55 protein-coding genes and 2 pseudogenes (1 of these 57 only partly in view) are annotated in these 55203 nt (G+C 75.0%); 29 read left to right on the top strand and 28 right to left on the bottom strand.

Annotated features, from left to right (window positions below; genetic code table 11):
• The coding region (locus AC230_RS06450) for an FUSC family protein (RefSeq protein ID WP_049715089.1) at positions 1 to 530 on the bottom strand (530 nt) is incomplete at its 3' end.
• Positions 531 to 750: 220 nt separating this feature from the next.
• Here AC230_RS06450 and AC230_RS06455 point away from each other — a divergent pair.
• On the top strand, positions 751 to 1167 hold the full coding sequence (locus tag AC230_RS06455; RefSeq protein WP_049715090.1) for a cold-shock protein: 417 nt from the start codon (positions 751 to 753) through the stop codon (positions 1165 to 1167).
• A 71-nt stretch (positions 1168 to 1238) separates the two neighbouring features.
• Here AC230_RS06455 and AC230_RS30260 read toward each other — a convergent pair whose 3' ends face one another.
• The 3 genes from AC230_RS30260 to AC230_RS33480 all read right to left on the bottom strand — a co-directional run bounded on the left by AC230_RS30260 (position 1239) and on the right by AC230_RS33480 (position 3305).
• Positions 1239 to 2552, bottom strand: a complete 1314-nt coding sequence (locus tag AC230_RS30260; RefSeq protein WP_241833118.1) for an alpha/beta hydrolase family protein — start codon at positions 2550 to 2552, stop codon at positions 1239 to 1241.
• Between the two features lie 154 nt (positions 2553 to 2706).
• Positions 2707 to 2952, bottom strand: coding sequence for a type II toxin-antitoxin system RelE/ParE family toxin (locus AC230_RS06465; protein WP_053161051.1), 246 nt, complete (start codon positions 2950 to 2952; stop codon positions 2707 to 2709).
• Complete coding sequence (locus AC230_RS33480; RefSeq protein WP_049715091.1) at positions 2949 to 3305, bottom strand: hypothetical protein; 357 nt, start codon at positions 3303 to 3305, stop codon at positions 2949 to 2951. Before AC230_RS33480 ends, AC230_RS06465 begins: the two co-directional genes overlap by 4 nt.
• Before the next feature lie 59 nt (positions 3306 to 3364).
• Between AC230_RS33480 and AC230_RS06475 the strand changes: the two genes are divergently transcribed.
• The 4 genes from AC230_RS06475 to AC230_RS06490 all read left to right on the top strand — a co-directional run bounded on the left by AC230_RS06475 (position 3365) and on the right by AC230_RS06490 (position 7084).
• Positions 3365 to 4558, top strand: a complete 1194-nt coding sequence (locus tag AC230_RS06475) for an MFS transporter (RefSeq protein ID WP_049715092.1) — start codon at positions 3365 to 3367, stop codon at positions 4556 to 4558.
• A gap of 99 nt (positions 4559 to 4657) precedes the next feature.
• Positions 4658 to 5743 carry an S-(hydroxymethyl)mycothiol dehydrogenase gene (locus tag AC230_RS06480; RefSeq protein WP_049715093.1) on the top strand — a complete coding sequence of 362 codons (1086 nt, stop codon included), beginning with the start codon at positions 4658 to 4660 and terminating at the stop codon, positions 5741 to 5743.
• Positions 5740 to 6372, top strand: coding sequence for an MBL fold metallo-hydrolase (locus AC230_RS06485; protein ID WP_049715094.1), 633 nt, complete (start codon positions 5740 to 5742; stop codon positions 6370 to 6372). Before AC230_RS06480 ends, AC230_RS06485 begins: the two co-directional genes overlap by 4 nt.
• Before the next feature lie 64 nt (positions 6373 to 6436).
• Complete coding sequence (locus AC230_RS06490) at positions 6437 to 7084, top strand: MSMEG_1061 family FMN-dependent PPOX-type flavoprotein (protein WP_078871025.1); 648 nt, start codon at positions 6437 to 6439, stop codon at positions 7082 to 7084.
• Here the strand turns inward: AC230_RS06490 and AC230_RS06495 are convergent.
• The 7 genes and pseudogenes from AC230_RS06495 to AC230_RS06520 all read right to left on the bottom strand — a co-directional run bounded on the left by AC230_RS06495 (position 7072) and on the right by AC230_RS06520 (position 14882).
• Positions 7072 to 8667: an AMP-binding protein gene (locus AC230_RS06495; RefSeq protein ID WP_078871026.1), complete on the bottom strand. Its 1596-nt coding sequence runs from the start codon at positions 8665 to 8667 to the stop codon at positions 7072 to 7074. The two genes, AC230_RS06490 and AC230_RS06495, sit on opposite strands and share 13 nt — an antisense overlap.
• A 90-nt stretch (positions 8668 to 8757) precedes the next feature.
• A pseudogene (locus tag AC230_RS06500) lies at positions 8758 to 9162 on the bottom strand (L,D-transpeptidase); the annotation flags it as partial.
• Between the two features lie 218 nt (positions 9163 to 9380).
• Entirely contained in the window at positions 9381 to 10427 is a 1047-nt protein-coding gene (locus tag AC230_RS06505) for a zinc-binding dehydrogenase (RefSeq protein WP_049715095.1), read from the bottom strand.
• A 12-nt stretch (positions 10428 to 10439) separates the two neighbouring features.
• Complete coding sequence (locus tag AC230_RS06510) at positions 10440 to 11765, bottom strand: serine hydrolase domain-containing protein (protein ID WP_049715096.1); 1326 nt, start codon at positions 11763 to 11765, stop codon at positions 10440 to 10442.
• Positions 11762 to 12658 (bottom strand): aKG-HExxH-type peptide beta-hydroxylase, encoded by an 897-nt coding sequence (locus AC230_RS31805; RefSeq protein WP_053161054.1) that lies wholly within the window; start codon positions 12656 to 12658, stop codon positions 11762 to 11764. Before AC230_RS31805 ends, AC230_RS06510 begins: the two co-directional genes overlap by 4 nt.
• Positions 12659 to 12728: 70 nt before the next feature.
• Positions 12729 to 12875 (bottom strand): hypothetical protein, encoded by a 147-nt coding sequence (locus tag AC230_RS32910; RefSeq protein ID WP_198535461.1) that lies wholly within the window; start codon positions 12873 to 12875, stop codon positions 12729 to 12731.
• Between the two features lie 117 nt (positions 12876 to 12992).
• Positions 12993 to 14882 (bottom strand): radical SAM/SPASM domain-containing protein, encoded by a 1890-nt coding sequence (locus AC230_RS06520; RefSeq protein ID WP_198535462.1) that lies wholly within the window; start codon positions 14880 to 14882, stop codon positions 12993 to 12995.
• 325 nt (positions 14883 to 15207) lie between these two features.
• Between AC230_RS06520 and AC230_RS06525 the strand changes: the two genes are divergently transcribed.
• The 6 genes from AC230_RS06525 to AC230_RS06550 all read left to right on the top strand — a co-directional run bounded on the left by AC230_RS06525 (position 15208) and on the right by AC230_RS06550 (position 20242).
• The gene (locus AC230_RS06525) at positions 15208 to 15870 is read left to right on the top strand and encodes a TylF/MycF/NovP-related O-methyltransferase (protein WP_053161056.1); all 663 of its coding nucleotides are present in this window, start codon (positions 15208 to 15210) and stop codon (positions 15868 to 15870) included.
• A gap of 27 nt (positions 15871 to 15897) precedes the next feature.
• Positions 15898 to 16566, top strand: coding sequence for a phytanoyl-CoA dioxygenase family protein (locus tag AC230_RS06530; protein WP_049715097.1), 669 nt, complete (start codon positions 15898 to 15900; stop codon positions 16564 to 16566).
• 102 nt (positions 16567 to 16668) lie between these two features.
• Positions 16669 to 17520: a hypothetical protein gene (locus AC230_RS06535; protein ID WP_049715098.1), complete on the top strand. Its 852-nt coding sequence runs from the start codon at positions 16669 to 16671 to the stop codon at positions 17518 to 17520.
• Between the two features lie 74 nt (positions 17521 to 17594).
• The gene (locus AC230_RS06540) at positions 17595 to 18311 is read left to right on the top strand and encodes a deoxynucleoside kinase (protein WP_049715099.1); all 717 of its coding nucleotides are present in this window, start codon (positions 17595 to 17597) and stop codon (positions 18309 to 18311) included.
• Positions 18312 to 18391: 80 nt separating this feature from the next.
• A complete protein-coding gene (locus tag AC230_RS06545) occupies positions 18392 to 18982 on the top strand; it encodes a phosphotransferase-like protein (RefSeq protein ID WP_049715100.1) in 591 nt (196 codons plus the stop codon).
• Positions 18983 to 19012: 30 nt separating this feature from the next.
• The gene (locus AC230_RS06550; protein ID WP_078871029.1) at positions 19013 to 20242 is read left to right on the top strand and encodes an MFS transporter; all 1230 of its coding nucleotides are present in this window, start codon (positions 19013 to 19015) and stop codon (positions 20240 to 20242) included.
• Between the two features lie 99 nt (positions 20243 to 20341).
• Here the strand turns inward: AC230_RS06550 and AC230_RS06555 are convergent, their stop codons facing one another.
• Genes AC230_RS06555 through AC230_RS06565 form a run of 3 tightly spaced genes read right to left on the bottom strand, consistent with a single transcriptional unit; the run spans position 20342 to position 22754 of the window.
• Positions 20342 to 21502 carry an acyltransferase family protein gene (locus AC230_RS06555; RefSeq protein ID WP_049715102.1) on the bottom strand — a complete coding sequence of 387 codons (1161 nt, stop codon included), beginning with the start codon at positions 21500 to 21502 and terminating at the stop codon, positions 20342 to 20344.
• Positions 21503 to 21516: 14 nt separating this feature from the next.
• Positions 21517 to 22419, bottom strand: coding sequence for a hypothetical protein (locus AC230_RS30805; RefSeq protein ID WP_078871030.1), 903 nt, complete (start codon positions 22417 to 22419; stop codon positions 21517 to 21519).
• Positions 22416 to 22754, bottom strand: a complete 339-nt coding sequence (locus tag AC230_RS06565) for a PadR family transcriptional regulator (protein WP_049715103.1) — start codon at positions 22752 to 22754, stop codon at positions 22416 to 22418. The genes AC230_RS30805 and AC230_RS06565 overlap by 4 nt, the downstream gene beginning before the upstream one ends.
• A 144-nt stretch (positions 22755 to 22898) precedes the next feature.
• Between AC230_RS06565 and AC230_RS06570 the strand changes: the two genes are divergently transcribed.
• Together AC230_RS06570 and AC230_RS33485 are read left to right on the top strand one after the other, a co-directional pair.
• A complete protein-coding gene (locus AC230_RS06570; protein ID WP_157868521.1) occupies positions 22899 to 23306 on the top strand; it encodes a hypothetical protein in 408 nt (135 codons plus the stop codon).
• A gap of 190 nt (positions 23307 to 23496) precedes the next feature.
• A pseudogene (locus tag AC230_RS33485) lies at positions 23497 to 23747 on the top strand (serine hydrolase); the annotation flags it as partial.
• Between the two features lie 40 nt (positions 23748 to 23787).
• On the opposite strand, the gene AC230_RS06575 reads toward AC230_RS33485, so the two are convergent.
• Positions 23788 to 24387: a CatB-related O-acetyltransferase gene (locus tag AC230_RS06575; protein WP_241833126.1), complete on the bottom strand. Its 600-nt coding sequence runs from the start codon at positions 24385 to 24387 to the stop codon at positions 23788 to 23790.
• A gap of 463 nt (positions 24388 to 24850) precedes the next feature.
• On the opposite strand from AC230_RS06575, the gene AC230_RS32420 reads away from it, so the two are divergent.
• From AC230_RS32420 to AC230_RS06585, 3 genes are all read left to right on the top strand, one after another.
• Positions 24851 to 24997, top strand: a complete 147-nt coding sequence (locus tag AC230_RS32420) for a hypothetical protein (RefSeq protein WP_157868522.1) — start codon at positions 24851 to 24853, stop codon at positions 24995 to 24997.
• Positions 24998 to 25088: 91 nt separating this feature from the next.
• Complete coding sequence (locus tag AC230_RS06580; RefSeq protein ID WP_049715106.1) at positions 25089 to 28187, top strand: lantibiotic dehydratase; 3099 nt, start codon at positions 25089 to 25091, stop codon at positions 28185 to 28187.
• Positions 28184 to 29467, top strand: a complete 1284-nt coding sequence (locus tag AC230_RS06585; protein WP_049715107.1) for a lanthionine synthetase C family protein — start codon at positions 28184 to 28186, stop codon at positions 29465 to 29467. Before AC230_RS06580 ends, AC230_RS06585 begins: the two co-directional genes overlap by 4 nt.
• Before the next feature lie 7 nt (positions 29468 to 29474).
• On the opposite strand, the gene AC230_RS06590 is transcribed toward AC230_RS06585, so the two are convergent.
• Together AC230_RS06590 and AC230_RS06595 are read right to left on the bottom strand one after the other, a co-directional pair.
• Positions 29475 to 29708, bottom strand: a complete 234-nt coding sequence (locus AC230_RS06590) for a hypothetical protein (protein ID WP_049715108.1) — start codon at positions 29706 to 29708, stop codon at positions 29475 to 29477.
• Positions 29709 to 29770: 62 nt separating this feature from the next.
• Positions 29771 to 30529 carry a DUF72 domain-containing protein gene (locus AC230_RS06595; RefSeq protein WP_049715109.1) on the bottom strand — a complete coding sequence of 253 codons (759 nt, stop codon included), beginning with the start codon at positions 30527 to 30529 and terminating at the stop codon, positions 29771 to 29773.
• Positions 30530 to 30565: 36 nt separating this feature from the next.
• Between AC230_RS06595 and AC230_RS06600 the strand changes: the two genes are divergently transcribed.
• On the top strand, positions 30566 to 30991 hold the full coding sequence (locus tag AC230_RS06600) for an HIT family protein (protein ID WP_049715244.1): 426 nt from the start codon (positions 30566 to 30568) through the stop codon (positions 30989 to 30991).
• A 103-nt stretch (positions 30992 to 31094) separates the two neighbouring features.
• Positions 31095 to 32387 carry an alpha/beta family hydrolase gene (locus AC230_RS06605; protein WP_049715110.1) on the top strand — a complete coding sequence of 431 codons (1293 nt, stop codon included), beginning with the start codon at positions 31095 to 31097 and terminating at the stop codon, positions 32385 to 32387.
• 16 nt (positions 32388 to 32403) lie between these two features.
• Here the strand turns inward: AC230_RS06605 and AC230_RS06610 are convergent, their stop codons facing one another.
• Complete coding sequence (locus AC230_RS06610) at positions 32404 to 32625, bottom strand: hypothetical protein (protein WP_049715111.1); 222 nt, start codon at positions 32623 to 32625, stop codon at positions 32404 to 32406.
• Positions 32626 to 32750: 125 nt separating this feature from the next.
• Here AC230_RS06610 and AC230_RS06615 point away from each other — a divergent pair, with 125 nt between their 5' ends.
• Positions 32751 to 33125, top strand: coding sequence for a hypothetical protein (locus AC230_RS06615; protein ID WP_049715245.1), 375 nt, complete (start codon positions 32751 to 32753; stop codon positions 33123 to 33125).
• 13 nt (positions 33126 to 33138) lie between these two features.
• On the opposite strand, the gene AC230_RS06620 is transcribed toward AC230_RS06615, so the two are convergent.
• The 5 genes from AC230_RS06620 to AC230_RS06640 all read right to left on the bottom strand — a co-directional run bounded on the left by AC230_RS06620 (position 33139) and on the right by AC230_RS06640 (position 37772).
• Positions 33139 to 34083, bottom strand: coding sequence for an NAD(P)H-binding protein (locus tag AC230_RS06620; protein WP_049715112.1), 945 nt, complete (start codon positions 34081 to 34083; stop codon positions 33139 to 33141).
• An 85-nt stretch (positions 34084 to 34168) separates the two neighbouring features.
• Positions 34169 to 35227, bottom strand: a complete 1059-nt coding sequence (locus AC230_RS06625) for a tartrate dehydrogenase (RefSeq protein WP_049715113.1) — start codon at positions 35225 to 35227, stop codon at positions 34169 to 34171.
• 90 nt (positions 35228 to 35317) lie between these two features.
• Positions 35318 to 36202, bottom strand: a complete 885-nt coding sequence (locus AC230_RS06630; protein WP_049715114.1) for a LysR family transcriptional regulator — start codon at positions 36200 to 36202, stop codon at positions 35318 to 35320.
• A gap of 61 nt (positions 36203 to 36263) precedes the next feature.
• Positions 36264 to 37304, bottom strand: a complete 1041-nt coding sequence (locus tag AC230_RS06635) for a vWA domain-containing protein (protein ID WP_049715115.1) — start codon at positions 37302 to 37304, stop codon at positions 36264 to 36266.
• A gap of 135 nt (positions 37305 to 37439) precedes the next feature.
• Positions 37440 to 37772, bottom strand: a complete 333-nt coding sequence (locus AC230_RS06640; RefSeq protein ID WP_049715116.1) for a hypothetical protein — start codon at positions 37770 to 37772, stop codon at positions 37440 to 37442.
• 237 nt (positions 37773 to 38009) lie between these two features.
• Here AC230_RS06640 and AC230_RS06645 point away from each other — a divergent pair, with 237 nt between their 5' ends.
• Positions 38010 to 39569 carry a GMC oxidoreductase gene (locus tag AC230_RS06645; protein ID WP_049715117.1) on the top strand — a complete coding sequence of 520 codons (1560 nt, stop codon included), beginning with the start codon at positions 38010 to 38012 and terminating at the stop codon, positions 39567 to 39569.
• A gap of 31 nt (positions 39570 to 39600) precedes the next feature.
• On the opposite strand, the gene AC230_RS06650 is transcribed toward AC230_RS06645, so the two are convergent.
• Complete coding sequence (locus tag AC230_RS06650) at positions 39601 to 39846, bottom strand: hypothetical protein (protein WP_049715118.1); 246 nt, start codon at positions 39844 to 39846, stop codon at positions 39601 to 39603.
• Between the two features lie 145 nt (positions 39847 to 39991).
• Here AC230_RS06650 and AC230_RS06655 point away from each other — a divergent pair, with 145 nt between their 5' ends.
• From AC230_RS06655 to AC230_RS06670, 4 genes are all read left to right on the top strand, one after another.
• Complete coding sequence (locus tag AC230_RS06655) at positions 39992 to 40312, top strand: DMT family transporter (protein ID WP_049715119.1); 321 nt, start codon at positions 39992 to 39994, stop codon at positions 40310 to 40312.
• Positions 40312 to 40887 (top strand): TetR/AcrR family transcriptional regulator, encoded by a 576-nt coding sequence (locus AC230_RS06660; protein ID WP_049715120.1) that lies wholly within the window; start codon positions 40312 to 40314, stop codon positions 40885 to 40887. The genes AC230_RS06655 and AC230_RS06660 overlap by 1 nt, the downstream gene beginning before the upstream one ends.
• A gap of 424 nt (positions 40888 to 41311) precedes the next feature.
• Positions 41312 to 42637, top strand: a complete 1326-nt coding sequence (locus tag AC230_RS06665; protein ID WP_049715121.1) for a cation:proton antiporter — start codon at positions 41312 to 41314, stop codon at positions 42635 to 42637.
• 152 nt (positions 42638 to 42789) lie between these two features.
• Entirely contained in the window at positions 42790 to 43470 is a 681-nt protein-coding gene (locus AC230_RS06670; protein WP_049715122.1) for a response regulator, read from the top strand.
• A gap of 24 nt (positions 43471 to 43494) precedes the next feature.
• Here the strand turns inward: AC230_RS06670 and AC230_RS06675 are convergent, their stop codons facing one another.
• Complete coding sequence (locus tag AC230_RS06675; protein WP_049715123.1) at positions 43495 to 45858, bottom strand: phosphoketolase family protein; 2364 nt, start codon at positions 45856 to 45858, stop codon at positions 43495 to 43497.
• 164 nt (positions 45859 to 46022) lie between these two features.
• Here AC230_RS06675 and AC230_RS06680 point away from each other — a divergent pair, with 164 nt between their 5' ends.
• On the top strand, positions 46023 to 47477 hold the full coding sequence (locus tag AC230_RS06680) for a bifunctional phosphatase PAP2/diacylglycerol kinase family protein (protein WP_049715124.1): 1455 nt from the start codon (positions 46023 to 46025) through the stop codon (positions 47475 to 47477).
• Positions 47478 to 47498: 21 nt separating this feature from the next.
• On the opposite strand, the gene AC230_RS06685 is transcribed toward AC230_RS06680, so the two are convergent.
• Positions 47499 to 48092, bottom strand: coding sequence for a TetR/AcrR family transcriptional regulator (locus AC230_RS06685; protein ID WP_107082076.1), 594 nt, complete (start codon positions 48090 to 48092; stop codon positions 47499 to 47501).
• Positions 48093 to 48155: 63 nt separating this feature from the next.
• Between AC230_RS06685 and AC230_RS06690 the strand changes: the two genes are divergently transcribed.
• Complete coding sequence (locus AC230_RS06690; RefSeq protein WP_049715125.1) at positions 48156 to 48704, top strand: GNAT family N-acetyltransferase; 549 nt, start codon at positions 48156 to 48158, stop codon at positions 48702 to 48704.
• A 13-nt stretch (positions 48705 to 48717) separates the two neighbouring features.
• Here AC230_RS06690 and AC230_RS06695 read toward each other — a convergent pair whose 3' ends face one another.
• Positions 48718 to 50403: a sensor histidine kinase gene (locus tag AC230_RS06695; RefSeq protein WP_049715126.1), complete on the bottom strand. Its 1686-nt coding sequence runs from the start codon at positions 50401 to 50403 to the stop codon at positions 48718 to 48720.
• 245 nt (positions 50404 to 50648) lie between these two features.
• Between AC230_RS06695 and ctaD the strand changes: the two genes are divergently transcribed.
• From ctaD to AC230_RS06710, 3 genes are all read left to right on the top strand, one after another.
• Positions 50649 to 52283: an aa3-type cytochrome oxidase subunit I gene (ctaD, locus tag AC230_RS06700; protein WP_049715127.1), complete on the top strand. Its 1635-nt coding sequence runs from the start codon at positions 50649 to 50651 to the stop codon at positions 52281 to 52283.
• A 126-nt stretch (positions 52284 to 52409) separates the two neighbouring features.
• Complete coding sequence (locus tag AC230_RS06705; RefSeq protein ID WP_049715128.1) at positions 52410 to 53954, top strand: alpha/beta hydrolase; 1545 nt, start codon at positions 52410 to 52412, stop codon at positions 53952 to 53954.
• 119 nt (positions 53955 to 54073) lie between these two features.
• Positions 54074 to 54781 (top strand): GDSL-type esterase/lipase family protein, encoded by a 708-nt coding sequence (locus tag AC230_RS06710; RefSeq protein WP_049715129.1) that lies wholly within the window; start codon positions 54074 to 54076, stop codon positions 54779 to 54781.
• 59 nt (positions 54782 to 54840) lie between these two features.
• On the opposite strand, the gene lepB is transcribed toward AC230_RS06710, so the two are convergent.
• Positions 54841 to 55203 carry the 3' portion of a signal peptidase I gene (lepB, locus tag AC230_RS06715; RefSeq protein WP_049715130.1) on the bottom strand. 498 nt of this gene lie beyond the right edge of the window, so only the last 363 of its 861 coding nucleotides appear in the window; its start codon lies off the right edge, out of view — the gene reads right to left on this strand; its stop codon occupies positions 54841 to 54843.

The raw sequence follows: 55203 nt of genomic DNA on the forward strand, positions 1-55203 counted from the left end.
CGGCGCGCCAGGTCCTGGATGGCCTGCCCGGCGGGCTCGACCCAGACGGGCGGGACGAACAGCACGTTGAACAGCAGTCCGACGACGGCGCCGATCAGCGTCTCCAGCACCCGGTCCCAGGCGGTGCTCGCGACGCGGGTGACGCCGAGGACGAGCATGGCGCTGATCGCCACCTCGGGCACGAACTCCCCCACGCGGACGAAGCGTCCGATGACCAGCGAGGCGAGGATGATCAACCCGAGGCTCCACCAGGTGAGGCCGACCAGCCAGCTGAAGCCGATGGCGATCAGGACGCCGGCGACGACGGAGTTGACCCGGCGGATGCCGGTGGTCAGCGTGGAGTAGAGGGTCACCTGGACGACGAGCAGGGCGGTGAGGGGCGCGGTCAGCGGGGCGGGTTCGCTGCTGAGCGACAGCGCCACCACGTAGGAGATGACGGCGGCGGCCGTCGACCGGACCGTCTGCGCGACCGCGGGTTCCCGGCCGCGGCGGACCAGGGTCGTCAGGGGTTCGGGAAGAAGATCACGCACCGTAGACGTCTTCCCGGTCACCCGCACGGCAGACCGGAAGGCGGGGCCATGCCACCCGGCTGGTCGGCGGACGGGCGGGAACTCCCGTCCCGGAATCCGCCAATAGGGGTATTGGCAGGGGGTTGACAGGGGGATTGTGTCCGCCTGGGCTGCTGGGTATGGTCCGGACGGGCCTTGCAACAGGGCCGCGCTGTCACGTGGTGTAGGTGGGGAATTGTCTGTGGTTACGGGTAAAATAATCCGGTTCGACGAGTTCCGGGGGTACGGTTTCGTCGCCCCGGACACCGGCGGCGAGGATGTCTTCGTGCACGTCAACGACGTGCACGCGGACAAGCGCCTGATCGTGCCGGGGGCGTTCGTGGAATTCGTCGTCGAGGAGGGCGAGCGGGGGCTGAAGGCCTCCCAGGTGCGCCTGATCGACCGGGGCGCCAGGGCGGTGGATTCACCGGCGCAGACCTTCGGCGGGCACGCGGCGGGCGACGACGGCGACTGCGATGTGCTGTCCGGGAAGGAATTCCTGGACGAGGTGACGGAATTGCTGCTCAGCGCCGCCCCGGCGATGACGGGTGAACAGATCCTCCTCGTGCGCCAGCGCCTGGTGCGCCTCGCCGCCAACCACGGCTGGGTCGAGGCCTAGTCGCCCCAGCGGAAGGCCAACGGGCCGCCGGCACACGGTTGTTGCCGTGTGCCGGCGGCCCGTCGCCGTGTTCACGCGGCCGGGGACGCGCCGGACGGCGCGCAGCGGCCCGCCGGCCGTCCCCCGTGCCCGGCGAGGAAGGCGAGCACGTCGCAGACCGAGCGGCCGAGCACGTCGTCGTGCCCGCTGCCGGGGTACGTCCGTTCCGTCACCGCCGGGGAGCCCAGCGCCCGGAGGTTCCCGGCGACCTGCGCCGTCCACCGGGCCGGGACGTCCTGGTCGTCGCCGCCCTGGACGATCAGGACGGGGGCGGCTATCGCGGCGCGGTCCGGGTTGCCGTAGCCGGCCATCGTCCGGCCGAGGGCCGCGAGGCGGGACGGGCCGAAGGGCAGGGCCTGTTCGGTGGTGACGCCGGCCAGGGAGGGGTGCCGGTCCTTGAGGCACTCCCCGAAGACCCGGTCGGCGGTCCGCGCGGCGGCCGGGCCGAGGAGGCCGGGCAGGTCCACCGAGCGGTCGGCGGTGGCGAGCCCGGCCAGCGAGTAGAGCGCGAAGGTGAGTTGGGACGGCTCGTGGGAGGAGATGACGCCCGGGAGCATCGCGTCCAGGTGGCTGGCCGGGGCGACGGCCACGGCCCCTCCGAAGCGCAGCCCGGGCGCCCGTCCCGCCGCGCGGGCGGCGAACAGGGCCGCCTGTCCGCCCTGGGAGTGCCCGGCGGCGAACCAGGTCGCCGCCAGGCCGGGCACGATCCGCCGGGCGGCCAGGACGCTGTCGACCACCGCGTTCCCCTCGTCGGCCCCGACGAGGTAGCTGTGCATGCCGGGGGTGCCCAGCCCCGGGTAGTCCGTCGCGGCGACGGCGTAGCCGGCCTCGAGGAACGCGCGGATCTCCCGGACGTAGGCGGGGTCGCCGAGGTCCGCCGCGTGGGAGGGCGCACAGGCGTCCGCGACGCCGGTGGTGCCGTGGGCCCACGCCACGACCGGGCGGCCCCCGTCCGGCGGGGGCCCGTCGGGGACGAGCAGGGTGGCGCTGACGGGGATGTCGGCGCCGCGGGAGTCGGCCGAGTGGTGGAGGACCGTCCACCGCCGGGCCCCCGCGAACGCCGCGTCGGGCCCCCGGTCGCGGACGGCGATCGGCGTCCCGCCGGGCGCGGGGGCGAGCGGCTGCGGTATCCGGTAGGTGAAGCCGGACGTCTCGACGGCGGGGAACCGGTCCCCGCCGCCCGCGCCCGCGCCGGACGGGCCGTCGCCGCAGCCCTGCGCCGTGGCGAGCAGCAGCGCGGCGCCCAGCGCGCCGCACACCGCCCTGGTCCGGCGGACGGCCGCCGCGCCCCTCGGCCGGGCCGGTATGTCCGTCAGACCTCTCGGTACGCCCGTCGGTATGCCCACAGCAGCCGTCCCTTCGCCGTGCCGCCCCCAGCGTCCCAACGCGCCGGGGGCGGCGCAGGACGGGTACGGCCGGACGGGTGACGCGGACGGCGGGCTCCGCAGGGGCGGCGCGGCGGCCGTCCGGGGTCAACGCCCCGGCGGCGCGGGCGAGTTGTCAGAGGTAGACGACGCGCACGATCGTGAGCGTCAGGACGCTGCGGCTGACGTAGTAGCGGATCAGGACGTCGGCGACGGTGGCCTCGCGCCGGTCCTTCTCCCGGCCGATGGGGGCGGATCCGCACCCGTAGGGGTGGTCGGCGACGAGCCGCATGGCCCGGTCGAACCGGGCCCGCAGGGAGGGGTCCATACCGGTGCACGCCTGGTCGGCCGGAGGGGCGTACTGGATCCGGTACCCGCTCACACCGCCCCCGGGCGGCCCGCGCCGGCCGGAACGGCGCCGACGTCCTCACCGCGCGCCAGGCGCTCGAACAGCTCCTCGTCCTCGCGGTCCGCGTCCGTGGCGGCCAGGGCCCAGCGGACGAGGGCGGCCGGCAGCTCGGCCGTCGGCAGGTGCGGGATCTCCTCGTCGAAGTCGCGCACCTGGTCCTCGTCGAGCGCGGAGCGGATCCCGGCGATGGTGGCGGGCAGTTCCACCAGCTCCCCGCCGATCACGGTCTTCATCGTCACATCCACGGCTTCCTCCTCGGGCCCGCGGGACACCGTACGGCAGTCGCCGCGGGAGGGCCACGCGTTCGCGGTGCGCGGTGTGTCCACGACCCGTCCATGGCTTTGAATGGACACGACGACCTGTCGACCCGTCCGGAGGCCCTGCCGTGGTCGCACCGCCCCTCCCCCGCACCGGCCGCCTCGCCGCGGCGAGCGTCGGCTTCGCGTTCTGGATCACCATGGTGGGCACCACGGCCCCGACGCCGCTGTACCCGCTCTACGGCGAGGAGTTCGGCTTCACGCCGTTCACCGTGACCGTGGTCTTCGCCGTCTACGCCGTCGGGGTCGTGCTCGGCCTGCTGCTGCTCGGACGGCTCTCGGACCAGATCGGCCGGCGTCCGGTGCTCGTGCTGTCCACGCTGCTGTCCGCGGCGGCCGCGCTGGTGTTCCTGCTCGCGCACGACCTGGGCGTCATGCTCGTCGGCCGGGTGCTCTCCGGCTTCTCCGCCGCGCTGGTCACCGGCGCGGCGACGGCCGCGCTCACCGAGATCCTCGGCCACGGCCGCCGGATCGGACCGGCCACACTCGCGCTCTTCGCCAACATGGGCGGGCTGGGCTGCGGAACGCTGCTGGCGGGCGTCCTCGCCGACACCGCGCTGGCGCCGCTGCGCACCCCGTGGGCGGTGCTGCTCGTCCTGGCCGTCGCCGGGCTGGTCGCCGTCGCCCTCACGCCCGAGAGCTCGGAGCACCGCCCGGGCTTCACCCCGCGCGTCCAGCCGCTGCACGTCCCCGCCGGGATCCGTTCGGACTTCCTGCGCTCGGCCATGGCGGGCGGCGCGGGCTTCGCGGTGCTGGGGGTGCTCGGGGCCGTGACGGGGCTGTTCATGACGGACGTGCTGCGGGACACCGGTCATGTGCTCACGGGGGTCGTCGTCTTCACGGCCTTCGCGTGCACGGCGCTGGGGCAGTTGCTGGTGCGGGTGCTGCGGGCGGGGACGGCGTTGCCCGCGGCCTGCCTCGGGCTCGTCCTGGCCGCGGCGCTCATCGCCACGGCGATGGGGACGCGGGTGCTCGCGCCGCTCGTCGCCGGGGCCGCCGTCAACGGCCTGGCCACGGGGGTGGCCATGGGCCACGGGCTCGGGACGATCACCACGCGGGGGGATCCGGAGCACCGGGGGGCGGCCGTGTCCACCTTCTTCGCGATCCTGTACACGTTTCTGGCGCTGCCGACGATCGGTGTCGGCGTGCTCATCCGGGAGACGAGCCTGCGCCCGGCCGGGGAGGTCTTCAGCGCGGCCGTGGGGGCGCTGGCCCTCGCGGTGCTGATGAGCCTGGTGCGCGGGCGCGGCGGGGGGAGCTGACGCCGCGTCGCCCCCGTGGGCCGGCCGTCACGGCCGGCGCCCCCGGCCCGCGCCGTAGAGTGGCCCATACACGTACATGATCAAGAGAAGGGCAGTGCCGTGGCACAGGAAGTCCGTGGCGTGGTGGCACCGGGGAAGAACGAGCCGGTGCGGGTGGAGACCATCGTCGTGCCGGACCCGGGGCCCGGGGAGGCCGTGGTGAGGGTGCAGGCGTGCGGCGTGTGCCACACCGACCTGCACTACAAGCAGGGCGGCATCAACGACGACTTCCCCTTCCTGCTGGGCCACGAGGCCGCCGGCGTGGTGGAGTCCGTCGGCGAGGGCGTCACCGAGGTGGCGCCCGGCGACTTCGTCGTCCTCAACTGGCGCGCGGTGTGCGGCCAGTGCCGGGCCTGCCGGCGCGGCCGCCCGCAGTACTGCTTCGCCACGCACAACGCGCAGCAGCGGATGACCCTGACCGACGGCACGGAGCTCACCGCGGCCCTGGGCATCGGCGCGTTCGCCGAGAAGACCCTCGTCGCGGCCGGCCAGTGCACCAAGGTGGACCCGGCCGCCTCCCCCGCCGTCGCCGGGCTGCTCGGCTGCGGCGTCATGGCGGGCATCGGCGCCGCCCTCAACACCGGCGGTGTGACGCGCGGCGACTCGGTCGCGGTCATCGGCTGCGGCGGTGTCGGCGACGCGGCCATCGCGGGCTCCCGCCTCGCCGGGGCGGCCCGGATCATCGCCGTCGACATCGACGGGCGCAAGCTGGAGACCGCCCTGCGCATGGGCGCCACCCACACCGTCGACTCGCGCGCCACGGACCCGGTCGAGGCCATCCGCGAGCTGACCGGCGGCTTCGGCGCGGACGTCGTCATCGACGCGGTCGGCCGCCCCGAGACCTACGAACAGGCCTTCTACGCCCGCGACTTGGCCGGAACAGTCGTCCTGGTCGGCGTGCCCACCCCCGAGATGCGCATCGACCTGCCGCTGCTGGACGTCTTCGGGCGCGGCGGCGCGCTGAAGTCGTCCTGGTACGGCGACTGCCTGCCGTCGCGGGACTTCCCCATGCTGATCGACCTGCACCTCCAGGGCCGGCTGGACCTGGGGTCGTTCGTCTCGGAGACCATCGGCCTGGACGACGTCGAGGCGGCCTTCGACCGCATGCACGCGGGCGACGTCCTGCGCTCGGTGGTGGTCCTGTGACGGCCGCGCGCGTCGACCACCTCGTCACGTCCGGCACGTTCTCCCTCGACGGGGGCGTCTGGGACGTCGAGAACAACGTCTGGATCGTGGGCGACGACCACGAGGCGATCGTCATCGACGCGGCGCACGACGCGGACGCCGTCGCGGCGGCGGTCGGCGGCCGCCGGCTGCTGGCCGTGGTGTGCACCCACGCCCACGACGACCACGTCAACGCCGCTCCCGCGCTCGCCGGCCGCACGGGCGCGCCGGTCCTCCTGCACCCGGCCGACCTGCCGCTGTGGGAGCGCACCCACCCGGACCGGGCGCCGGACGGGGAGTTGACGGATGGTCAGGTGCTGCGGGTGGCCGGTGTCGAGCTGACGGTGCTGCACACGCCGGGCCACGCGCCGGGCGCCGTCTGCCTGTACGCGCCCGCGCTGGGCACGGTGTTCACCGGGGACACGCTCTTCCGGGGCGGGCCGGGCGCGACCGGCCGTTCGTTCTCCGACTTCCCCACGATCATCGGCTCGATCCGGGACCGGCTGCTGTCCCTGGACCCGTCGACGGTGGTGCGCACCGGGCACGGGGAGTCCACCACGATCGGCGAGGAGGCCCCGCACCTGGAGGAGTGGATCGCCCGCGGGCACTGACCGGCGGGGGTTCCCGGGCGTACGATCGAACCGGGAACGATCATCCGAAGGGCGGGGAGGCACCGTGGAGACCGCGGACCTGGTCGAGGTCACCGACGCCGGTGAACTGAGGGAGTTGCTGGGCGAGCCGCAGCGGCGCGTGGTGGAGAAGGTCCGCCACCGCCTGCTGGACCTCGACCGGGAGTGGCTGGCGCAGTCGCCGTTCTGCCTGGTGGCCACCTCGGACGCGGACGGCAACTGCGACGTCTCCCCCAAGGGCGACCCGGCCGGACACCTCGCCCTCGTCCTGGACGACACGACGATCGCCCTCCCCGAACGCCCGGGCAACCGGCGGGCGGACGGGTTCCTCAACATCCTGTCCAACCCGCACGTCGGGCTGGTCTTCCTGATCCCCGGCATCGGCGAGACCCTGCGCGTCAACGGCCGGGCGCGGCTGGTGCGCGAGGCGCCGTTCTTCGACCGGATGGTGGTCAAGGGCCACCGTCCGGTCCTCGCGCTCGTCGTCGAGATCGAGGAGATCTTCCACCACTGCCCGAAGGCGTTCCTGCGCTCCGGGCTGTGGAAGCCGCAGACCTGGACCCCCGAGGTGATGATGGCGCGGATCCGGGCCGCCGAGGGGCGTCCGGTCCCGGAGAAGGCGCGGGAGGAGCTGGGGGCTGAGCTGGAGGAGCGCTACCGCACCCAGTACGCCGACCGCCTCTACCGCGGCTGACGGGGCACCCGCTCGCGGGCCCCGTGCGCCGCCCGCAGCGCGTTCTTGTCCACCTTTCCCGTCGCGTTGCGCGGCAGCCGCGTCACCAGGGCGACGCCGCGCGGGCACTTGTAGCCGGCGAGGTGCCCGCGGCAGAACGCGTCCAGCCCGGCCTCCTCGACGCGCGCGCCGTCCCGGGCCACGACGACGGCCAGCACCGACTCGCCCCAGACCTCGTCGGGGACGCCGATCACCGCGGCCTCGGCGACGGCGGGGTGTTCGGCGAGGACGCGTTCCACCTCCGCCGAATAGACGTTCTCGCCGCCGGAGATGATGAGGTCCTTGAGCCGGTCCTCGACGTAGAGGAAGCCGTCCTCGTCGGCGCGGACCACGTCGCCGGTGCGCAGCCAGCCGTCCTCGGTGACCGTCTCCGCGGTGGCCTCGGGCCGGCCGAGGTAGCCCTTCATCCGCTGCGCCGTGCGCACCCACAGTTCGCCGGTGCGGCCGAGCGGCACGGCGGCGCCGGTCGCGGGATCGGCGACGCGGGCCTCCACACCGGGCAGCGGCCGCCCCGCGGAGGCGAGCCGGCGGGCCTGGGCCGGGTCGCGGTGGACGGCGGGGTCCAACGCCGTGACGGCGCCGGAGAGTTCGGTCATGCCGTAGACCTGGACGAAGCGGAAGGCGGGAAAGCGGTCGAGCGCCTCCCGCAGGAGCGGCAGGGGCATCGGCGAGGCGCCGTACAGGAGATGCCGCAGCCGCCCGAAGGCGTCCGCCGGCGCCGTGCCGGCGCGCAGCACGCCGGGCAGCATGGCGGGGACGAGGAGGGTGTGCGTCGCGCCGTCGCCGACGGCGCGGCAGAGCGCCTCCGGCGCGGGGTCGCGCAGCAGGTGCGTCGCCGCGCCGGCGGCCATGCCGTACAGGGCGTAGCCGATGCCGCCGACGTGGAAGAGGGGCAGGGGGACGAGGTTGCGGTCCCCGGGCCCGATGGGTGCCGCGGCCCTCAGGGCGGCGGCGCCCGACAGCAGGCCGCGGTGGGTGAGTTCGGCCCCCTTGGGGAAGCCGGTGGTGCCGGAGGTGTAGAGGACGAGGCAGGTGTCGTCGGGGGCGATGTCGTCGAGCGGGGGCAGGGGGTCGGCGCGGGCGAGCAGCGGTTCGTACGCGTCGTCCGCTCCCCCGGTCACCACCAGGCGCGGCGGGGCGGGCAGTTCGGCGAGGGCGCGCCGGGCGGTCTCCGCGCTGCCGCTGTCGGCGAGGAGGACGACGGGGGCGGAGTCCCCGACGGCGTAGGCGAGTTCGGCGGGGGCCAGGCGCCGGTTGAGGACGACGGTGGCCGCCCCGGCGCCGGCCGCCGCGAGGAAGGTCTCCAGGCAGACCGGGTCGTTGCGGCCGAGGTGGGCGACGCGGTCGCCGCGGCGGACGCCGAGGGCGCGCAGCGCGCCCCTCGACCGGTCGGCGCGTTCGGCGAGCCGGCGCCAGGTCCACCGGCGGCCGTCGCAGGCGAGGGCCTCGGCGGCGGGTCCGCGGGCGGCCCAGTGGCCGGGCACGTGGTGGACCAGATCGGCCGGTGGGCCGGACGGCGGCTGTGGTGCGGACGGGCTGGGCATCGGCTCCCCCCGGTCGTCGCTGCGCCGCGCAGCCTAACGCCCGGGGCCGGCCGGTGCCATACCGCCCGGCCCGCGGTCCGTGGGCTCCGGTCAGGTGCCGGGCTTGCGGCCGTACACGAAGACCGGGTCGCCCTGGCGCAGCAGGTTCCAGTACGCCTGGGCGTCCTTCATCCGCATGTTGACGCAGCCGTGGGAGCCGGGCGGCGAGTAGACGCTGCCGCTGATGGCGTGGAACGCCTGTCCTTTGTCGAAGAACTGGCTGTAGGGCATGCTCACGTCGTAGAGCGAGGAGCGGTGGTTCTTGTCCCGCCAGTAGACGTGCTTGAGGCCGGTCCGGGTCGCGAAGCCCTTCCTGCCGGACCGTATGTGCACCGGCCCGTAGGTGATCTTCTTGCCGTTCTGGATCCAGCTGACCTGCCGGGTCAGGTCGACACAGGCGATCCGGCCCTTGTCGGTGGGGCAGGCCGCCCCGGCCGGGGTCTTCGCGGGCGCCTTGGCCGGGGCCGCGTCGGCCGCGCCGCCGGTGGCCACCACGAGGGGGACCGTCACGCCGGCGGCGGCGAGGAGGACGCCGAGCCGCGTCCTCACTGTGCTGCGTGGGGTTGTCATGAACGGTAAGACCAACGACGTCCGGGTTCGGTTGCATTCGGCATCCCGTGTGGCGCGTCACGGCCGCCGCCGGGCCGCTCGGGCCGCGTCGTGGAGGCCGCTGTTCAGGGGCGCAGCAGCGCCTTGATCACCCTTCTGGTGTCCATCGCGGCGTAGGCGTCGGCGGCCCGGTGGAGGGGGAACTCGCCGTCGAGGACGCGGCCGGGGGCGAGCGCACCGTCCCAGGTGCGCCGGAGGAGTTCCGGCAGGTAGGCGCGGGCCGGGGCGCTGCCGCCCGCGACCGTGAGGTTGCCGGCGAACAGGTCCCGGTGCGGGAACCGGGTGATGCCCAGGGGCAGGCCGACGCAGCCGACGTGTCCGCCGGGGCGTACCGTGCCGAGGGCCTGACGCAGCGACAGGTCGGTGCCGACGCACTCCAGCGAGCTGTCGGCCGGTCCGCCGAGCGCCCGGCGGACCTCGGCCACGCCCTCCCGGCCCCGGGCGGTGACGATGTCGGTGGCGCCGAACTCCCGGGCGAGCGCCTGCCGGGCGGGGTGCCGTGACATGACGACGACGCGTTCGGCGCCGGCGGCCCGCGCGGCCAGGACGGCGCAGAGTCCCACGGCCCCGTCGCCGACGACCACGACGCTGTCGCCCCGCCCGACGCGGGCGATCCGCGCCGCGTGATGGCCGGTCGCCATCACGTCGCACAGGGCGAGGAGGTCGGGGATCAGCCCGGGCGGCGGCGGGCCGGGCGTGGGCACCAGGGTGCCGTCCGCGAGGGGGACGCGTACGGCTTCCCCCTGCCCGGCGTCCATCGCGCGTCCGTCGGGGCCGGGCACGCCCCAGTGCGCGGCGCGGTCGCACGAGGTGTGCACGCCGTTGCGGCAGTTGCGGCAGGTGTTGTCGCTGACGGAGAAGGGGGCGATGACGAAGTCGCCGGGGCGCAGGGTGCGCACGGCGGGTCCGACCGCTTCGACGGTGCCGACGAATTCGTGCCCCGCCCGGGTGGGGCGGGGCAGGGGCGTGAGGCCGCGGTAGGCCCACAGGTCCGAGCCGCACACCGCCGCGGCCACGACCCGGACGACGGCGTCGTCCGCCTCGGTGATCCGGGGGTCGGGGACGTCTTCGACCCGGACGTCCCGGGTCCCGTGGAGCACCGCGGCGCGCATCGTGGGGTCTCCTCAGCTCGATGTCCGGTGGTAGCGCAGGCCGGGGGCGCGGTCGAGGTGGAGGGTGAAGCGTTCGGGGCGGCCGGGCCGGAGCGTCGCGGGGTCCACGGGGCCGGGTGCGACGAGCCGGAGCCCGTCCGCGCGGAAGGCGCCGGGGCCGTCGGGGGCGAGGCGGTCGCGCGTGCCGCGGCGCCAGAGGAACAACCGGCCGTCCGCCACGGTCAGTCGGAGGGCACCCGGGACGTCCGCGCAGGTGTAGGTGCCGAGTTCGGTGTGGTCGGACCCGGGCTCCGCCGGCTTCCCGCCGGCGTCGGGGGGACGGGCCCGCCGGTGGACGTCCGCCACGATCCTCCGCAGCTTCTCGTCGTCGAATTCACCGTTCCTCAGGGCCCGGACGATCCTGTCGGCCGCGTGGTCGGCGTGGACGGCCGCGTGGTTGGCGAGGCAGACGACGCGCAGCCCGGACCGGGTGAGCAGTGCCGCCGCGGAGAATCCCTGCTCGTGCCCGTAGTGGAAGACGGTCTCGTCGCCCGGCCGGCGCGGGTCCGCGTACAGGCCGGGGCCGTAGAGGCAGGGCCGGTGGTCGGCGGGGCCGTAGGGGACCTCCCGGTCGTGGACGAACCGGTGCGCCGCCGGCCAGGTCTCCCCCAGGCGGGTCAGCCAGCGCCCGAGGTCCGTCGTGGAGCACCAGAGGCTTCCGGGGCCGGGCAGGGCCACGGGCCGCCGGCCGTGCGCCCAGCCGTCGGCGGTGGGGAGGTAACTGCTCGCCGCGCCCGGCACCACCTGGCGGGGGTCGGCCACGAACCGTGCCGACGTCATGCCCAGGGGGCCGAAGACCCAGCGCCGGGCGAGTTGCGCGAGGTCGGTGCCGTGGACGGTGTGCAGGACGGCGGCGAGGAGGAGGTAGCCGGTGTTGCTGTAGAGGAACCGGCCCGGTGCCACGCAGCGGCGGGTCTGGCGGTAGGCGAGTTCCAGGAGGTCGTGGGACGTGTAGTGGTCGAGGTCGCGCAGGCCGGCGAGGGAGAGGAGCGACTCGGCGTCGCGCACGCCGCCCTGGTGGCGGATCAGGTCGGCGACGGTGACCGAGGGGATCCGGAAGCGCGGCAGGTAGGCGGACACCGGCCGGTCGAGGCCGAGCAGCCCCCGCCGGGCGGAGAGGACGGCGACATGGGCGGTGATCTGCTTTCCGACGGAGCCCGCGTCGAAGGTGGTGCCGGGCCCGACCGGGACGGACAACTCCAGGTTCGCGAGGCCGTGGTGCAGGCGCGTGTCGGCCGCTCCCGGCCGCTGGACGAGGACCGCGAGGCCCGGCGTCTGCGGTGCCGCGTCGTGGGTCACAGGGCGAGGGCCTCCCGGTGGACGGCGCGCAGCCGCTCCCGCAGCCCGGCGTCGGGGACGAGGGTGAGCGCCTCGGCGTGGTCCCCGGCGGTGGGGGCCAGCAGGCGGCGCTGCTCGTCCAGGTAGGCGCCGAGGAAGCGGCGGACGTCCCCGGTCAGCCGCTCCAGCACGGCCGAGGTGTAGAGCATCATGAGCGGGAACGACCAGCAGGCGTGGAGGAATCCGTAGGCCGGGCGGACGGCGTCCTTCCATGGCGAGTGGAACCGCGCCTCGTCGTCGATCTTCGCGTGGACCGCGGTCAGCGCGTCGTTCAGCCAGCTGTGCCCGGCCTCGTGGACGAGGTCGCGGGCCAGGACGGCGGGTTCGTCGGTGTGGTCGCAGAAGACGGTCCCCGGGAGGCGGGTGATGGACCAGCTGTCCAGGGTCTCGCCGAGGCGCTTGCGGCGCAGGAGGCAGACCACGACGGCGTGGTCGGCGACGAGCCGGCCCAGGCCCGCGTCGGCGTCGCCCGCGAGCGCCGCCGCCCGGGCCGTGAGGTCCCGGAGTTCCGGCGGGGCCGGGGCCGTGCGCGGTCCCAGGACGTGGTACGGGGTCTCCGACGCCGGCGAGCGGACGAGCCCGGCCGGGCCGGGGGCGAGGACGGCCGGCGGGGCGCCGAGGCGTTCGGCGCCCGCGTCCGGGTGGGTCCGGTACCAGTCGAACGTCTCGGTGTCGCCGGCCCGGGCGGCGGCCTCGGCGCCCTCGAAGACGTGGTGGGACAGGGCGTAGTGGCGGGCGTCGTACCGTTCCGCGGGCGGCGCTCCGGGGTTGACGATCTCGCGCAGCCGCCGGGTGCGGTCGTGGTGCAGGGCGCGGAGGGGGGCGAAGTCGATGATCCGCGACAGCAGTGGCATGGGGGCCTCCTCGGTGGCCGGGACCGGGTCGCCGTGCGGCCCGGCCCCGGGGTGTGCCGTGCCGTGCCGGTCAGGACTCCTCCCCCGCCTCCTCGGCGGCCGGCCAGCCCTCGGCGGAGACGCTGGAGGTGTGCGCGGTGCTGCGCACGGTCTCGTCGCCCGCGCGCAGTTCGTCGACGGCCGACAGGAAGTCCGTGATGCGGTCGTTGGTGCCCATGCCCTTGCCTTTCGCCGGTGTGTTGATGGAGCGGTGTGCGGATGGGGCGGTGGACGCGGTGGCTGCGGTCGCCGGCCGGAGGGGCCCGGGGCCGGCGCGTGTGCCCGGGCCGGGGGCTCATGACGCGGCTGCCGCGGCCCGGCGGCCTCCGTCGGGCGGCGCCGGGCAGGCGCAGGGCTCGTCCGGGTCCGGGCGCTCGGCGGCCAGGGCGCCGGCCAGCGCGGCGGTGGCGGCGTCGAGTCCGGCGAAGTACCGGTCCCTGGGCGTCCCGGGCGCCGGGCGCAGGACGAGGTCGAGCACCGGGACCGTACGGCCGCTCTTCTCGCAGGTCAGGTCGGCGCGGCCGACCGTCGCCCCGATCCCCGGCGGGAGGAGGGGCGAGACCGCGCTGACCGCCCGGCACAGCGCGGCGGCGACGGCGGCGTACTCGTGGTGGTCGCGGGGCAGCAGGCCGACCTTGCGCGGCGTGGGGGCCATGGCGGTGCCCTCGTACGCGTGCCCTTCGCAGCTGTCGTACGTCACACAGCCCCACTGCCGCGTACAGGCGGCGACCAGGGGCTTGACGCCCGGCTCGATCGCCCGCTCCCACAGGGGGTGGCCGGGGTCGAGGTCGTCGGCCTCGTGGACGCCGGGCAGGCCGACGGTGTTGATGTTGCCGTACGCGCCGACGCGCAACCGCACGGCCGGCTTGGGCAGTCGGGGGTCGTCCCAGCGGGCCAGGAAGCCCTCGACGTCCGCCATCGAGTTGGGGTGGCGCGGGCGCCGGCGCAGGGTGCGGCACCAGGCGCCCCGGGGGGCGGAGGGCTGGGCGAGCAGGGCCGCGATGCCGTCGATCAGGCGCATGCGGTAGTCGCAGTAGGCGTCCTGGTCCCCGGCCAGGTCGTAGCGCCACCGGGTGGCCACGCAGCCGCCGCCGCAGGTGTCCCGGTAGTCGCAGGCGGTGCAGCGTTCCATCAGGGATCTGCCCTGCCGGAGCAGGCGGGAGGAGCGCTGCGCCTCCGCCACGGCGTGCTGGTCGCGGGTCTGCGGCAGCAGGCTCAACCGCGCCTGTGGCCAGGGGAGTTCGTCGCAGCTGCCGAGCCGGCCGTCCGGGTAGAGGGTGAGGACGTGGTCGCATTTGAGGTCGGAGAAGTGACAGAAGCCGGTGTCCAGTCCCCGCAGCCGGCGGATGGCGGACACGACCGGTTCGAGTTTGAGCCGGGCGAAGTGTCCGGCGGAGATCCAGTGGGCGGCCGCCGCCAGCACGAAGTCCGCGTACTCGGCGGGATGGACGGCCCAGTTGGGGGCCTTGTCCTCGGCGACGTTGGCCTGTTGCAGCAGCCGGCTGGCCGGCGCGCGGCGTCCGGCGGGCGCGGTGCCGCGCCGGACCGCGGCGTCGAAGCACGGCACGAAGCTCACCGAGTCGACCGATCCGAAGCCGGCGATGTGGTCCAGGACGGCCTCGGCCCGGCCCAGGACGGCCGGGGTGACCGCGGCGATCACCCCGGCGCGGCGGCCGCGCCGGGCCAGCAGGCGCAGGGCGGCGGCCACCCGGGGGTAGACCGGTCTGCCGTCGTAGCCGACGCGCCAGGCGTTGCCCCGGGCGTCCCCGTCCAGGGAGACGCCGATGCGGAGGTCCGGGAGGAGTTCGTCGAAGAGGTCCAGCCAGGCGTCGTCGAGCAGGACGCCGTTGGTCTGGAGGGTGACCCGGACGACCGAGGGCTGGCGGGCCAGTTCCGTCAGGATGCCGGCCATCTGCTCCCTGCCCACGGTGAGCGGCTCGCCGCCGTGGAGTTCGACGGCCAGCGGCCGGCCGTGGAACAGCCGGGCGAGGTCGCGCACTTGTCCCGGCCCGATGCGGGCTCCCCCGGGTGCCTCCTTGCGTTTCTCGTAGCAGTAGAGGCAGTCGATGTCGCAGGTCTCGCCGCGCAGCTTCATGATGACGGAGACGGCGGTGGTGGTGTCCTCCGGCGCGAGGCTGCGATAAATCCGCTCGATGTTCTCGTCGCGGGTGGCGGCGTGATCCATCTTTCGCCTCCCTGCACGGCTCCACGGAGGTGATCCGCGGGCACAGGACCGGCCGACAATAGATCAATGTAGAGACCATGGAGATATTCCGTCAGTGCGTGTTCGGGACAACCGTGGCGCCTGGTCGGCCGCTTCGGAGCAGGTGACGGAGGCGGGATCATGGCGGCTTCGCGCCGGGCGTTTCCCCGGGCGCGGAACGGACGTCTGCACCGGGTCCGTCGAAGAGGAGACGCCCCGAGGCCCTCTTCCGCTCGTCGCGAACGCCGCCTACGCTGCTGAGGATCGAGCCGAACGACACCGGTCGTGAGTCGTGAGGGGAAACTCCATGGCGCGCCTGTCCGTTTCCAACTCGGTGATCTACGAACTCGCGGCCGAGAACCCCGATATGTCGGACGTGGACCGGCTCATGAATCTCTACTGGGCGCTGTGTTCCGTGGTGCGTTCGGGAACGCCGGGCGATGTGGTGGAGTTGGGCTGCAATGCGGGGCGCACCAGCGTTCTGCTGGAAATGGTTCTGGAGGCGGAGGGGGCGGACCGTACGCTGCACCTCTACGACTCGTTCGACGGCCTGCCGGCCCCCTCGGCGGCGGACCGCTATCTCAAGCAGGGCGACTGCCGGGCGACCGAGTCGGACGTGCTGGCCACGTTCGCGCGCTGGAACCTGCGGCCGCCCCGGGTGCACGCGGGCTGGTTCGAGGAGACACTGCCCCGGCACCTGCCGGAGCGTGTGGCCTTCGCCTACCTCGACGGAGACTTCTACGAGTCGATCCGCACGAGCCTGACGCACGTCTGGCCCCGGCTCTCCGCCGGCGGCTCGGTCGTGGTGGACGACTACTGCGACCGGGAGCTCAGCCCCCGGGCCTGGGACGGTCTGCCCGGGGTGAAGAAGGCGTGCGACGACTTCTTCGCCGGCGTACCGGCGAGCCGCCGCGTACTGGTCGGCGTCGGCGACCTGGCGTTCGCCGAGTTCCGCAAGCCCGCCGGCTGAGGCCGCGGGCGGGGAGAGGACGCGGACATGCTGCACGACTCGCTGAAAATCGGCAGCGTCGAGGAACTCCTCGGCCCCGGGCAGATCGCCCGCCTGAGCGCCCGCGTCGCCGAGGAGATCGGAAACGGCGGCGGGTTCGACGTCATGGACCGGAAACGGTCGGTGCATTCCATCGCGGGCGAGGACCTGGCGCGCGTCAAGGAGGTCTACGAGCCGCACGGCAGGATCGAGTACGACGAATTGCCCGCGGATATCACGGCATTGCTCGACGCCGCCGTCGCGCACCGCATGGACGAGGTACGCAGGGTCTTTCCCAGCGCCCGGCGCTCGATGGACTGGCTGTACGTCGAATACGGAGCCGGTCAATATGTCACGCCGCACGTCGACTACCCGTTCAACGAGATCGCCCCGGACCGGCCCAAGGTGGCGGCCATGGGCATCGTGCTGCACGAGGCGGATTCCGGGGGCGAGTTCTTCGTCGAGACGGGAGGCGGGGCGGCGCTGTGGAACGAGGACGGCGGCGTCCGGGAGAACGCCACCGTGCACAGTCCGTGGTTCGCCGCCATGCGGCGCACCCGCTGGCGCGTCTCCTGCCGGGCGGGCGACGCACTGTGCTGGGGAACCCAGCTCGTCCACGGCACCGAGCCGGTGATCTCCGGCAGATCCGGCAAGTTCATCGGTTTCCTCGGTTCCTGAGCGACCCCGAGCGCCCCGATCCGCTCCGGGCCACCGCGAGCCACCATCCCGAACCACCGCGAGCCATCCCGAGCCGCCCGAAGCCGGAGGTACGGAAGACCAGTGGCGACCGCCTTCCCCTATTTCCCCTCCCAGGACGTCCGCGGCGACCGGCTGACCGGGCCGGTCGCCGAGCGCAACGCCCGCCGTTCGCGCGGCGTCGCGGGGCGCGTCACCTGGGCGCACTCCCTCTGGATCGACCCCGAGCTGGAGCGTCTGTACGGCGGCGACCGGCACGATCCGGGCGTCAACCGCGACCGGGCGCTGCGGCTGGGCGCCGTGTCCCCCCTCCCGTCGGCACCGGTGCCCCTGCCCTCGCTGGTGTCCACGTCCCGGACGTTTCTGTCCCGGGTGACCGTCGCCGTCGGGACCGACCCGGAGGACGAGGCCTTCGACCTGATCCGCCGGACGCACAGCGGATTCCTCTGCGAGCTGGCGATCGGCGTCGTCCGCCCCGCCGCTGGGACGGCCGGGGGAGCGGAGGTCCGGACGCCGTTCACCGCCGCCGTCCCGCGCGGCGGGCCCGTCGCCCGCGCCGCGGGCCTCCTGGCGTCCACGGCCCGCGAGCTGCTCGCCCAGTGGTACGACGCGCACCGGCGAGCGCGCGGGGACGCGTACGCCTCCGCGCTGCCGGCCGCCGACTGGGCGCGCCGCGTCTTCGCGGACTCCGTGCGCCACGAGTTCTGCCGCAGGGTGTGCGAGGAGCCCGGCTTCCCGGAGGGGCGGCGGCGGGAGGCGGCCGTGCTGATGGCGGAGGCCGCCGGCGCGCTGCCTCCTCCCCCGGTGCTGCGGGAGAGCCTGCCGGGCGGTGTGCAGGGCTCGGTCGTCAGCGAACTGCTGTCGCTTTCCTACCCGTTGTGGGACCGGGTGCGGTTCTGCCTCGATTCCCCCTTCGACGGGCTCAGGTCGCTGTAGGGCTCGGGTCGCTGTGGGGCTCGGCCGCCGTGAGGCTCAGGTCCCTGTGTGCCAGATCATGAGAGGCGGAGAGGATGCGGCGGACGTCATCCGGCAGGCGGGCCGGCGCGGGGGCCGGCGGCGGGGCGCGTTTCGCGCAGGGCCGGCGGTTCCCCTACGTCGCCCTGGAAGGGCTCAACGGAGCGGGCAAGTCGACGCTCAGGAACAGCCTGGAGAAGTCCTTCTGGGCGCTGGGCATGGACGTCTACACCATCGGCCAGCACTCCTGGCAGTCGCCCGGCGCCGCGCGGGTGATCCTGGACGTCAAGGAACGCCGTCGCGCACACCCACCCGAGCGCGTCCGACTGGCGTATCTCGACGACCGCCGGGCGCAGGGCGAGCACATCCTGGCGCGGGTGCTCCGGGAGGTCCCCGTCATCGGCGACCGTTCCCTGGTCAGTGACCTCGTCTATCTCCAGGCGCTGGACGGCATCCCGGCCGCGGAGACCTTCGCCCTCTACCGCCGGCACGGGGTGTACCTGCCCGATCTGGTGATCCACGTCGACGTCCCGCCGGAGACCGCCCTGGCGAACCTCGCGAAGCGCGGGCGGCAGCGCAAACCGCACGAGAACCCCCGGCACATGCGCGCCCTGGCGGAGACCTACGAATCGGTGCTGTGGGGGAAGGGCGTGGAGGGCCTGCCGCCCGTGCTGCGCCACCGGCCCGCGATCGCCGCCGACGGCACGTCGTACACGGATCCGGCGGACGACATCGCGGAGCGCGCGTTCGTCGCGCTCGGCCTGGCCGGCTGATCACCGGACGCTATCCTGCCCTCTCCGTCCACCGGCCCTCTCCTCCGGGGCCGCGGACGCGGGAGAAGGGAAGCACCGGCATGCACGGACCTGGTCAGGCGATCCTGCTCGTGGGGACCTCGGGGGCGGGCAAGAGCGCGACGGCGGCGGAGCTCCAGAAGATCCTTCCGGAGCCGTTCCTCGTCCTCGGGCTGGACACGTTCTTCGGCACGCTGCCGTTCCGCTGGACCAGCGAGGGCGAGAGGAGCGCCGAGGGCTTCTCCTACGTCCGGACCACCGACCCCGGCGGCCGGGCGCGGCTGCGGATCGGCTACGGGCCCGTGGGCGCGCGGCTGCTGGCCGGGATGCGCCAGGCCGTCGTGGCGCTGCTGCGGGAGGGCAACAACGTCATCGTCGACGAGATGCCGGTCGACGCCTCGGTCGTGCCGGCCTGGCGTGCCGCCCTGGCGGGGCAACGCGTGCTGTGGGTGCTGGTGCGCGCGCCGCTGGCGGTGCTGGAGGCCAGGGAGGCCGAGCGGTTCCCGGAGCGCTTCCGCGGGCTGAGCCGGGGTCACTACGACGTGTGCGCCCAGGAGGGCTTCGACCTCGTGCTCGACTCGTCCGAGCTGGAGCCCGAGGAGCGTGCCCGGCGCGTCGCGGCGGCGCTCGCGCCGCGGCTGCGCGCCTGCTGACGCCGTCATCGAGCTCCGGCAGGTGGCCCGTTGACCTCCGACATGTGCCGTACGGCGCCGGTGCGGCCGCTCCGGCGCAACCGCGATTACCGGGTGTGGTGGTCGGGAGCGGTGGCGTCCGGCCTGGGCAGCTCGGTGCTGGGGGTGGCGCTCCCGCTGCTCGTCCTCGACACGAGCGGCTCGGCGGCCCGCGCCGGGCTCGTCGCCGGTGCGGCGGCGATGGCGAAGTTCGCGGGTTCGTCGCCCGCCGGGATGCTGGTGGATCTCTGTCCCCGGCGGCCGCTGCTGCCGCTCGCCTCCGTGGTCCAGCTGCTCGCGGCCGCGTCGGTGCTCCTCGCGGAGTCGTCGGGACGCGCGGGCCCGGGCCTTCTGATGGCCGCCGCGGCGGCGGAGGGCCTGGGCTGCTCCGTCCACACGGCCGCCGAACTTCCCCTGCTGCGCAGGATCGTGCCCGGGGTCCAGCGCCGGTCCGCGCTCTCCCGGGAGCAGGCGCGCAAGACGACGGCGCAGCTGGTCGGCCCGCCGCTGGGCGGTGTGCTGTTCGCCTGGTCCCCGGTGGCGCCGTTCCTCGCCGCGGCCGTCCTCTTCCTCGGCATGACGCTCGCGGCGCTCGCCCTGCGCGTCCCCCTCGCGTCCCGCGCGCCGGACGACGGCTCCGGCGCGGCGACGCGGAACCGCCCTCTGGCGGGGCTGCGTTACGTGTGCGACAGCCCTTACCTGCGCCACATGGTGGCCTGGTTCGCCCTCGTCAACGGGGCGTTCGCCGGGCTGGCCCTGCTGCTCGTCGTCCTCTGCCACGACCGGGGCGCGTCGGCGGCGGAGGTGGGCGTCGCGCAGGGCGTCGGATCGGCGGGGGCGGTCCTGGGAGCGCTGGCCTGCGAAGGGCTGACGGCGCGCATGACCGACGCGCAGCTGCTCAAGGCGGCCTCCTGGGCGCTGGTGGCCGGTACGGCCGCCATGGCCGTCCCCGCCGGCGCCCTCTTCACCGGACTCGCCTACGCCGCCGCCCTGTTCCTCACCCCCGCCGTGAACGTCTCGTTCATGAACCATGTGGTACGGACGGTCCCCGAGTCCCTGACGGGACGGATCTCGATGACGGCCATGACGGCGGCGCGCAGCCTGACCTGGCTCTTCACCCTGGGCACCGGGGCCATGGCCGACTGGCGGGGCCCGCCGGCCCCCCTGCTCGCGCTCGGGGGGCTGTTCCTGCTGCTGGCCTGTGCCACCCATGTCCGGGAGGTGGCGCCGGCCGGGCGCTGACCCCCTTGCCCGGCCGCTCGGATGTGCTGTGCGATCCGGAAGAAGCGCTCCGGGTCGTACGTGGTGGGATGGCGCCGCCGACCGCGGAATCGACCGGGCTCACCCTTCTTCGGGTGACGGGCGGGGAGCGATCGGCGGCGGGGGCCGGTTCGGGCCGGTGCGGCCGGGATCGAGGGCGGTGCTGAGGTGGTGACGCAGGAGGCGGCCGAGTTTGCGGTCGACCAGGCGGTTCAGCACGGCGGCCAGCAGCAGGGAGAGGAGGAGCCCGAGGCCGATCGAGGGCAGCAGGCCGAGGCCGGGGAGCGTTTTGAGGATGCCGCGGGTGGCGGGTATGCCGAGGCTTTGGTGCACCAGGTAGAAGGGGTAGGTCAGGGCGCCGGCGTAGACGAGGGTGCGCCATTGGAGGTGGCGCAGCGGGCCGGGGCCGGCCAGGGCGAGCAGGACGAGGAAGCCGGTGTGGCCGGCGACGCGGTCGTCCAGGACGGTCAGGGTGTAGCACCAGGCGAAGCCGGCCAGGAGCCACAGGAGCAGGTCGGGCCCGAAGCGGTGCATCAGGTGAAGCGCGATGCCGGCCACGAAGAGTCCGGCGTACTGGCCGAGCAGGAACTCGTTCAGGACGGTCGAGTGCAGTTCGCGGCCGATGGACGCCAGGACGAGCCAGAGGAAGCCGAAGGCTGTGGTGCGCCGGTAGGTCAGGCCGATCAGCAGCAGCACGCCCATGAGGAGGTAGAAGCGGGCTTCCACCCAGAGCGTCCAGGCGACACCGGCGGTGAAGTCCACGCCGAGCGGGCTGGGGATCATGGTCAGGTTGCCCAGGGTGGTGCGCAGGTCCGTGGGCGCGCCCGACCGCTGTCCGGCGAGCACGGTGACCGTGCCGGCGGCGACGATGATCAGGACGACGGCCCAGTACAGCGGGAAGAGCCGGGCGATACGGGAGACGGCGAACTGCGCCGGGGTGCGGCCCCAGCAGCTCATGCAGATGACGAAGCCGCTGATCAGAAAGAACGCCTCGACACCGAGCCAGCCGTAGCCGCTGATCGCGTGCAGCAGCGGTGCGGCCCGCGGGAGGTCGTAGTCCTCGCCCCAGAAGCGGGGGGTCGGGGTGCCGAGGTAGTGGTAGGCGGCGACGGCCACTGCGGCGAGCAACCGCAGCCCGTCGACCGCGGCCAGGCGCCCGCCTTCGGCCGGCGTGCGGGATATTCGCCGCCCGACTGCCCGCGACAGGCTGCGGGCGGCTCGGGTGGGTGGGGAGAGAGGCATGGCAAGTCCTGCGTTCAGGCGGGGTTCACCGTGTCGGAGCCGCTGCCCCGGCGCAGCCGCAGGGCCATGGCGGTGGCGGCGAGGGCACCGAGGAGCGCCAGGATCTCCTCGCTCCGCACCCATCCGGAGAAGTAGATCGTGACGATGAACGGCGCGGCGGCGCAGACGAGTTGAACGGTGGTGCGAATCCCGGCGAAGGCCCGGCGGCCCGCCAGGAACAGGGCCGCGATCATCGGGACGCCGAACCGCCAGGGGAAGAGCAGGCCGATCCCGAGCGGGTCGATGACGACGACCGCGCCCACCAGAAGGAGGGCCCACGCCACCAGCGCGAGCGTCCCCGCCGCGCCGCGCACCCGGCGGGCCGGGCGCAGGTCGGGCGGACAGGCCAGCGGGAGCGCGGCCACCAGGACCGGCGCGAGCAGGAAACCCACGAGTTCCCACCGAAGGTCGGGCGGCATGCGCCAGACCGGGAAGAGGAAGGTCACCGAGCTGCCCACCGCCCCGGCGACCGCGCACAGCACCCCGGGAAGATGGCGTCCGGCCAGCGCGACCACCGCGCCGGTCAAGGTCAGCAGGTAGCAGCCGTTCATGAGGGTCACCAACAGGCCCGCACCGCCGGCGGTGCCCGCGTCACGCATGACGTACCAGTCCCCGACAGTCCCGATGAGGTTGAAGGCGGCGTATACGGCCGTCGCGGCCAGGGCGAAGGGGGCGACGGCGGCGAAGAGCCGTCCGCCCGGGTGTGCGGAGCCCAGGCCGAGGCGCAGCCGCACGGCGTGCGTGACGATGTCGGCGGCCTCGCGGAGCCGGGCACGCCGGCCCGCCCCTTCGGTCGCCTCCCGGTAGGACTCGGCTATCTCGTCGCCGAAGGCACGGCGGAAACCGGCCGGATACAGGCGCAGCAGTACGGGGTTCACGCGGTGGCCGCCTTGCCGGTGATACCGAGGCGCCGTGTGGCCTCGCGCGCGGTGGCCGCGATCCGCTCGGCCTCGACGGCCAGGGCCGCACGGCCGGGAGCGGTCAAGGTGTAGGTGCGCCGCAGCCGGCTGTCGACGATCTCCTCCTTGTGCACCTCGATCAGCCCCTGCTGCAGCAGACGCTCCAGCGCCCCGTACAACGTGCCGGTCCGCAGCTTCACTCGCCCGCCGGAGATCGACTCCACCTCGCGCGCGATCGCGTAGCCGTGGCGCGGTACGTCGGCGAGGGCGGTGAGGAGGAGCAGGGTCGGTTCCTGCATCGCGCGGTCAGTCATGACACCACCATATGTCACTCACCGGCATATGCTGAAAACCGAGCGAGCCGCCGCGTCTCTCCGGTCACGATCTCCCCCGCGTTTATCCAGCGGTGAACGGACCGCGCGACAGTGCTCCCGTCCAACGGCGAAGGGAGCACAACAATGGCATCGGCACTCATGCGGCGCGTGGCCGTCGGCCTCGGGGCCCTGGCCATGGCCGGGTCGGCGCTCACGCTCACCAGCGGGACCGCCTCGGCCGCCGCCGGCGGCGGCTGCGCCGGGGAGACCTGGAAGCAGGCGTGTGTCAGACAGGACGGCGGGTCCGTCAAGTTCGAGGTGCACGGGCGCTTCGCCAACGCCGATCCGAACTGCCGCATCGAGCTCGTGGCGCTCGATGACACGACCGGATGGGTCGACCGGCACTTCAACGGCTCCTGCGCCCAGTTCGACGGGTACTGGAACCTGACCAACCCGTCCTCGGGCCACGCGTACAAGAGCGAGATCCGCGTCTACTGGCGCGGCGGCGACCAGCCGTACGACTACGTGCAGAGCCCGGTCCTCCGGTGGTGAGCCGGCGGTGACCGCCCGGCCGGCCGGGAACACCACCTGGCCGGCCCATGCCGTACGGGCCGGAGCCGCGGCCGGGGGGGCACGCGGCGTCGGCCGGTACGTCGTCCCCCGGCAGATCCGGCACCGCATCCGACGCCGTGGGTCTCGCCGCGCCGCGGCGGTCGGAGGCGGGCGCGTCCGGCGACTTCTCGGGACGCGACGGATCCTGTCCCGGCCGGCCGTGGAGCTGATGACCACCAACCGCCTCACCCCGAGCAGGAGACCGACTACGCGCCCGTCGGCCGGTTCGGCTGGGACGGCGGCACGGGGACGACGGCGTACGCCGACCCCGGCGGACGGCTCATCGGAATCCTGTTCACCCAGGTCGGGTCGTCCACCCCGGATCCCGCGCGGCTCATCCACGGCTTCTGGACCACGCTCTATCAGGCGATCGACGACTGACGCCGAACGGGGCGGAGGTCACCGGCCGCCGTCGCACCCGTCACGGCGCCGCCGCCTCCAGCTCGTCGACGCTGCCCGCCATGATCGTACGGACGTGCCGGGTGATGTGCTCGGCCGGCCAGTCCCACCAGGCGACGGCCAGCAGGCGGGCGATGTCCTCGTCCGGGTAGCGGCGGCGGATGACGCGGGCGGGGTTGCCGCCGACGATCGCGTAGTCGGGGACGTCGTCCACGACGACGGAGCCGGTGGCGACGACCGCCCCGTGCCCGATGCGGACGCCGGGCATCACCGTCACGCCGTTCCCCGTCCACACGTCGTTGCCGACCACCGTGTCGCCGCGCCCGGGCAGCCCGGTGATGAGGTCGAAGTGGTCGGACCACGAACCGCCCATGATGGGGAACGGGAACGTCGAGGGGCCGTCCATGCGGTGGTTGGCGCCGTTCATGATGAAGCGGACGCCCGTGCCCAGCGCACAGAACTTCCCGATGACCAGCCGCTCCGGCCCGTAGTGGTAGAGGACGTTGCGGGTCTCGAAGGCCGTCGGGTCGTCGGGGTCGTCGTAGTAGGTGAACTCGCCGACGTCGATCAGCGGCGACGTGACCAGGGGCTTGAGCAGCACCACGCGCTCCTGCCCGGGCATCGGGTGCAGCACGGTCGGGTCGGCGGGAACGAGCGGTTGCACGGCGGAGATCTCCCCACGGGAACGACGGCGATCGGACCGGATCATGATCGCAAAGCGCGGTCCGGTTCGGCGAACGACTTCGCCTCCGCGAGGAGTCGGCCGCGGCGGGGACGAGTTCGGGCAGGACGAGGGGCGCGGTCGGCGACCGGAGGCGCCCGGCGTCGTCCAGCACGGACGTGGGTCGTGGACGCGCCCCGGCCGGGCGGGAGTCGCCGGGCCAGGTCAACACCGGCCCGGCGCCGCCCCCTTCATGCGGTGGGAGCCGCGCGCGGCGCTCCGGCGGGACCGGCGGGCCCCCGGACGGCCGGATTCCGCCGCATTGACGGCGCGTTGACCGGCTGTTGATCGGCCGCCCCTAGCGTCCCCTCCCACGAACCGGCCGGCACAGCGGACCGGTCCATCGGCAACAGGAGGAATCCCCATGGAAGACCTGTTCGACCTCGACGTGGAAGAGATCGTCGTTCCGTCCTTCGACGAGACCGGCGCGGCCGAGGCCGCCGGCTTCATCACCCACGGTGGCCCCATCACCGGCCGCATCTGCAACACGGAGACCGGCTGCATCTGCTAGCCGACGCACGGTTCGACGCCACGGCGCCGGCGGGACATCGGCCCCGCCGGCGCCGTGGTCGCGGCGAGGGCACGGGAGTGAGGGAGAGACCATGAACGACGCGGAAGGCGCACCTCCGGCGTTCGCCTGCGCCGAGCCCGTCCTGCTCCGGGCGGCGGTGCGGCCTGCCGGGCCGACGGCGCCTCCGGACACGGACGCGGACGCGGACGCGGCCGTGCTCGAACAGGCCGTCGCCGACCCCCTGCTGCGCGAGGCGATCACCCTCGCCAGCCCCTCCCTCGCGGCCGTCCTCGACGCCGTGGCCGAGGGCCGGGCCCCCCGGGCGAAGGACGCCCGCCGGGCCGCCCGGGCGGTGACCCGCTACCGGCTGCGGATGGGCGGCCGGGCGACCCCCTTCGGCCTGATGGCGGGCGTGGCCCCGGCCGGCTTCGCCGCCGGGCCCGCCGTCCGCTGGGGCACCGGCCATCTCAAGTACGTACGGGCGGACATGGGCTGGGTGTCCGGAGTCGTCGACCGGCTGGAACGCGACCCGGGCGTCCTGTCCCTGCTCCGCGTCACCGCCAACGACCTGTGCGCGGTCCGCGGCGACCGGCTCGTCCTGCCGTTCGCCCCCGCGGCGGACGAGGGACAGCCCCTGCGGGAGGTGTCGGTGCGGCACACCGACGCCGTGCGCCGCGCGTTCGAGCTCGCCGCGACGCCCCTGCCCTGGACCGCGCTGCTGTCCCGGCTGCGCGAGACCTACCCGGACGCGCCGGCGCGGACGGTGGAGCGCATGCCCGCCGAACTCGTCCGGCGCGGGCTGCTCCTCACCGAGCTGCGCCCGCCGCTCGACGGGACCGATCCGCTCGGCCACGTCCTGGACCTGCTCGCCGGGCATGCGGACGCGCTCGCTCCGGACAGCCGCGCCGTCGTCGCCGAACTCACCGCGATCCGCCGGGACCTGGCCGCCTACGCCGGCCTCCCGCTCGGGCGGGGCCGGGACGGACTGGCCGCCGTCACCGCACGGATGCGCCGGCTCCACGCGGGCGAGCGCACGGTGCAGGTGGATCTGGCGCTGGACGCGCGGATACGCCTGCCCGAGTCCGTGCGGGCCGAGGCCGAGAGCGCCGCGCGGACCCTCACGGCCCTGGCCGCCGCCCGCCCCGGACCGCCCCATCTGCGCGCCTTCCACGCGGACTTCGTGGAGCGCTACGGGATGAGCCGCGCCGTGCCGCTGCGGGAACTCGTCGATCCCGAACGGGGACTGGGCCTTCCCGCCGGCTACGGGACGGGGCCCGCCGCCCCCGCGCACGGCGGCGCCCCGGACGCGCGCGACCGCCTCCTGCTGGCCCTGGCGCAGGAGGCCGCCATGGCGGGCGAGCGGGAAGTCATCCTGGACGACGAGCTGTTGACCGTCCTGAGCGGCTCGGGTTCGCCCGACGCCGCCGGTCCTCCCCCGTCCTTCGACCTCCTCGCGGAGCTGCTGGCCGACTCCGTCGAAGCCCTGGAGGCCGGTGACTTCCGGCTGGTCGTGGGCGGGGTGTCCGGGGTCGCGGGGGCGGTCGCGGGGCGCTTCGGGCACGTGCTGGGCGAGGACGCCGGCCGCCTGGGGCGCGTCGTGCGCTCCGTCCCCACCCGCAACCCGGACGCCGTGCGGGCCCAGTTGGCCTTCCGGACCCGCACCGGCAAGGCCGCGAACGTCTCCGCCGTCCCCCGGTGGCTCGACCACACCATCACCGTCTCCGCGTTCACCGACCGCTCCGCGCGCCACAGCATCGCGCTCGGCGACCTGGCCGTCGTCGCCGACGCGCGGCGGCTCGCCCTGGTGTCGGTCCGGCTCGGCCGCGAGGTCGTGCCCACCCTGCCCAGCATGCTGCTGCCGCGCGGCAACGCCCCCGACCTCGCCCGCTTCCTGGAGGAGCTCGCCCGCAACGGCGAGGGCGCGCGGCCGGGCTGGGACTGGGGAGCCGCGGCCGCCCTGCCGTACCTCCCGCGCGTACGCCGCGGACGGACCGTCCTCTCCCCCGCCCGCTGGCACCCGGCCGACCCCGCCCTCCAGGACCCCGCCACCGGACCCGGGGCGTGGCGGCGGCGGTTCGCCCGCTGGCGCGACCGGGCGGGCGTGCCCCGGCACGTCTCCTCCGTCCACGCGGACCACCGCATCCCCCTCGATCTGGACGACCCCGCGCAGCTGGAACTCCTGCGGCACGAGTGGCAGCGGCGCCCCGGCGCCCATCTCCAGGAGCCGCCCGGGGCGAACGGCCACGGCACCGGCTGGGCCGGCGGCCGGCCCACCGAGATCGCCTTCCCCCTCGTACGGACCACCGCCGGCACCGCCGCGGCGCCCGTCTTCGCCCCGGTCCGGTCCCGCACCGGGCACGGGCCCGGCTCGGCATGGCTGCACGCCAAGCTCTACTGCTCCCCCGAGCGCCAGGACGCCCTGCTCGTCCGGGAACTGCCCGAGCTGCTGGGCCTGTTGCCGGAGGCGGTCGGCCGGTGGTTCTTCCTGCGCTACCGCGACCCCGCCCCGCACCTGCGGCTGCGCTTCCACGGCGCCCCGGCCGTCCTCGGCGGGGAGCTGCTGCCCCGGCTGGGCGTGTGGCACCGCGGGCTCGAACGGCAGGGCCTGTGCGGCCGGTTGGTCCTCGACGGCTACGCTCCCGAGTGGGAGCGCTACGGCGGCCCCGAGGCCATGTCCGCCGCCGAGGCGGCCTTCGAGGCCGACAGCCGCGCCTGCCTGGAACAACTGACCCTCGTCCGCGCCGGGACGCTCGCCCTGGACCCGCGCCTCCTGACGGCGGCCAACTACCTCGACCTCCTGCACCGCTTCCACGCCGGCAAGGACGCCGCGCTGCGGCTCCTGGACGGCGAGGGCCCCGAGGGCCACCGCGCCGCCCCGGCGGACCTGCGGCGCGAGGCCCGCCGACTCCTCGACCCCGGCGGCGACTGGCACGAACTCGGCCGGCTCCCGGGCGGGGAGGCGCTGCTGAGCTCGTGGGAGCGGCGCGGTCCCGCCGTCACCGCCTACGGCGCGCTGCTGCGCCGCCTCGGCGGCACCGCCTGGAGCGGCGATGCCACCGTCACCGCCTCCCTGCTGCACCTGCACCACAACCGCCTGGCGGGCACCGACCGCCGGGCCGAGGAGGAGTCGCTCGCCCTGGCGCGCCTGGCCGTCCGCGCCCACGCCGGCCGCCGGAGGGCCGGGGCATGAGCGTACGGCAGCGTGCGGCCGCCCTGGCGGACGAGATCGCCCGGCGGCTCTCCTCGCCCGGGCGGGTCGCCGGACTGCGCGGCCCGGTACGGGAGCTGACGCTGAGCGACGGCGCGCCGGGCATCGCGCTGCTCCACCTGGAGGGCGGCTCCCCGCGCGCCGCCCGCCGCTGGCTGGACGAGGCGGTCGCGGTGGCCCGTACCGCGCCGGGCGGGGCCCAGGGGCTGTACCGGGGCGTCCCCGCGCTGTCCTTCGCCCTGATGCGGGCCGCGTCGGCCGCGGGCCGTCCGCCGCGGGCCGCCGGCCGGCTGGCCGAGGGCGTCGGGGAGTTCGCCGCCGGGCTGGCGCGCTGGGAACGGCGGCGGCGCCCGCGGGAGGGCGGGTGCGTGGCCGTCGGTACCTACGACGTCATCTCGGGCCTGGCCGGGCTCGGCGCCCATCTCCTCGACGCCCCCTCCCGGACCGAGGCGCTCGCGGAGGTCCTGACGGCGCTCACGGGGCTGACCGTGCCGCTGCGCGTGGACGGCCGCCGGCTGCCGGGCTGGTGGACGGCGCAGGTCCAGGAGGGCCTCGCCCCGGCGACGGCGGAGACCGGGCACGCCAACGTGGGCCTGGCGCACGGCGTTCCGGGCCCGCTGGCCCTGCTGGCCCTGGCACGGGAGGCGGGCGTGACCGTCCCCGGCCAGGACGCCGCGGTGCGCGTCCTCGCCGGGTGGCTCATGGACGTACGGCAGCGGGGCGACGAGGGCCCGTGGTGGCCCCGGACCATGGTCCTCGGCCCCGGCGGCGGGCCGCCCGTCGCCGGTGAGGCCGCGCCCGGCCGGCCGTCCTGGTGCTACGGCACGGCGGGCGTCGCCCGCGCCCTGTACCTGGCGGGCCGTGCGCTGGACGTACCCGAGTGGCGCGACACCGCCGTCGCCGCCTGGCACGCGGCGCTCGCCGGGGCCCGGCGGGCCCACGAGGGGCGGGCCGCGGGCCGGCTCGCGGAGGCGGGACTGTGCCACGGGTGGAGCGGTCTGCTCCAGGCAACGTGGCGCATGGCGCACGACACCGGCGATCCCGGCCTGCGCGCGGCGCTGCCCTGGCTGGCCGGGCGCGTGCTCGAACTGGCCGACCCCGAGGCCCCGTTCGCCCTGACGCCGCCGCTGCCCCGCGCGGGGCCGGCGAGCGATCCGGCCGGTTTCCTCACCGGCGCGGCGGGCGCGGCGCTGGCCCTGCGGACGTTCGCCACGGACACCGCCCCGGCGACCGGCTGGGACCGGGCCCTGCTCCTGGCCTGACGGCCGGTCACGGGCGCCGGTCGCTCAGCCGCGGGCAGATGCAGGCGACCTCGCCGCACAGGTGGTGGCGGAGCGGATCCCTGCGCGGTGCCGTGCCGTTGACCAGCTGGGCCGCGTAGGGAGCGGGCGGCTCGGTGTACGGGGAACTGGTGTTGCACGCGGTGCAGGCCCAGCGCCCGAAGATCCCTTTCACCGTCTTGCCGCAGTTCGTGCACTCGTGCTCGGTGATCTCAGGCAGCATCCTCCCCACTCTACCGGCGGCCGGGCGCCAACTGCAGCCTCGCGGCGCCCCCTTGGCGCCGCTCAGTCCCCGGGTGTGCGGCTCGCGTCCCACCCGGCGCGCCGGGCCGCGCGGGCGAAGGCGGCCGCGTCGGCGACCGCGGCCCCGCCCGGGTCGTTGTTGAAGTACGCGTACACCGTGGCCGTGCGGGGCCAGGCGTCGGCCACGCGCCCGGCCCAGGCGGTCAGCGCCCGGCGTCCGTAGCGCGGCCACGGCTCGGCCCGTCCGTGGTGGAAGCGGACGTACCCCCAGTCCGCGGTGCGCCACAGCGGCGTGACCGGCCGGGAGTCCGCGTCGGCCCAGCACAGCGCGGCGCCACGGTGTTCGAGGACGGCACGGACCTCGTCCGTCCACCAGGACGGGTGGCGGGGCTCGACGGCCACACGGGTGCCGGCGGGGAAGCGGGCGAGCGTCCCGTCCAGGGCACCGGCGTCGGCGCGCAGGGTCGGCGGGAGCTGGAGGAGGACGGGGCCGAGCCGGTCGCCGAGGGCGGAGGCGTGGCGCATCAGCCGCGCGACGGGCTCGGCGGGGTCGTGGAGGCGCTTGATGTGGGTGAGGTAGCGGCTGGCCTTGACGGCCATCACGAAGCCCTCGGGGGTGCGCTCGCGCCAGGCGGCGAAGTTCTCCGGGGAGGGCAGCCGGTAGAAGGCGTTGTTGTTCTCCACCGTGGCGAAGTGGCGGACGTACTCCTCCAGCCACAGCCGCTGCGGCAGCCCGCGGGGGTAGAGGCCGCCGCGCCAGTCGGCGTACTGCCAACCCGAGGTTCCGACGAGCAGGGGCATGGGGGATCTGTGCCCCGCCGGGGCGGCTGCCTCACCATGGAGGGCGTGGAGTGCGTCTTCTGTGCGATCGCGGCGGGCGAGCTGCCCGGCCACCGGGTGCTGGAGGATCCGGTGGCGGTGGCGTTCCTGGACGCCCGGCCGCTGTTCCCGGGGCATGTGCTGGTCGTGCCGCGCCGGCACGTGGAGACCCTGACCGATCTGCCCGAGGCGGACGTCGGGCCGTTCTTCGGCCGAGTGCGGCGGGTCGCGGGGGCGGTGGAGCGGGGGATGGCGGCGGCGGGTTCGTTCGTCGCGGCCAACAACCGCGTCAGCCAGTCCGTACCGCACTTCCACGTCCATGTCGTACCGCGCAACCGCAAGGACGGGCTGCGGGGCTTCTTCTGGCCGCGCGGCCGCTACCCGTCCGAGGAGGCGGCGGCCGGGGCGGCGGCCCGGATCCGGGAGGCGCTGGAGTCCGGCTGAGGACCCGCCCCTCCGGGTTGGAGTGGACCGGCCGGGGTCGCATAGTGGAAGGACGGAGACCTTTCCCGTCTTCCGGATCCGGTCCGGGGGCCGGAGGTGGACCATGCGATTCGACGACCGAGTGGATGCCGGACGCCGGCTGGCCGAGCGGCTGGGTCATCTGCGCGGCGAACACCCCGTCGTGCTCGGCCTCCCCCGCGGCGGCGTCCCCGTCGCCTTCGAGGTGGCCCGGGCGCTGGGCGCGCCCCTGGACGTGATCATCGTCCGCAAGCTCGGTGTGCCCTACCACCGCGAGCTGGGCTTCGGCGCCCTCGGGGAGGGCGGGGTGCGGGTGGTGCGCGACGACATCATGCGGCTGAGCCGGGTGGACGAGGACGACCTCGCCGAGGTGCAGCGCGACGAACAGGTGCGGCTGGAGCGGCAGGCCGAGCGGTTCCGGGGCGGACGCCCCAGGATCCCGCTGGACGGCCGGACGGTGATCGTCGTGGACGACGGCATCGCCACCGGCTCCACCGCCTCCGCCGCCTGCAAGGTGGCCCGGGCCCAGGGCGCGGCCCGCGTCGTGCTGGCCGTGCCGGTGGCGTCGCCGGACGCGGCCGGGGAGCTGCGCGGCGAGGCGGACGAACTGGTGTGCCTGTCCACCCCGACGGGCTTCTCGGCGGTGGGCGAGTGGTACCGGGACTTCTCCCAGACCGAGGACGAGGAGGTCGTCGCGCTGCTGGGCCGTGACACCACCGGGGAGGGGCACCCGGCCCACCACATCCACGCGTCCACGCCGGTGAGCCTGCCGGTGGACGGGCGGCGGATCACGCTGGACGGCGACCTGACGATGCCGCCGGGCGCCCCCGCCGTCGTGATCTTCGCCCACGGCAGCGGCAGCAGCCGGCACAGCCCGCGCAACCGGGCGGTGGCCGCCACGCTCAACCGCGCCGGGCTGGGCACGCTGCTCTTCGACCTGCTCACGCCCGAGGAGGCCGAGGACCGGCAGAAGGTCTTCGCGATCGGCTTCCTCGCCGGCCGCCTCGCCGAGGTGACCGACCACATGCGCCGCGAGTCCGTCCCGCTGTGCTACTTCGGCGCGAGCACCGGCGCCGCGGCCGCCCTGTGGGCCGCCGCCGACGCGGAGGAGGGCGGCGTCGCCTCGGTGGTCTCGCGCGGCGGCCGCCCCGACCTGGCCGGGACGGACCGGCTGGCGCGGGTCGAGGCGCCCACGCTGCTGCTCGTCGGCGGTCTCGACCAGACCGTCCTGGACCTCAACCGCCAGGCGGCGACCCATCTGACCTGCGAGAACCGTCTGGTCGTCGTGGACGGCGCGACCCACCTCTTCGAGGAGCCGGGCGCCCTGGAGACGGTGGCGGAGCTGGCCTGCGAGTGGTTCACCGACCACCTGCCGTGAGCCCCGTCCGCCCCCCTCAGCTCTCGAAGAACTCCCGCACCACCCGCTCGGCGGCCTCGTCCGCCGCGGCGGCGGGCGACAGCTCGCTGAGGGTGTCCAGATCGGTGTCCTCGCTGAGTTCCGCCTCCCAGGCGGCGGCCAGCTGCTCCTGCCGCTCACGCGGCTGGGCCTGCACTTTCTCCCTGTCGGCCGGGCTGAGGGCGGCGAGGAAGCGGGCGAGTTCGTCGTCGGCGGGCATGGGGACCTTCCGGGTGGGGGGCGCGGGTCACCGGTAGGTGTTCCAGGGACGGGCCCCGGGTGTGCGGGGCGGGCGCGGGCGTCACCCGGACGGCCGCCGCCCCGCCGCGGCGTTACCGTGGCCGCATGGACGAGAACAAGGCGATTCACGTCGTGGACGCCTTGCGGGAGCGGGGCATCGACGCCCACCTGGCCCGCGAGGGCGTCTACCGGATCGGCGTCCGCGTGGTCCTGCACGACGGCCGCGAGGCCGTCTGGGACACCGACGGCACCGCCGGCCTCGAGGCGCAGGTCATGCGGGACGGGGACCTGGTCGGCTTCGTCCCCTCCATCGAGGGCTCCGCGGACTTCGACCTCGACCGGACCGTCGACGCGATCGCCCGGGCCGACTACGCCCGGCCGGTCGCCCGTGAACGGCCCGCCGCGCCACCGCCGTCCGCCCCGCTCCCCCGCGAGGGCGGTCTCTTCCGCCGCTTCCTCGGCGGCTTCCGCGAGCGCTGACGCCGCCGGCCGCCTACCGGCCGGCGCCGCAGCCCCGCACGGTCGCGGCCAGGGCCTCCTCCACGGAGCCGCTCCCGCCGGTCAGCGTCCGGCCGGCGGCGGGGTCGAGGAACAGCTCGCGGGTGAGCAGGTCGCCGAGCGAGCCGAGGTGCAGACCGGCCTCCCGGTGGCGCGCCGCGTGGACGGCGCCGACGGCGCGCAGGCCCGCGCCCAGCAGGGACGGCGGCAGGCGGTGCACCGTGCGCGGCCGCCCGGCGGCGCGGGCGAGGCGCCCCAGCAGGGCCGCCCAGGAGAGGTTCTCGTCCACCACCGGGTAGGGGCCCGTCGCGCCCTGCTCCAGGGCGCCCGAGGCCGCGCGGGCCACGGTCCGGGCGGTGACCACCGCCGTCCCGCCCGGGGGCGCCACGAGGGGCGACGGCGAACGCAGCCACGGGAACAGCGGGGCCCACAGCGGCGTCCGGCCCGGCGCGCAGCCGAACACGAACGGTATCTCCAGCACGGCGGCCGCCCCCCGGGCGGCGCGGGCCTGCTCGACCCTGCTGCGGATGTAGGGATGCCGGGCCGCCAGCTCCAGCCGGGGCCACCGCCGGTGCAGGGCCGTGAAGTAGGAGCCGAGGACGACGGCCCGGCCGCAGCCCGCCCGCGCGGCGCCCGCCGTCAGGCGTGCCACGGGCGTGACGTTGCCCGCCTCGAAGTACGGGTACGCGGGCGCGGGCGGGACGGCCCGGTCGTCCGCGCCGGCCGCGAAGACCACCCCGTCGTGTCCCCGGAGCAGTGCCGCCGGGTCGGCGCAGGCGCGGATGTCCCCGGTGCGGACCTCGACGCGGCCGCCGTGCCCGGTCACGGGGCCGGGGCGGCGCGCGAGGACGGTCACCAGGTGCCCGCGGCCGAGGAGTTCGGTCACGACGTGATGGCCCAGCAGGCCCGTACCGCCGACGACGAGGATCCGGAGCGCCATGCTCTCTCCTTGCGGGTGGGGGTCCGGTGAGGCAGCCGTTCGAGACTGCCATCCCGTCGCGGCGCCCGCTACGGTGCGCCGCCGGTCACAGGAGGGTGAGGAGCTTCTCCGTGAACTGGCCGGTGGTGGCGGATCCTCCGAGGTCCGGCGTCCGGACGTCGGAGGTGGCGAGCACGGCCGCGACGGCGTCGGTGACGTCCTTGGCCGCCGCGGGATGGCCGAGGTGGTCGAGCATCAGGGCGGCCGCCCCGATGGCGCCCAGCGGGTTGGCGATGCCGCGGCCGGCGATGTCGGGGGCCGAGCCGTGGACGGGCTCGAACATCGAGGGGAAGGCGCGTTCGGGGTTGAGGTTCGCGGCCGGTGCGATGCCGATGGAGCCGGCGACGGCGGCGGCCAGGTCGCTGAGGATGTCGCCGAAGAGGTTGGACGCCACGACCACGTCGTACCGCGCCGGTTCCAGGACGAACTTGGCGGCGAGCGCGTCGATGTGCTCCTTCTCCCAGGGCACGCCGGGGTGCGCGGCGGCGCGTTCGGCGACCAGTTCGTCCCAGAACGGCATGGTGTGCACGAGGCCGTTGGACTTGGTGGCGGAGGTGACCCGGCCGCCGCGCGCGGCGGCCAGCCCGAAGGCGTAGTCCAGGACGCGGGTGACCCCGGCCCGGGTGAACACGGCTTCCTGCACGGCCTTTTCCCCGGGGAGGCCGCGGTGCAGCCGCCCGCCGGCCCGGCTGTACTCGCCCTCGGTGTTCTCGCGGACGACGACGAGGTCGACTTCCCCGGCCCTCGCCCCGCGCACCGGGCTGTCGACGCCCTCGAAGACGCGGACCGGCCGCAGGTTGACGTACTGGCGGAAGCCGCGCCGGATCGGGATCAGCAGCCCCCAGAGCGAGACGTGGTCGGGCACGTCCGGGTGGCCGACGGCGCCGAGGAGGATGGCGTCCCGGTCGCGCAGCCGGTCGAGGCCGTCCTCGGGCATCATCGCCCCCTCGCGCCGGTGGCGTTCGCAGGACCAGTCGTCGTACGAGGTGTAGTGGAAGGTGATGCCGTGGCGGCGGCCGACGGCGTCCAGGACCTGGCGGGCCGGGGGCAGCACCTCGGGCCCGATGCCGTCACCGGGGACGAGGGCGATGCGGTGGTTCGTCATGCGTCGATTGCAACAACCGGCCCGCCGCGCCGTCCAAGACGCGGTGCCGATCTCCTTGATAGGGGCGGCTTATCGCGAGGCCGGGGGGTGTCAGGGAGCGGCGGCGGCGGTCGCGGTGCGCAGGAAGGCGTCCGCGGCCGGGGAGAGCGGGCCCTCACGGCTGATCAGTCCGACGCTCAGGGCGCTCCTCGGTTCGATGGCGAGCACCCGGGCGCCGGCCCGCTCGGCCAGCTCCCGCCAGGACTCCGCCACGACGGCGAGCCCCACGCCGCCGAGGACCAACGGCAGGACGGCCGCCCGGTGTTCGGTCTCGGCCGCGACCTGGAAGCTGATGCCGCCGTCCCGCAGGCCGTCCACGTAGGCGCGCATGCCGGTGCCCCGCTGCCCGACGACGAGCCGGTGGCCGGCCAGTTCCTCGCGGTGCACCGACCGCCGGCCGGCGAACGGGCCGTCGTGCGGGGCCAGCAGGACGAAGCGCTGCTCCCCCAGCGGGTGGGCCGTCACGTCCCTGCCGGGCAGGGGCCCGTGGACGGCCAGCAGCCCCAGCTCGGCCGCCCCGGTGCGGACCATGGTGACGACCTCCCGCGCGGTGAGGGCGGCCCTGACGGCGACGGTCACCCCGGGCCAACGGCCGCCGAAGGCACGGATCATGGTCGTCAGCGGCTCCACCGCCTGGGAGGGCATCGCGGCCACGTCCAGCCGTCCGGCCCGCAGTTCGTGCACGGCCGCCACCCCGGCCCGGGCCGTCCGCAGGCTGCGGACCGCCGCCCGGGCGGGCTCGATGAGCGCCCGCCCCGCCTCCGTGAGGACGGCCCGGCGGCCGACCCGGTGGAACAGGGCGCCGCCCAGGTCGCGTTCGAGGGACCGGACGGCCTGGGAGAGCGCGGGCTGCGACACGTACAGGGCCGCGGCGGCGCGGTGGAAGCCGCCTTCGTCGACGATGGCCAGGAAGTATTCGAGCTGCCGGAAGTCCATGTCCGGGATCCTCCCCCGGAACGGGGCGGGTCGCGGGCAGGGGGCGGGGCGGCCGGTCCGCTCAGAGCATGAGCAGCAGCCGCGTGTGCGGGACCAGCTTCCGGTTCACGCTGGTGCTCTGGACGAAGATGGTGAAGTCGTCGTTGTGGTCCGGCTTGACGCGGACCTCGGCGTCCGGCAGGCCGAGCAGGGAGCGGGCCTGCGGGCCGGTGTACACCCGGTCCGTCTTCTTCTCCAGCACCGCGATCTGCTTCCGGGCCTGGATCTTCTCCGACTTGCTCAGCTGGTAGAAGGCGCAGCCGGTGCGGTAGGCGTGCCCGCATTCGACGACCCGGTCCCGGATGGCCGCTTCGCGGGCGACCGGTATCAGCCGGTACTGCGAGGGGTCGACCGGGGTGAGACCGGCCGCCTCGATGGTGTCCTTGTTGACCGCCTCGGCCCCCGTGGAGAACACGGCCCGCGATCCCCGGATGCCCCGGGTGCGGCCCACCATGAAGTTCTCGGTGGCCTGCCGGATGACCTGGCCGGCCTCCTCCAGGCCGCGGGTGCTCGTGGCGTCCCAGATGGCGATGTTGTCCCTGGGGAAGCCGCACTGCATGGCCTCGCGCTTGCCCATCTGGTCCGGCACGAGGACGGCCAGTGTCCAGTTGTCCTCCTGGTGGGCGGCCATCTCGGCGACGGCCCGCACCAGTTCGCGCGTGTCCGAGGCTGGAGCGTCCGGGCAGCGATGGCTCGCGTTCTCCTGCCCGTCGGTCAGGACGAACGTCAAGAAGCTGTGGTCGCCGTACAGTTGGGCGGTGAGCGCCAGCTCCCGCTGCGACTTCAGCGTGGCCGCGAGCAGGGCCGTCATCCCGCCGACCCGGTACAGCTCCTTCAGGGACGGCATCCGCAGCACGTCCTTGTCGTAGATGACGCACTCCACCGTGTCGGCGAAGACGTACACCGTCACCCGGGTCTCCTGGTCCAGCTCCTTCGACCGGCGGGCCAGGTAGGCGATCTGCTGGTCGGCGACTTCGACGACCTTCGCGCTCAGATGCGACATGGACGAACTGGCGTCCAGCACCAGCGCGACGTGGTTGATGTAGTTCTGGATTCCGGGCATGGCAGATCCCCCTCGTTCCGTCTCTCCGGCTTCGGTGCAGTCACCTTCTCACCCGCCACTGACAACGGAACGGCGTCGCCCCGGCCCCTCGCGGGACCGGGACGGCGCGGAGGCCGGGAAGCGGCTCCCCACCGGTCAGAACGGCAGGGCCCCCGCCTCCCTCACTTCGGCGTTCCGGTCGCACCAGGCGACGGAGGTGCCGCCGGAGCGGGCCCGGTTGCCCAGGCGGAGGTACGCGTGGCCGTCGGGCTGGTGACAGACGACGTACCCGACGAAGGGACGGCCGTGGCACGTGATCGACGCGCCGTGTCCCTGGGTGCTGCTCCTCCGGTACTGCCAGGCGTCGCAGGAGAACGCGGACGCGGCGGTGCCGCCGGAGGCCGAGGCGGGTGCCGCGACGCCCACCGCTCCCCCGCCCGCGAGGGCGAGGACGAGGCCGGCGGTCGCGACCCGGTGGCGGATTCTCATGTGCCCTCCTGATCGATGTCGTGGTCGATCGGGTGCAGCCGCGACGCTACTCCCCGCCCGCGCCCGGCCGGTAGGGCGGCAGGGGCACCGGACGGGCTTTGGCCGGAAGCACTCGTTCCGCCGTCCGCCGGGGCGGGCCACCCGTTGGGGTGCGGTGCGGGCGTCCGCGGCCCGTCCGCCGTCCCGGCTTCCTAGCGTGGGCCCCGTCCGACGTCGTCGTCCGCCTCGGGAGTCCTCATGCCATCACGTCGCCGGTTCGCCGGACTGTGCTCGGGCGGAGCGCTCGGCGCCCTGTCCGCGCTGACCTCGGGGCCCGCCGGCGCCGCCACGCGGACGCACTTCCGGGCGATCGTCGTGGGCTCGGGCTTCGGGGGGTCGGTGGCGGCACTGCGGCTGGGCGAGGCCGGGGTGGACACGCTGGTCCTGGAGCGCGGACAGGAGTGGCCGGTCAGCCCGGCGCGGGCCGTCTTCGGCTCGCAGGAACGCGTCCGCGGGTCGATGTTCTGGTTCCGCTCGGTCGCGCGCTGGCCGGGCGTCCTGCCCGTGCCGGTCCGGCCGCAGCCGGGGCTGGCGGAGGTGTCGGAGCAGCCGCACCTCGACATCCTGTGCGCCGCGGCCGTCGGCGGCGGTTCGGTCATGTACACCGGGGCGACGGTCGCCCCGCCCCGGTCCTGCTTCGAGTCGCTCTACCCCGCCGGGCTGTCCTACGACGAGTTCGCGGCGCGCTGGTTCCCCCGCGCCGTGGCCGGGCTGGGCGCGTCCGTGATGCCGCCCGACATCTACGCCTCGCCGCCCTTCACCCATTCCCGGCTGTGGGACCGGCAGATGCGACGGGCGGGGCACGCGCCCTCCCCCGCGCTGTCCAGCTTCGACTGGGACGTGCTGCGGGCGGAGCTGCGGGGCGCGGTCCGTCCCTCGGCCATCGCCGGGGAGACGGACTTCGGCTGCTCGGACGGGGCGAAGAAGTCCCTCACGCGTTCCTATCTCCCCCGGGCGCTGGCCACCGGGCGCGTCCGGCTGAGACCGCTGCACGAGGTCCGCGCGGTCCGCCGCCGGCGCCGCGGCGGTTACGCCCTGGAGGTGCGCCGGCTCGACCCCTCGGGAGCCGTCGCCGGCACCGACGAGTACACCTGCGACCTGCTGTTCCTGTGCGCGGGCACCCTGAACACCAACCGCCTGCTGGTGGCGGCCCGGGAGCGCGGCGGCCTCCCCGGCCTGCCGGCCGCCGTCGGCACCGGCTTCGGTACCAACGGCGACCAGATCGGCGTCCGTTCCACACTCCTGGACCGCACCGGACCGTCCCAGGGAGCCCCCTGCGCGTCCACCTGGTTCTCCCCCGGCGCCTATGAGCAGCCGGCCCGGGTGGAGAGCTGGCAGTGGCTGGGGGCCCACGGACTGCCGTTGCTGTTCACGCTCCTGCTGACCGTGGACCACGACCACCGCGGCCGCTTCGTCCACGACCGCGGCAGCGGCTCGGTGCGGCTGGCGGACTGGGGCCCGGCCAAGCAGCTGCCCTCCGCCCGGACGCTCGCCCAGTACCAGGCGGACGTCCTGTCCGCCAACCCCGGGCTCGTCACCGTGGCGCTCGACTACCCCTTCCCTTTCACCGCCCACCCGTTGGGCGGGTGTGTCATCGGCCGGTGCACGGATCTGGAGGGCCGGGTGGAGGGCTCGCCGGGCCTGTACGTGCTGGACGGGTCGCTGATCCCCGGGAACGTGGGCGGCGCCAACCCGTCCCTGATGATCACCGCGCTCGCCGAGCGGGCCATGGCCCGCATCGTCGCCGCGGGCGGCTAGGGGCCGGGCCCGGGGGCGATATGACGGGCCGTCAGGGCAGGATCCAGTCGACGTCGTCGACGACGACCTTGCCGTTGTGCGTGCCGCCGGCACAGATCGTGTAGCTGCCCCACTCGATCGTGACCTCCTTCGGCTGCCCGCCGCCTTCGATGCAGTCCACGTCCGTGACCGGCTGCGGCGCCCGCGGCGCCGCCGTCGCCGGCCAGGCGCCCGGGCCGAGCAGGGCGAGCAGGATCACCGGCGGGCCGAGGACACGGGTGGCGTGACGTCTGCGCATGGGAGTTCCCTCCTTCCGCCGTCGGAGGGACGGCCTGCCCAGTGTCGCCGGGCCGACACGGCCCCGCCCGCCCGGCCGCTCCGTACGGGGGACGCGGCGGCCGGGATGCGTACGCGCGTACACAACGATATGTACACTCGTACACATGGGATATGCACTGCTGGCCGCGGCCATCGCGGCGGAGGTGGCCGGGACGACGGCCATGAAGTACAGCGACGGTTTCAGCAGGCTGTGGCCCTCCCTCGGCACGGCCGCCGGCTATCTGATCGCCTTCGCGCTGCTCGCCCGGACGCTGAAGGCGATGGAGATGGGCACCGCCTACGCGATCTGGGCCGGGGTGGGCACCGCGGCCGTCGCCGCGATCGGGACGGTCTTCCTCGGCGAGCCGGCCGGGCTCGCCAAGGTCGCCGGGATCGCCCTCGTGATCCTCGGCGTGGTGCTCCTCAATCTCGGCGGGGCGCACTGATGGCGGCGGCGCGGCGGTACGACCCCGAGCGGCGCCGGCGGATCATCGACGCCGCGATCCGCGTGGTGGGCCGCTCCGGGATCGCCGGGCTCACCCACCGCACCGTCGCGGCCGAGGCGGACGTCCCGCTCGGCTCCACGACGTACCACTTCAAGACCCTCGACGACCTCCTCGTGGCCGCCCTGCGCCAGGCCGGCCAGGGCTTCGTCACGGTCGTGCGCGAGCACGGCGGCGCCGCCGCGGGCCCGGCCGCCGCGGGCCAGGAGGACGACCTGGCCGCCGAGTTGGCCCGCCTCACCGGCCGGTGGCTGGCCGACCGCGCCGGCGCCGAGCTCGAGTACGAGCTCTACCTCGCCGCGCTGCGCCGCCCCGCACTGCGCGCGGTGGCCGCCGAATGGTGGGAGGAACTGGCCGAGTTGCTCGCCCGCCGCACCGATCCGCGCACCGGGCGCGCCCTGGTGGCGCTGCTCGACGGCGTCTGCCTGCACGTGCTGCTGACGGGCGGGGAGTACGACGAGGAGTACGTGAGAGACGCGCTCGGACGGCTGGTGCGGGCGGGCCGCTCCGGACGGTGAGGCCCGGACGGTCAGGTCCGGACGGTGAGGCCCGGGCGGTCAGGCCCGGGCGGTCAGGCCCGGGCGGTCAGGCCCGGGCGGTCAGGCCCGGGCGGTCAGGCCCGGGCGGTCAGGCCCGGGCGGTCAGGCCCGGGCGGTCAGGCCCGGGCGGTCAGGCCCGGGCGGTCAGGCCCGGGCGGTCAGGCCCGGGCGGTCAGGCCCGGGCGGTCAGGCCCGGGCGGTCAGGCCCGGGCGGTCAGGCCCGGGCGGTCAGGCCCGGGCGGTCAGGCCCGGGCGGTCAGGCCCGGGCGTCGGAAATAATCCCCGTTTATCCCTCGATCAGGTGGAAGGCCCCAATCGCCGCACCGGGCAAAGTAACTGCGCCCTACAGTCTTCCTGGCTTCAGCCGAGCCGCTGTCCTCGTTCTCGGGAAAGGCACAGGGCCGTGAAAGATTCCCCACCGGAGGCGGCCGTACTGGCCGACATCGCCCTCGTCCTGCTCGTCGGAGCCGCCCTCGGGCCGTTGCGGAGGCGGCTGCGGCAGCCGGTCGTGGTGGCGGAGATCGCGGCCGGGGTCGCGCTGGGGCCGAGTGTGCTGGGGCTGCTGCCGGGGGATCCGACGGAAGCGCTCTTCCCGCCGGAGGTGCGGTCGCGGCTGGCGGCGGTCGCGCAGGTGGGCATCGTGCTGCTGCTGTTCTCGGCGGGCCGGGAGCTGGACTTCCGGGCGCTGCGCGGGAGGGGGCGCGCGGTGCTGGCCCTCACGGCCGGGTCGCTGGCCGTGCCGTTCGCCCTGGCGGTGGCGCTGACGCCGGCGCTCCTCGCGGCGCGCCCCGGGACGGCCGGCTCCACGTCCTCGCCCCTGCTCCTCGCGCCGTTCCTCGGCGTCGTCCTGTCGGTCGGCGCGCTGTCGGTCCTCGTCCGCATCGTGCGCGAGAACCGGCTGACGTCCTCCCCGGTGGGCGTCATGGCGACGGCCTGCGGCGCGCTCACCGAGGTCGCCGCCTGGTGCGCCATGGTGGCGCTGCTCACCGCCGCGCGGGGGCTGAGCACCCGCCACCTCTTCCTGACGCTCGCCCTGCTCGCCGCCTACGCCCTGGTCATGGCGTTCGTCGTCCGCCCGGCCCTGCGTGCCTGCCTCGGCCGCCGGCGACCGCCGGGCGACCGGTCCGCGGTGCCGGTCCTCGTGGTGGGCAGCGGCGTGTTCCTGTCCTCCTGGTGCACCAGCCTGATCGGCGTCCACGCGGTCATCGGCGCCTTCGCCTTCGGCCTGGCCATGCCGCGCGACCTCGGGCCCGGGGCGAGCCGCGCCACCGAGGACCCGCTCCACCACACCGGCACCCTGCTCACCCCCGTCTTCTTCGCCCTCGCCGGCCTCACCGTCGACCTGACCGGGCTGGGGTGGCACGGTGTGCTGGCCGTCGCCGTGTTCCTGACCGTCGCCTGGGGCGGGAAGTTCGCCGGGGCCGCCCTCACCGCGCGCCTCCTGCGCCTGCCCCGGCGCGACGCGGCGACGCTGGGCGCCCTGGTCAACACCAAGGGGCTGAGCGAGATCGTCATGCTCTCCCTCGGCCGCGACGCCGGCCTCGTCGACGACCGGCTCTTCACCGCGCTGCTCCTCACCGCGCTGCTCTCGACGGTCCTCGTCAACCCCGTCGTACGGCGGCTGGCGGCGGAGGCGCCGCCCCCGCCCGCCGTCCCGGACGCCCTCGTCCCCGGCCAGGCGGACGGACACCGCCCGGCCCTGCGCATGACCGACGAACCCCGCGCCTGACCACCACCTGGCCACGGCACCGCCTGACCACGGCACCTCCTGCCCACGGCACCGGCAGGACGGACGGGGCCGTTCGGCCCATGGCCACCGCCCCGTACGATCGGTGACGATCGACGCAGCGCCGCAGCGGCGCCGACGGGACAGGAGGGGCAGTGGAACAGGCGAGGGTCTTCTCCCGGGAGGAGCCGGTGCGGGTGTTCCTCCTGGACGACCACGAGGTCGTCCGGCGCGGCATCCAGGACCTGCTGGACGCCGAGGACGACATCACCGTCGTCGGCGAGGCCGGCACCATCGAGCAGGCCCTCGTCCGGGGACCGGCGCTGCGCCCGGACGTGGCCGTGCTGGACGTCCGGCTGCCCGACGGCGACGGCATATCCGTCTGCCGCGACCTGCGCTCGCGCATGCCTGGGCTCGCCTGCCTGATGCTCACGTCCTTCGACGACGACGACGCGCTGCTGGACGCCATCATGGCCGGCGCCGCCGGGTACGTACTCAAGCAGATCAAGGGCTCCGACCTGGTCGCGGCCATCCGCACCGTCGCCTCCGGCCAGTCGATGCTCGACCCGGCCACCACCACCCGCCTGATGAGCAGCCTGCGCGGCGAGGAGGACGAGCACCCGGCCGACGAGCGGCTGGCGGGCCTCTCGCCGCGCGAGCGCGACATCCTGGCCCTGATCGGCGAGGGCATGACGAACCGTCAGATCGGGCACCGCCTCTACCTCTCCGAGAAGACCGTCAAGAACCACATCTCCCGGCTCCTGACCAAACTGGGCGTCGAGCGCCGCATCCAGGCGGCCGTCATCGCCTCGGAGGCGGCCCGGGCCGACCGGTGACGGCGACGGGCCGGACGGCCCGGGTCAGCCCGCGTCCCACCGCCAGTCCGCCACCTCCGGCAGGTCCGTGCCGTGTTCGCGGATCCAGGCGTGGTGGCGGGTGCGGAGGTCGGCCATGGCCTGGCGCACGCGGGCCGCGCCGACGGCGAGGCCGGGGACACGGTCGACGACGTCCATGACGAGCCGGTAGCGGTCGAGGTCGTTGCGGACGACCATGTCGAAGGGCGTCGTCGTGGTGCCCGACTCCTTGTAGCCGCGGACGTGCAGGTTGGGGTGGACGGCCCTGCGGTAGGCGAGGCGGTGGATCAGCCACGGGTAGCCGTGGTACGCGAAGACGACGGGCCGGTCCCGGGTGAACAGGGCGTCGAACTCGTGGTCCGGCATCCCGTGCGGGTGCTCCTCGTGCGGCATCAGCCGCGCCAGGTCGACGACGTTGACGACGCGGACGGCCAGCCCCGGCAGGTGGCGCCGGATCAACTGCGCGGCCGCCAGCGCCTCTTGGGTGGGCACGTCGCCGGCGCACGCGAGGACGGCGTCGGGTTCGCGCCTGCCGTCCTCCGTGCCGGCCCACTCCCAGATGCCGGCGCCGCGGGCGCAGTGCGCGCGGGCCTCCTCCAGGCCGAGCCAGTCGAAGCAGGGCTGTTTGCCCGCGACGACGACGTTGACGTGGTCGCGGCTGCGCAGTACGTGATCGGCCACGCACAGCAGGGTGTTGGCGTCCGGCGGCAGGTAGACGCGGACGACCTCGGGGCTCTTGTTGAGGACGTGGTCGACGAAGCCGGGGTCCTGGTGGGAGAAGCCGTTGTGGTCCTGGCGCCAGACGTGCGACGTCAGGAGGTAGTTGAGGGAGGCGACGGGGCGGCGCCAGGGCAGCCGGCGCGAGACGCGCAGCCATTTGATGTGCTGGTTGACCATGGAGTCGACGATGTGCACGAACGCCTCGTAGCTGGAGAACAGCCCGTGCCGGCCGGTGAGGAGGTAGCCCTCCAGCCAGCCCTGGCAGAGGTGTTCGGAGAGGACCTCCATCACCCGGCCGTGCCGGCCGAGGTGTTCGTCGACGGGCAGGACGCCGGCCTGCCACGCCTTGTCGGTGACGTCCAGGACGGCGTCGAGCCGGTTGGAGGCGGTCTCGTCGGGGCCGACGAGGCGGAAGTCGCGGCGGTCCGCGGTGGCCGCCATGACGTCGGCGAGCAGTCCGCCGAGGACGCGGGTGGGCTCGTGCAGGGCGGCGCCCGGCGCGTCCACGCGGACCGCGTGCCGCTCCAGCGGCGGCAGCGGGAGCTCGCGCAGGAGCAGCCCGCCGTTGGCGTGCGGGGTGGCGCCCGGCCGCCGGGGCCCGTCGGGGACGCAGGCCAGCACCCGCGGCACGGGACGGCCGTCGGCGTCGAAGAGCTCGTCCGGGCGGTACGAGCGCAGCCACGCCTCCAACTGCCGCAAATGCTCCGGGTTCTCGCGGACTCCGGCGAGCGGCACCTGGTGCGCGCGCCAGGTGCCCTCGACGGGCAGGCCGTCCGCCTCGGCCGGCCCGGTCCAGCCCTTCGGCGTGCGCAGCACGATCACCGGCCAGGACGGGCGGTCGGCGATGCCCTCGGCGCGGGCGGTGCGGTGGATGTCCGCGATGTGGTCGAGGGCCGTGTCCAGGGCGGCGGCCAGGGCCCGGTGGACCTCGGCGGGGTCGTCGCCGGAGACGTGGAGGGGGTGGTGGCCGTAGCCGTGCAGCAGGCGGTCGAGTTCGTGCTCGGGCAGGCGGGCGAGGACGGTGGGGTTGGCGATCTTGTAGCCGTTGAGGTGGAGGATCGGCAGGACGGCGCCGTCGTGGACGGGGTCGAGGAACTTGTTGGAGTGCCAGGACGCGGCGAGCGGCCCGGTCTCGGCCTCGCCGTCGCCGATGACGCAGGCCACGAGGAGGTCCGGGTTGTCGAAGGCGGCCCCGTAGGCGTGCGCGAGGGAGTAGCCCAGCTCCCCGCCCTCGTGGATCGAGCCGGGCGTCTCGGGGGCGACGTGGCTGGGCACCCCGCCGGGGAAGGAGAACTGCCGGAACAGCCGCGCCATTCCCTCCGCGTCGCGCGTCACGTCCGGACAGGTCTCGGTGTAACTGCCCTCCAGCCAGGCGTTGGCCAGGACCGCCGGTCCGCCGTGCCCCGGGCCCCACACGCACAGCACATCGGGGCCGCGCCGCCGGATCACCCGGTTGAGGTGCGTGTACACCAGGTTCAGGCCCGGCGACGTCCCCCAGTGGCCCAGCAGCCGCGGCTTGATGTGCTCGGGGCGGAGGGGCTCGGTGAGCAGGGGGTTGCCGAGGAGGTAGATCTGGCCCGCCGCGAGGTAGTTGGCGGCACGCCAGTGGGCGTCCAGGGCGGACAGTTCCTCGTCGGTGAGGTCGGCCATGGCACCCACGGTTCCACGGGCGGGGGGCGCTCGCCAGAGGGCGGGCGCCGCCCGGGGTGCCGCGGTCCGCGCCCCCGTCGGCCGGGCGCGGCGGCGCGCGGCGTCCGCCGCCGGGTGGCCGCCTCGCGCGCATCCGGCGCGCCGGCGCGGGTAACCGTGCGGCCATGCGCGACACGCTGATCACCTGGGACCGGTTCCTGTTCGAGCAGGTCGCCGCGCGGCACTGGCCCGGTGGCGACCGGGTGCTGCCCCGGCTGTCCCGCAGCGCCGACCACGGGCTGCTGTGGTGCGCGGTGGCCGGGGGCGCGGCGCTGGCGGGCGGGCCGGGCGTCCGGCGCGCGGCGGTGCGCGGACTGGCCTCGCTCGCGGTGGCCTCGGCGACGGTCAACACCCTCGGCAAGCGGGCGGTGCGGCGCGGGCGGCCGATCCTGGACGCCGTGCCGGTGATCCGGCGGCTGGCGAGACAGCCGGTCACCACGTCCTTCCCCTCCGGCCACTCGGCCTCGGCGGCGGCCTTCGCGGCCGGGGTGGCGCTGGAGGAGCCGGCCCTGGGGCTGGCGCTGGCGCCGCTCGCCCTCTCGGTGTGCTTCTCCCGCGTCTACACGGGGGTGCACTACCCGGGCGACGTCCTGGCCGGTGCCGCGCTGGGCGCGGGCGCCGCGCTCCTCGTCCGCGGGCTGGCGCCCGCCCCGGGCCGGCACGCGCCGCCGGCCCGGCCGCGCGTGGACGCGCCGGCGCTGCCGGACGGCCGGGGGCTGGTCGTGGTGGTCAGCGCCACCTCCGGGCGGCGGACGGCGGCCCGCGAGGACCCGGGGGCGGAGGTACGGGCCGAGCTGCCCCTGGCCGAGATCGTCCCCTGCGCCGCGGGGGACTCCCTGCCGGACGCCCTGGAGAAGGCGGCCCGGCGGGCGGCCGGACTCGGCGGCGCGCTGGGCGTGTTCGGCGGCGACGGCACCGCCAACGCCGCCGCGGGCGTGGCCTCCCGGCACCGGCTCCCCCTCGCCGTGCTGCCCGGCGGCACCTACAACCACTTCGCCCACGACCTGGGCATCGCGACCGTGGCCGACGCCGCCCGGGCGGTGCGGGCGGGCCACGCGGTCACGGTGGACCTGGGCCGCTTCGGCGACGGCGGGCTCTTCGTCAACACGTTCAGCATCGGCTCCTACCCGGAGCTGGTGCGCGTCCGCGAACGCTGGGCCCCGCGCGTCGGCGCCTTCCCGGCGGGGGTCGCCGCCGCGGTGCACGTCCTGCGCACCGCCGAGCCGGTGCGGCTGCGCGTCGACGGACGGCGGCGGCGCGTGTGGACCCTGTTCGTCGGCAACTGCTCGTACCGCGGCCTCGGTCCGGCCCCGGTGGGCCGGCACGGACTGGCCGACGACCTGCTCGACGTCCGGATGGTCCTCTCCGGCCGCCTCGCCCGCACCCGGCTGCTGGCCGCCGCCCTGACCGGCGTCCTCAAGCACTCCCCCGTGCTGCGCTCCTCCCGGGTGCACCGCCTGCGCGTCGACGGCGTCCTGCCCGGCACGCACCTCGCCTTCGACGGCGAGATCGCCCCGGCGCCGCCGTCGCTGACCCTGACGAAGGAGCGGCAGGCGCTGGTCGTCTACCGGCCGCGCTGAGGCGCGGCGGGGCCGGCCCGCTCAGCCGTCGCGCAGCGCGTCCACGAACGCGTCGACCGTCGCCGTCTGCGCCTCGGCGGTGAACCGCCCGGGGTCGAAGAGGGCCTGGACGACCAGGCCGTGAACGAAGGCGACGGCCGCCGCCGCGAGGCGGTCGAGGTCGGCGCCGGGCGGGAGTTCGCCGAGGTCGCGGGCGGCTTCGAGGTGGGGGCGGAGGGCCGCGCGCATGCGGGTGTAGCGCTCGGCCTGGTCCGCGCGGAGGCCCTCGTCGGCGAGGGACTGGTCCCAGGAGCCGACCCACACGCGGTTGCGGGCGGTGTTGTCGTCGCCGATGGGCAGGGTGTCGAGGAGCACGGTGCGCAGGGCGGCCAGGCCCGCTGCCGGGCGGGGCGTGCGCGGGCGTCCGGCGCTGCTCCGCTCCAGGACGTCCAACGCGTGGGCGACGAGGGCGCGTTTGGTCGGGAAGTAGTGCATGAGCAGGCCCGTGGAGACGTTCATCTCGGCGGCCACGGCGCGCAGCGTCAGGCCGCCGAAGCCCTTGGCGGCCAGGACGCGCCACACCGCCTGGGAGACGTCCTCGCGGCGGGAATCGTGATCGACAGGTGCGGGAGGCATGGGGTTAGAGTACGTACCGAACGCTCGTTATGCACATCTGACGCCCATCCCGACGGAGGTCCCGTGTTCGCCCTGCCCCTCGACGACCGTGCCCTGCTGCGCCCCCTGGAGCCCTGGCAGGCCCGGGAGTTCCTCGACCACATCGACCGGGCCCGGCCGTCCGTCGACCCGTGGATCCCGTGGGCCACGCGCAGCACCGACCTGGAGTCCGCGACCGCCGTCCTGCAGCGCTTCGCCGACGACCAGGCCCGGGACGCCGGCCGCATCTACGGCATCTGGCTGGACGACGTGCTCGTCGGCGGCGTCATGTTCAAGGTGTTCGACACGGCCATGGGCGTCTGCGAGATCGGCTGCTGGCTGGAGAAGGCCGGCGAGGGCCGCGGTCTGGTGCACCGGGCGAGCCGGGTCCTGATCGACTGGGCCTTCCGCGAGCGCGGCATGAGCCGCGTGGAGTGGCGGACGACCCCGGCCAACAAGCGCAGCGTCGAGGCGGCGCGCCGCCTGGGGATGCGCCGGGACGGTGTGCTGCGCCGGCAGTACGAGTACCGGGGTGTCCGGCACGACACGGAGGTCTGGTCCGTCCTGGCCGAGGAGTGGGCCGGACGGGGCTGAGCGCGCGGGCGGTTCAGCGCCGCGCCGCCGCCAGCGGGATCCGCCACGCGAGGACCGTCCCGCCGCCGTCCCGGGCCGACACGGACAGCGTGCCCCCGTGCCGCTCCGCCCGCTCCGCGAGGTTGCGCAGGCCGCTGCGGCGGCCGGTGCCGGCGGGCATGCCGACGCCGTCGTCGGCGACGGTGAGGACGAGGTCGTGGCCGTCGTTGACGACGGCGACGTCCACCGCCCCCGCGGAGGCGTGCCGGGCCGCGTTCGCGAGCGCCTCGCCGAGGACGGCCACCGCGTCGTCCACGGCCTCGCGGGGCACCTGGGTGTCCAGGAGTCCCTCCATGCGCAGGCTGGGGGCGAAGCCGAGGGCCGTGCCGGCCTCGGCGACGGCGCGGACGACGCGGGTGCGCAGGCCGTGCTGGGGGGCGGTCTCGCGGGAGCGCAGGCCGAAGATGGTGGAGCGGATGATCTTGATGGTCTCGTCGAGGTCGTCGACGGCGCGCTGGACGCGCTCGGCGGCCTCGGGGTGGTCGATGAACCGGTCGGCGCTCTGCAGGGTCATGCCGGTGGCGAACAGCCGCTGGATGGCGAGGTCGTGGAGGTCGCGGGCGATGCGGTCGCGGTCCTCCAGCAGCGCCAACTGTTCGGTGTCCGCGCGCCGTTCGGCCAGCTCCATGGCCAGTCCGGTCTGTCCGGCGAAGGCGAGCAGCGGTTCGGTCTCGCGCTCGGAGAACTCCGGTCCGCCGGCGGCCCGTACGAGCAGGAGCACCCCGTGGACCGCGTCGCCGGAGGTGACGGGCACGGCGACGGCGGGCCCGGCGGGCGCCTCGGGGGCGGTGCGGGCGCGGGCGGGGCGCCCCTCGGTGAACGCCTCGCCGCTCAGCGTCCCCCGCAGGGGCAGGACGGTGCCGTGCGCCGGCCCGTCCCCGGTGGACGCGTCGACGGCCAGCGCCGTGCCGTCGGCCTCCGGCAGGGTGAAGACGGCGTGCCGGGCGCCCGAGATCTCCCCCGCCAGCCGGGCGATGCGGGCGGTCACCCCGGCGCGCGGGTCGCCGGACATCAGCGCGGTGGTCACCTCCGCGCTGGCCCGCAGCCAGCGTTCGCGGCGCACGGCCTCCTCGTACAGGCGGGCGTTGTCGATGGCGACGCCGGCGGCGACGGCGAGGGTGGCGAGGACCTCCTCGTCCTCGTCCTCGAAGTCCGCGCCCCCGCGCTTCTCGGTCAGGTAGAGGTTGCCGAAGACGTGGTCGCGGACGCGGATCGGCACCCCGAGGAAGGTGTTCATCGGCGGGTGGCCGGGCGGGAACCCGTAGGAGGCGGCGTGGTCGCAGATCCTCGGCAGCCGCAACGGCTCGGGCCGGCGGATCAGTTCGCCGAGGATGCCGTGGCCCGACGGGTAGGGGCCGATCGCCTCGATCTGATCCTCCGTCAGCCCGACGGTGAGGAACTGCGACAGGGTCCGTCCGTCCGGGCCGATCACGCCGAGCGCGCCGTAGCGGGCGTCGACCAGGACGACGGCCGCCTCGATGATGCCGCGCAGCACCTGTTCCAGCTCCAGGCCGCGGCCCACCGACAGGACGGCCTCCAGCAGGTTGTGCACCCGGTCCCGGGTGCCGCGGGCGGCGTCGAGCCGGGCCTGGACCTCGTCCAGCAGTTCGTCCAGCCTGAGCTGCGGCAGCCGTACCGCCCCCGCCCCGGTGTTCTCCACGCCGCTCCTTGTCCTCCGCGCCCGTCCGGGGACGGTTCCTCCGCCCCCGCGACACCGTATCGCCGCCGGTCAGGGCGGCGTGCGCCGGGGCCCGCGGGTGCCGGCGGGGGCCCGTGGCCGGGACCGTTCGGCCCCCCTTGACAGCCCGGAAGGCCCCTGCTCCCCGCCGCGGCCGCCCTTGATCATGAGGGCGAAGCGACCCAGCACCACGCAGATGCGGAGCAGACGTGCCTACGGAAACCCCGGTGGCGGCCCCCACCGCCACGGCCAGCACCGGCGCCCCCCGGCCCCGGAGTTCGCCGGTGGAGTGGCTGACGACCACCGACCACAAGCGGATCGGGACGATGTATCTCGTCACCGCCTTCGGCTTCTTCCTCGTGGGCGGCGTGATCGCGCTGCTGATGCGGGCCGAACTGGCCCGTCCCGGCACGCAGATCATGTCGAACGAGCAGTTCAACCAGGCGTTCACGATGCACGGCTCGATCATGCTGCTGCTGTTCGCGATGCCGTTGTTCACCGGCTTCGCCAACTGGATCATGCCGTTGCAGATCGGGGCGCCCGACGTGGCGTTCCCCCGGCTGAACATGCTCTCCTTCTGGCTGTTCCTGTTCGGCTCGCTGATCGCCGCCGGCGGGTTCCTCACCCCCCAGGGCGCGGCGGACTTCGGCTGGTTCGCCTACACGCCGCTGTCCGACGCGACCCACTCCCCCGGCCTCGGCGCCGACCTGTGGATCATGGGTGTGGCGCTGTCGGGCTTCGGCAGCATCCTGGGCGCGGTCAACTTCATCACCACGATCGTGTGCATGCGCGCGCCCGGCATGACGATGTTCCGCATGCCCATCTTCACCTGGAACGTGCTGCTGACCGCGCTGCTGATCCTGCTGGTCTTCCCGGTGCTGGCCGCGGCACTGTTCGCCCTGGAGACGGACCGGAAGTTCGGCTCGCACATCTTCGACGCCGCCAACGGCGGGACGCTGCTGTGGCAGCACCTGTTCTGGTTCTTCGGCCATCCCGAGGTGTACGTCCTGGCGCTGCCGTTCTTCGGCATCGTCTCCGAGGTGATCCCGGTCTTCTCCCGCAAGCCGATGTTCGGTTACTGGGGTCTGATCGCCGCGACGATCTCCATCGCGGGCCTGTCGGTGACGGTGTGGGCGCACCACATGTACGTGACCGGCGGTGTGCTGCTGCCGTTCTTCTCCTTCATGACCTTCCTGATCGCGGTCCCGACGGGGGTGAAGTTCTTCAACTGGATCGGGACGATGTGGAAGGGCTCGCTGTCCTTCGAGACGCCGATGCTGTGGGCCACGGGCTTCCTGGTGACGTTCGTCTTCGGCGGGCTGACGGGCGTCGTCCTGGCCGCGCCGCCGCTGGACTTCCACGTCTCCGACTCGTACTTCGTCGTCGCGCACTTCCACTACACGCTCTTCGGCACGGTCGTCTACGCGATGTTCGCCGGATTCCACTTCTGGTGGCCGAAGTTCACGGGGAAGATGCTGGACGAACGTCTCGGGAAGCTCACCTTCTGGACGCTGACGGTGGGCTTCCACGCCACCTTCCTCGTCCAGCACTGGCTGGGCGCCGAGGGCATGCCGCGCCGGTACGCCGACTACCTGGCCGCCGACGGCTGGACCACGCTCAACACCGTGTCGTCCATCGGCTCGTTCCTCCTCGGCATCTCCTTCCTGCCGTTCTTCTACAACGTCTGGAAGACCGCCAAGTACGGCAGGAAGGTCGAGGCCGACGACCCCTGGGGCTGGGGCCGTTCGCTGGAGTGGGCCACCTCCTGCCCGCCCCCGCGCCACAACTTCGACCGCCTGCCGCGCATCCGGTCGGAGTCCCCGGCCCTGGACGCGCGCCGGCCGGAGCTGGTGGAGCCGTAGGGCTCCGCGCGGGGGCGGGCACCACCCCCGGGCCGGGGGTTTCCACCAGTGATCGGTGACGGCCGTCCGCCTAGCGTGAGCCGCATGGCCCTCGGGGCACGCCACCGTCACCGTCAAGGAGACCCCATGCGCTCCCTCCGCAGAGCCGCCGTCGCGCTGACGACGGCCGCCACCTGCCTCACCGCCCTTCCGGCCGCCGCGGCGGCGGCCGGCGACTCCCCTGCCGGGCTCGCCCGTTACCACCACCAGCGGCCGCAGTGGGAGAGCTGTGTCCAGGGCCCGGACGACGCGGCCGGGCGGGCGCTGGAGAAGGCCGGCGCCCGCTGCGCCACGCTCACCGTGCCCCTCGACTACACCGACCCCGGCGGCCGCACCATCACCCTCGCCGTCTCCCGCATCAAGGCCACCGACACCGCGCACCGGGCCGGGGCGCTCCTGGTCAACAGCGGTGGCCCCGGCGGCCCTTCGCTGGGCCTCGCGGCCGACGTCCGCGCCGCGATGAAGGAGGTGGGCGCGCGCTACGACGTGATCGGCATGGATCCGCGCTTCGTCGGCCGCAGCACCCCGCTGGACTGCCACTGGCCCACCGGCACCTGGATCCGCTCCGCGGGGTCCGGCCGGGCCGGCTTCGAGCGCCAGGCCGCCTTCCAGCAGAGGCTGGCGGAGAGCTGCGGACGCGCCGGGGGCGCGGTGCTGCCGCACATCAGCACCCGCAACACCGCCCGCGACATGGACGTCGTCCGCGCCGTCCTGGGCGAACGCCGGATCTCCTACCTGGGCTACTCCTACGGCACCTACCTCGGCACCGTCTACACCCAGATGTTCCCCGGCCGCACCGACCGCGTCGTCCTCGACGGCGCCGTCGGCCCGCGCGACTACGGCCCCCGCATGCTGGTCCCGATGCTGGACGCCAACGAGCGTGCCCTGGAGCACTGGGCCGGCTGGGCGGCGCGCCGCGACGCCCGGTACGGGCTCGGTGCCACCCGGCAGCAGGTCCTGGCCACCGTGCGGGACATCGTCCGCGCGGCCGCCCGCCGCCCGCTCGTCCTGGGCGGCGGGGAGCGGACGTACCGGGTGGACGACAGCCTCGTCCCCGCCCTGCTCTTCGGCGAGCTGGCCGACGACCGGGACGCCGCCCGCGCCTCCCTCGCGGCCTCGGTGGCCGCCCTGGGCCGGGCCGCGCGGGGCCGCGCCGTCGAGCCGCCCCGGCAACTGGCCGAGGACCTCGCCCTCATGACGACCGGCGCGCACTCCGCCGCCGGCAGCGCCCAGGCCGCGATCCTGTGCGGCGACGTCCCCGCGCCCCGCGACCCCGAGACGTACCGGCGCGCGGTCGAGGACTCCCGGGCCGGGCACCCCCTCTTCGGCCCGCTCGTCCACAACACCAACCCCTGCGCCTTCTGGCCGCACGCCCCGCGCGAGCGTCCGACGCAGGTGCGCACCGACGTCCGGGCGCTGATCGTCGCCGCCACCGGCGACCCCCGCACCCCCTACGCCGGCAGCCGGCAGCTGCGCTCCCTGCTGCCCTCCTCCCGCCTCCTGACCGTCGGGGGAGCCGACCACCACGGCCTCTACGGCGAATACGGCAACGCGTGCGTCGACCGGCGCGTGAACGCCTACCTCTCGACGGGCCGCCTCCCGGCCTCGGACACGGCCTGCGCGGCCCGGTGAGCCGGTCACCGGGCGTCCGCGCATCCCACCCGGACGAGTGAAGCGAGTGAAGGAGGAAGCATGGGAGATCGGTCACAAGGCCCGTCCGCCGGGCGGGGCGAGGGGGTTAGGTTCCAGGAATGTTGATCAATACTTCCGCCCGCAGGATCCTGTGCTACGGCGACTCCAACACCCACGGTCAGCGCCCCGACGACGTCCTGCCCGGGCGCCTGCCCGCCGACCGGCGCTGGACGGGCCTGCTGCAGGCCCTGCTCGGCGACGGCCACGACGTGCTCGAAGAGGGCCTCGGCGGCCGCACGACGGACCTGGAGGACCCGTACCGCCCGGGCCGCGACGGCCGTTCCTGGCTGGTCCCCTGCCTGCACAGTCACGAACCGCTGGACGTGGTCGTGCTGATGCTCGGCACCAACGACACCAAGGACTGTTTCGCCCGCTCCGCCGCCGAGACGGCCGCCGCCCTGGGCGGGCTCCTCGACGACATCGCACGCGAGGGGCGCTCGCGCACCGGCGGGGCGCCGCGTGCCGTCGTGGTCAGCCCCGTCCTCATCGACGACACCAAGCCGCGCTTCGCCGAGTTGAACGGGGCGTACTACGGCTCCGGGGCCGCCCCGAAGTCGCGCCGGCTCGCGGCCGGGATCGGCCCGGTGGCCCGCGAGCACGGCGCCCTCTTCCTCGACGCCGCCACCGTCGCCGAACCCGGCGACGACGGCGTCCACTTGAGCCTCGACGCGCACCGTCCCCTGGCCGAGCTGCTGGCGGGGGCGATCCGGACGCTCGCGGCCGAGGACGCCGGGGAGGACGCCGCGAGCGTCCCGGCCCGCCCATGACGAAGCGCCCGCCCCGGGGTTCCCGGGGCGGGCGCTTCGGACGTGTCACGGAGCGGCGGTCAGACCCGCGTGCCCGTCCGCAGGAGCCGCCGGCGGCGCAGCAGGACCAGCGGGACGGCGCCGGCGACGGCCACCGCGGTGGGGGCCGTGGCGGCGGCGGCCTTGTCGATGCCCTTCTGGTCGAAGGTGCCGGGCACCGGCAGGGTGGACCAGCGGTCGATCGGCCAGGCGACGACGATCGCGCGGCCCACGACGTTGCCGACGGGGACGAAGCCGTTGCCCGGCTCGTCCTGGTGGTAGCGGGAGTCCGCCGAGTTCTGCCGGTGGTCGCCCATCACCCACAGCTTGCCCTTGGGCACCGTGACCTTGAACTGACCCCGGGGGTCGGTGCTGCAGGCGGTGTTCCCCGGGAAGACGTACGG

This window comes from Streptomyces caatingaensis (genome assembly GCF_001187435.1).
GTDB lineage: Bacteria > Actinomycetota > Actinomycetes > Streptomycetales > Streptomycetaceae > Streptomyces > Streptomyces caatingaensis.

What these genes read in the sequence shown, in the direction of transcription:
- AC230_RS06675 (WP_049715123.1), bottom strand. Translation starts at nt 45,858, where the DNA reads ATGGCCGACCTCACCGACGAGGAACTGTCCGCCCTGGACGCCCACTGG.
- AC230_RS06685 (WP_107082076.1), bottom strand. Translation starts at nt 48,092, where the DNA reads ATGCCTCCCGCACCTGTCGATCACGATTCCCGCCGCGAGGACGTCTCC.
- AC230_RS06525 (WP_053161056.1), top strand. Translation starts at nt 15,208, where the DNA reads ATGGCGCGCCTGTCCGTTTCCAACTCGGTGATCTACGAACTCGCGGCC.
- AC230_RS06595 (WP_049715109.1), bottom strand. Translation starts at nt 30,529, where the DNA reads ATGCCCCTGCTCGTCGGAACCTCGGGTTGGCAGTACGCCGACTGGCGC.
- AC230_RS06590 (WP_049715108.1), bottom strand. Translation starts at nt 29,708, where the DNA reads ATGCTGCCTGAGATCACCGAGCACGAGTGCACGAACTGCGGCAAGACG.
- AC230_RS06705 (WP_049715128.1), top strand. Translation starts at nt 52,410, where the DNA reads ATGCGCTCCCTCCGCAGAGCCGCCGTCGCGCTGACGACGGCCGCCACC.
- AC230_RS06625 (WP_049715113.1), bottom strand. Translation starts at nt 35,227, where the DNA reads ATGACGAACCACCGCATCGCCCTCGTCCCCGGTGACGGCATCGGGCCC.
- AC230_RS06660 (WP_049715120.1), top strand. Translation starts at nt 40,312, where the DNA reads ATGGCGGCGGCGCGGCGGTACGACCCCGAGCGGCGCCGGCGGATCATC.
- AC230_RS06530 (WP_049715097.1), top strand. Translation starts at nt 15,898, where the DNA reads ATGCTGCACGACTCGCTGAAAATCGGCAGCGTCGAGGAACTCCTCGGC.
- AC230_RS06585 (WP_049715107.1), top strand. Translation starts at nt 28,184, where the DNA reads ATGAGCGTACGGCAGCGTGCGGCCGCCCTGGCGGACGAGATCGCCCGG.
- AC230_RS06680 (WP_049715124.1), top strand. Translation starts at nt 46,023, where the DNA reads ATGCGCGACACGCTGATCACCTGGGACCGGTTCCTGTTCGAGCAGGTC.
- AC230_RS06650 (WP_049715118.1), bottom strand. Translation starts at nt 39,846, where the DNA reads ATGCGCAGACGTCACGCCACCCGTGTCCTCGGCCCGCCGGTGATCCTG.
- AC230_RS06505 (WP_049715095.1), bottom strand. Translation starts at nt 10,427, where the DNA reads ATGCGCGCCGCGGTGCTCCACGGGACCCGGGACGTCCGGGTCGAAGAC.
- AC230_RS32420 (WP_157868522.1), top strand. Translation starts at nt 24,851, where the DNA reads ATGGAAGACCTGTTCGACCTCGACGTGGAAGAGATCGTCGTTCCGTCC.
- AC230_RS06565 (WP_049715103.1), bottom strand. Translation starts at nt 22,754, where the DNA reads ATGACTGACCGCGCGATGCAGGAACCGACCCTGCTCCTCCTCACCGCC.
- AC230_RS06610 (WP_049715111.1), bottom strand. Translation starts at nt 32,625, where the DNA reads ATGCCCGCCGACGACGAACTCGCCCGCTTCCTCGCCGCCCTCAGCCCG.
- AC230_RS06545 (WP_049715100.1), top strand. Translation starts at nt 18,392, where the DNA reads ATGCACGGACCTGGTCAGGCGATCCTGCTCGTGGGGACCTCGGGGGCG.
- AC230_RS06645 (WP_049715117.1), top strand. Translation starts at nt 38,010, where the DNA reads ATGCCATCACGTCGCCGGTTCGCCGGACTGTGCTCGGGCGGAGCGCTC.
- AC230_RS06615 (WP_049715245.1), top strand. Translation starts at nt 32,751, where the DNA reads ATGGACGAGAACAAGGCGATTCACGTCGTGGACGCCTTGCGGGAGCGG.
- AC230_RS06640 (WP_049715116.1), bottom strand. Translation starts at nt 37,772, where the DNA reads ATGAGAATCCGCCACCGGGTCGCGACCGCCGGCCTCGTCCTCGCCCTC.
- AC230_RS06540 (WP_049715099.1), top strand. Translation starts at nt 17,595, where the DNA reads ATGCGGCGGACGTCATCCGGCAGGCGGGCCGGCGCGGGGGCCGGCGGC.
- AC230_RS06520 (WP_198535462.1), bottom strand. Translation starts at nt 14,882, where the DNA reads ATGGATCACGCCGCCACCCGCGACGAGAACATCGAGCGGATTTATCGC.
- AC230_RS06570 (WP_157868521.1), top strand. Translation starts at nt 22,899, where the DNA reads ATGGCATCGGCACTCATGCGGCGCGTGGCCGTCGGCCTCGGGGCCCTG.
- AC230_RS06655 (WP_049715119.1), top strand. Translation starts at nt 39,992, where the DNA reads ATGGGATATGCACTGCTGGCCGCGGCCATCGCGGCGGAGGTGGCCGGG.
- AC230_RS06555 (WP_049715102.1), bottom strand. Translation starts at nt 21,502, where the DNA reads ATGCCTCTCTCCCCACCCACCCGAGCCGCCCGCAGCCTGTCGCGGGCA.
- AC230_RS31805 (WP_053161054.1), bottom strand. Translation starts at nt 12,658, where the DNA reads ATGCCACTGCTGTCGCGGATCATCGACTTCGCCCCCCTCCGCGCCCTG.
- AC230_RS06630 (WP_049715114.1), bottom strand. Translation starts at nt 36,202, where the DNA reads ATGGACTTCCGGCAGCTCGAATACTTCCTGGCCATCGTCGACGAAGGC.
- AC230_RS06620 (WP_049715112.1), bottom strand. Translation starts at nt 34,083, where the DNA reads ATGGCGCTCCGGATCCTCGTCGTCGGCGGTACGGGCCTGCTGGGCCAT.
- AC230_RS06580 (WP_049715106.1), top strand. Translation starts at nt 25,089, where the DNA reads ATGAACGACGCGGAAGGCGCACCTCCGGCGTTCGCCTGCGCCGAGCCC.
- AC230_RS06495 (WP_078871026.1), bottom strand. Translation starts at nt 8,667, where the DNA reads ATGCCCAGCCCGTCCGCACCACAGCCGCCGTCCGGCCCACCGGCCGAT.
- AC230_RS06605 (WP_049715110.1), top strand. Translation starts at nt 31,095, where the DNA reads ATGCGATTCGACGACCGAGTGGATGCCGGACGCCGGCTGGCCGAGCGG.
- AC230_RS06710 (WP_049715129.1), top strand. Translation starts at nt 54,074, where the DNA reads ATGTTGATCAATACTTCCGCCCGCAGGATCCTGTGCTACGGCGACTCC.
- AC230_RS32910 (WP_198535461.1), bottom strand. Translation starts at nt 12,875, where the DNA reads ATGGGCACCAACGACCGCATCACGGACTTCCTGTCGGCCGTCGACGAA.
- AC230_RS06575 (WP_241833126.1), bottom strand. Translation starts at nt 24,387, where the DNA reads ATGCCCGGGCAGGAGCGCGTGGTGCTGCTCAAGCCCCTGGTCACGTCG.
- AC230_RS06600 (WP_049715244.1), top strand. Translation starts at nt 30,566, where the DNA reads ATGGAGGGCGTGGAGTGCGTCTTCTGTGCGATCGCGGCGGGCGAGCTG.
- AC230_RS06635 (WP_049715115.1), bottom strand. Translation starts at nt 37,304, where the DNA reads ATGCCCGGAATCCAGAACTACATCAACCACGTCGCGCTGGTGCTGGAC.